The organism is Acinetobacter dispersus (genome assembly GCF_009884975.1).
Lineage (GTDB): Bacteria > Pseudomonadota > Gammaproteobacteria > Pseudomonadales > Moraxellaceae > Acinetobacter > Acinetobacter dispersus.
The window spans coordinates 1,556,247-1,613,554 of record NZ_CP041970.1 but is presented as its reverse complement, the minus strand read 5'-3'; the positions used below and the strand labels follow the sequence as shown (position 1 = coordinate 1,613,554).

General features: G+C 40.4%; 59 protein-coding genes, 1 other RNA gene and 1 pseudogene (2 of these 61 cut by a window edge). 38 read left to right on the top strand and 23 right to left on the bottom strand.

Annotated elements, in window-relative coordinates:
- Positions 1 to 461 carry the 5' portion of an HTH-type transcriptional regulator AceR gene (aceR, locus tag FPL17_RS07425; RefSeq protein WP_151715786.1) on the bottom strand. The gene continues 430 nt to the left of window position 1, outside the view, so the window shows 461 of its 891 coding nt (coding positions 1-461); it begins with the start codon at positions 459 to 461; its stop codon lies beyond the left edge, outside the window.
- Between the two features lie 88 nt (positions 462 to 549).
- Between aceR and aceI the strand changes: the two genes are divergently transcribed.
- The 5 genes from aceI (at position 550) to FPL17_RS07400 (ending at position 7,314) form a co-directional block, all read left to right on the top strand.
- A complete protein-coding gene (gene aceI / locus FPL17_RS07420; RefSeq protein WP_005189632.1) occupies positions 550 to 978 on the top strand; it encodes a chlorhexidine efflux PACE transporter AceI in 429 nt (142 codons plus the stop codon).
- A gap of 194 nt (positions 979 to 1,172) precedes the next feature.
- Complete coding sequence (locus FPL17_RS07415) at positions 1,173 to 1,568, top strand: tautomerase family protein (protein WP_159884256.1); 396 nt, start codon at positions 1,173 to 1,175, stop codon at positions 1,566 to 1,568.
- A 167-nt stretch (positions 1,569 to 1,735) separates the two neighbouring features.
- Positions 1,736 to 5,197, top strand: coding sequence for a transcription-repair coupling factor (gene mfd / locus FPL17_RS07410; RefSeq protein WP_159884254.1), 3,462 nt, complete (start codon positions 1,736 to 1,738; stop codon positions 5,195 to 5,197).
- Between the two features lie 194 nt (positions 5,198 to 5,391).
- Positions 5,392 to 5,826, top strand: a complete 435-nt coding sequence (locus tag FPL17_RS07405) for an HIT domain-containing protein (protein WP_159886816.1) — start codon at positions 5,392 to 5,394, stop codon at positions 5,824 to 5,826.
- A gap of 51 nt (positions 5,827 to 5,877) precedes the next feature.
- Entirely contained in the window at positions 5,878 to 7,314 is a 1,437-nt protein-coding gene (locus tag FPL17_RS07400) for an adenylate/guanylate cyclase domain-containing protein (protein ID WP_005152124.1), read from the top strand.
- Between the two features lie 32 nt (positions 7,315 to 7,346).
- On the opposite strand, the gene FPL17_RS07395 is transcribed toward FPL17_RS07400, so the two are convergent.
- On the bottom strand, positions 7,347 to 7,781 hold the full coding sequence (locus FPL17_RS07395; RefSeq protein WP_159884252.1) for an Rrf2 family transcriptional regulator: 435 nt from the start codon (positions 7,779 to 7,781) through the stop codon (positions 7,347 to 7,349).
- 107 nt (positions 7,782 to 7,888) lie between these two features.
- On the opposite strand from FPL17_RS07395, the gene FPL17_RS07390 reads away from it, so the two are divergent.
- Complete coding sequence (locus FPL17_RS07390) at positions 7,889 to 8,770, top strand: NAD(P)/FAD-dependent oxidoreductase (RefSeq protein WP_159884250.1); 882 nt, start codon at positions 7,889 to 7,891, stop codon at positions 8,768 to 8,770.
- A gap of 57 nt (positions 8,771 to 8,827) precedes the next feature.
- Here FPL17_RS07390 and fdx read toward each other — a convergent pair whose 3' ends face one another.
- From fdx to FPL17_RS07350, 8 genes are all read right to left on the bottom strand, one after another.
- Positions 8,828 to 9,166, bottom strand: coding sequence for an ISC system 2Fe-2S type ferredoxin (fdx, locus tag FPL17_RS07385; RefSeq protein WP_004652975.1), 339 nt, complete (start codon positions 9,164 to 9,166; stop codon positions 8,828 to 8,830).
- Between the two features lie 17 nt (positions 9,167 to 9,183).
- A complete protein-coding gene (hscA, locus tag FPL17_RS07380; RefSeq protein ID WP_159884248.1) occupies positions 9,184 to 11,043 on the bottom strand; it encodes a Fe-S protein assembly chaperone HscA in 1,860 nt (619 codons plus the stop codon).
- A gap of 38 nt (positions 11,044 to 11,081) precedes the next feature.
- Positions 11,082 to 11,600 (bottom strand): Fe-S protein assembly co-chaperone HscB, encoded by a 519-nt coding sequence (gene hscB / locus FPL17_RS07375; protein ID WP_159884246.1) that lies wholly within the window; start codon positions 11,598 to 11,600, stop codon positions 11,082 to 11,084.
- An 84-nt stretch (positions 11,601 to 11,684) separates the two neighbouring features.
- Positions 11,685 to 12,005, bottom strand: a complete 321-nt coding sequence (gene iscA / locus FPL17_RS07370; protein WP_004807977.1) for an iron-sulfur cluster assembly protein IscA — start codon at positions 12,003 to 12,005, stop codon at positions 11,685 to 11,687.
- A gap of 29 nt (positions 12,006 to 12,034) precedes the next feature.
- A complete protein-coding gene (iscU, locus tag FPL17_RS07365) occupies positions 12,035 to 12,421 on the bottom strand; it encodes a Fe-S cluster assembly scaffold IscU (protein WP_004652980.1) in 387 nt (128 codons plus the stop codon).
- 79 nt (positions 12,422 to 12,500) lie between these two features.
- Positions 12,501 to 13,718: an IscS subfamily cysteine desulfurase gene (locus tag FPL17_RS07360; RefSeq protein WP_004807975.1), complete on the bottom strand. Its 1,218-nt coding sequence runs from the start codon at positions 13,716 to 13,718 to the stop codon at positions 12,501 to 12,503.
- A gap of 1 nt (position 13,719) precedes the next feature.
- Entirely contained in the window at positions 13,720 to 14,193 is a 474-nt protein-coding gene (locus tag FPL17_RS07355; protein WP_004807972.1) for an Rrf2 family transcriptional regulator, read from the bottom strand.
- 107 nt (positions 14,194 to 14,300) lie between these two features.
- Positions 14,301 to 14,948, bottom strand: a complete 648-nt coding sequence (locus FPL17_RS07350) for a hypothetical protein (protein WP_159884244.1) — start codon at positions 14,946 to 14,948, stop codon at positions 14,301 to 14,303.
- A gap of 209 nt (positions 14,949 to 15,157) precedes the next feature.
- On the opposite strand from FPL17_RS07350, the gene FPL17_RS07345 reads away from it, so the two are divergent.
- From FPL17_RS07345 to FPL17_RS07335, 3 genes are all read left to right on the top strand, one after another.
- Positions 15,158 to 15,613, top strand: coding sequence for a phasin family protein (locus FPL17_RS07345; protein ID WP_005152136.1), 456 nt, complete (start codon positions 15,158 to 15,160; stop codon positions 15,611 to 15,613).
- 168 nt (positions 15,614 to 15,781) lie between these two features.
- Positions 15,782 to 16,054, top strand: coding sequence for an HU family DNA-binding protein (locus FPL17_RS07340; RefSeq protein WP_004639426.1), 273 nt, complete (start codon positions 15,782 to 15,784; stop codon positions 16,052 to 16,054).
- 139 nt (positions 16,055 to 16,193) lie between these two features.
- Entirely contained in the window at positions 16,194 to 18,065 is a 1,872-nt protein-coding gene (locus tag FPL17_RS07335) for a SurA N-terminal domain-containing protein (RefSeq protein WP_159884242.1), read from the top strand.
- A gap of 62 nt (positions 18,066 to 18,127) precedes the next feature.
- On the opposite strand, the gene FPL17_RS07330 is transcribed toward FPL17_RS07335, so the two are convergent.
- Positions 18,128 to 18,982: a YbgF trimerization domain-containing protein gene (locus FPL17_RS07330; RefSeq protein ID WP_159884240.1), complete on the bottom strand. Its 855-nt coding sequence runs from the start codon at positions 18,980 to 18,982 to the stop codon at positions 18,128 to 18,130.
- Between the two features lie 324 nt (positions 18,983 to 19,306).
- Here FPL17_RS07330 and ffs point away from each other — a divergent pair.
- Positions 19,307 to 19,403: signal recognition particle sRNA small type (ffs, locus tag FPL17_RS07325), an RNA gene on the top strand.
- Positions 19,404 to 19,413: 10 nt separating this feature from the next.
- Here ffs and FPL17_RS07320 read toward each other — a convergent pair.
- The 4 genes from FPL17_RS07320 to FPL17_RS07305 form a co-directional block, all read right to left on the bottom strand.
- The gene (locus tag FPL17_RS07320; protein ID WP_159884238.1) at positions 19,414 to 19,896 is read right to left on the bottom strand and encodes a regulatory protein RecX; all 483 of its coding nucleotides are present in this window, start codon (positions 19,894 to 19,896) and stop codon (positions 19,414 to 19,416) included.
- Between the two features lie 42 nt (positions 19,897 to 19,938).
- Positions 19,939 to 20,985, bottom strand: a complete 1,047-nt coding sequence (recA, locus tag FPL17_RS07315) for a recombinase RecA (protein ID WP_004807961.1) — start codon at positions 20,983 to 20,985, stop codon at positions 19,939 to 19,941.
- Between the two features lie 169 nt (positions 20,986 to 21,154).
- A complete protein-coding gene (locus FPL17_RS07310; RefSeq protein WP_151715792.1) occupies positions 21,155 to 21,583 on the bottom strand; it encodes an RNA-binding S4 domain-containing protein in 429 nt (142 codons plus the stop codon).
- A complete protein-coding gene (locus FPL17_RS07305) occupies positions 21,567 to 22,268 on the bottom strand; it encodes an HAD-IA family hydrolase (RefSeq protein ID WP_159884236.1) in 702 nt (233 codons plus the stop codon). The genes FPL17_RS07310 and FPL17_RS07305 overlap by 17 nt, the downstream gene beginning before the upstream one ends.
- 11 nt (positions 22,269 to 22,279) lie before the next feature.
- Between FPL17_RS07305 and FPL17_RS07300 the strand changes: the two genes are divergently transcribed.
- Positions 22,280 to 23,137, top strand: a complete 858-nt coding sequence (locus FPL17_RS07300; RefSeq protein WP_159884234.1) for a 3'(2'),5'-bisphosphate nucleotidase CysQ family protein — start codon at positions 22,280 to 22,282, stop codon at positions 23,135 to 23,137.
- 51 nt (positions 23,138 to 23,188) lie between these two features.
- The gene (locus tag FPL17_RS07295) at positions 23,189 to 23,920 is read left to right on the top strand and encodes a histidine phosphatase family protein (protein ID WP_005189594.1); all 732 of its coding nucleotides are present in this window, start codon (positions 23,189 to 23,191) and stop codon (positions 23,918 to 23,920) included.
- A 148-nt stretch (positions 23,921 to 24,068) separates the two neighbouring features.
- Here FPL17_RS07295 and FPL17_RS07290 read toward each other — a convergent pair whose 3' ends face one another.
- Positions 24,069 to 24,485 carry a hypothetical protein gene (locus FPL17_RS07290; protein ID WP_159884232.1) on the bottom strand — a complete coding sequence of 139 codons (417 nt, stop codon included), beginning with the start codon at positions 24,483 to 24,485 and terminating at the stop codon, positions 24,069 to 24,071.
- Positions 24,486 to 24,801: 316 nt separating this feature from the next.
- Here FPL17_RS07290 and FPL17_RS07285 point away from each other — a divergent pair, with 316 nt between their 5' ends.
- Positions 24,802 to 27,690 (top strand): M66 family metalloprotease, encoded by a 2,889-nt coding sequence (locus tag FPL17_RS07285; protein ID WP_159884230.1) that lies wholly within the window; start codon positions 24,802 to 24,804, stop codon positions 27,688 to 27,690.
- A 185-nt stretch (positions 27,691 to 27,875) separates the two neighbouring features.
- Positions 27,876 to 29,138 carry a hypothetical protein gene (locus FPL17_RS07280; protein ID WP_159884228.1) on the top strand — a complete coding sequence of 421 codons (1,263 nt, stop codon included), beginning with the start codon at positions 27,876 to 27,878 and terminating at the stop codon, positions 29,136 to 29,138.
- A gap of 48 nt (positions 29,139 to 29,186) precedes the next feature.
- Here the strand turns inward: FPL17_RS07280 and rpsT are convergent, their stop codons facing one another.
- A complete protein-coding gene (rpsT, locus tag FPL17_RS07275) occupies positions 29,187 to 29,453 on the bottom strand; it encodes a 30S ribosomal protein S20 (protein WP_004807943.1) in 267 nt (88 codons plus the stop codon).
- A 213-nt stretch (positions 29,454 to 29,666) separates the two neighbouring features.
- On the opposite strand from rpsT, the gene FPL17_RS07270 reads away from it, so the two are divergent.
- From FPL17_RS07270 to FPL17_RS07255, 4 genes are all read left to right on the top strand, one after another.
- A complete protein-coding gene (locus tag FPL17_RS07270; protein WP_159884226.1) occupies positions 29,667 to 30,332 on the top strand; it encodes an NAD(P)H-binding protein in 666 nt (221 codons plus the stop codon).
- Positions 30,333 to 30,344: 12 nt separating this feature from the next.
- Positions 30,345 to 30,857, top strand: a complete 513-nt coding sequence (gene rraA / locus FPL17_RS07265; protein ID WP_005189586.1) for a ribonuclease E activity regulator RraA — start codon at positions 30,345 to 30,347, stop codon at positions 30,855 to 30,857.
- Positions 30,858 to 30,869: 12 nt separating this feature from the next.
- On the top strand, positions 30,870 to 31,658 hold the full coding sequence (locus FPL17_RS07260) for a glutathione S-transferase N-terminal domain-containing protein (protein ID WP_159884224.1): 789 nt from the start codon (positions 30,870 to 30,872) through the stop codon (positions 31,656 to 31,658).
- Positions 31,659 to 31,780: 122 nt separating this feature from the next.
- On the top strand, positions 31,781 to 32,134 hold the full coding sequence (locus tag FPL17_RS07255) for a hypothetical protein (protein WP_159884222.1): 354 nt from the start codon (positions 31,781 to 31,783) through the stop codon (positions 32,132 to 32,134).
- Positions 32,135 to 32,716: 582 nt separating this feature from the next.
- Here the strand turns inward: FPL17_RS07255 and FPL17_RS07250 are convergent.
- Entirely contained in the window at positions 32,717 to 34,252 is a 1,536-nt protein-coding gene (locus FPL17_RS07250) for an acetyl-CoA C-acetyltransferase (RefSeq protein ID WP_151715801.1), read from the bottom strand.
- A gap of 223 nt (positions 34,253 to 34,475) precedes the next feature.
- Between FPL17_RS07250 and FPL17_RS07245 the strand changes: the two genes are divergently transcribed.
- From FPL17_RS07245 to FPL17_RS07235, 3 genes are all read left to right on the top strand, one after another.
- Complete coding sequence (locus FPL17_RS07245; protein ID WP_005211775.1) at positions 34,476 to 35,867, top strand: 3-oxoacyl-ACP reductase; 1,392 nt, start codon at positions 34,476 to 34,478, stop codon at positions 35,865 to 35,867.
- 65 nt (positions 35,868 to 35,932) lie between these two features.
- Positions 35,933 to 36,787: a MaoC family dehydratase gene (locus FPL17_RS07240; RefSeq protein WP_005189564.1), complete on the top strand. Its 855-nt coding sequence runs from the start codon at positions 35,933 to 35,935 to the stop codon at positions 36,785 to 36,787.
- An 82-nt stretch (positions 36,788 to 36,869) separates the two neighbouring features.
- On the top strand, positions 36,870 to 38,123 hold the full coding sequence (locus FPL17_RS07235) for a serine hydrolase domain-containing protein (RefSeq protein WP_159884220.1): 1,254 nt from the start codon (positions 36,870 to 36,872) through the stop codon (positions 38,121 to 38,123).
- 11 nt (positions 38,124 to 38,134) lie between these two features.
- Here the strand turns inward: FPL17_RS07235 and FPL17_RS07230 are convergent.
- Both FPL17_RS07230 and FPL17_RS07225 read right to left on the bottom strand, forming a co-directional pair.
- A pseudogene (locus FPL17_RS07230) lies at positions 38,135 to 38,638 on the bottom strand (GNAT family N-acetyltransferase).
- Between the two features lie 7 nt (positions 38,639 to 38,645).
- Positions 38,646 to 39,236: a TetR family transcriptional regulator gene (locus FPL17_RS07225; protein WP_159884218.1), complete on the bottom strand. Its 591-nt coding sequence runs from the start codon at positions 39,234 to 39,236 to the stop codon at positions 38,646 to 38,648.
- Between the two features lie 126 nt (positions 39,237 to 39,362).
- Between FPL17_RS07225 and FPL17_RS07220 the strand changes: the two genes are divergently transcribed.
- Both FPL17_RS07220 and FPL17_RS07215 read left to right on the top strand, forming a co-directional pair.
- Entirely contained in the window at positions 39,363 to 40,853 is a 1,491-nt protein-coding gene (locus tag FPL17_RS07220; protein WP_159884216.1) for an MFS transporter, read from the top strand.
- A 325-nt stretch (positions 40,854 to 41,178) separates the two neighbouring features.
- Positions 41,179 to 41,448, top strand: coding sequence for a hypothetical protein (locus tag FPL17_RS07215; protein ID WP_151715806.1), 270 nt, complete (start codon positions 41,179 to 41,181; stop codon positions 41,446 to 41,448).
- A gap of 74 nt (positions 41,449 to 41,522) precedes the next feature.
- On the opposite strand, the gene FPL17_RS07210 is transcribed toward FPL17_RS07215, so the two are convergent.
- Positions 41,523 to 42,116, bottom strand: coding sequence for a Maf family protein (locus FPL17_RS07210; protein WP_159884214.1), 594 nt, complete (start codon positions 42,114 to 42,116; stop codon positions 41,523 to 41,525).
- Positions 42,116 to 42,499, bottom strand: a complete 384-nt coding sequence (locus FPL17_RS07205; RefSeq protein ID WP_004653014.1) for a DUF2237 family protein — start codon at positions 42,497 to 42,499, stop codon at positions 42,116 to 42,118. Before FPL17_RS07205 ends, FPL17_RS07210 begins: the two co-directional genes overlap by 1 nt.
- A 139-nt stretch (positions 42,500 to 42,638) precedes the next feature.
- Here FPL17_RS07205 and FPL17_RS07200 point away from each other — a divergent pair, with 139 nt between their 5' ends.
- Together FPL17_RS07200 and FPL17_RS07195 are read left to right on the top strand one after the other, a co-directional pair.
- Positions 42,639 to 43,826, top strand: a complete 1,188-nt coding sequence (locus FPL17_RS07200; RefSeq protein WP_159884212.1) for a phosphoglycerate kinase — start codon at positions 42,639 to 42,641, stop codon at positions 43,824 to 43,826.
- A gap of 154 nt (positions 43,827 to 43,980) precedes the next feature.
- Complete coding sequence (locus FPL17_RS07195) at positions 43,981 to 44,226, top strand: hypothetical protein (RefSeq protein ID WP_159884210.1); 246 nt, start codon at positions 43,981 to 43,983, stop codon at positions 44,224 to 44,226.
- 48 nt (positions 44,227 to 44,274) lie between these two features.
- Here FPL17_RS07195 and FPL17_RS07190 read toward each other — a convergent pair whose 3' ends face one another.
- Positions 44,275 to 44,658: a hypothetical protein gene (locus tag FPL17_RS07190; RefSeq protein WP_005189541.1), complete on the bottom strand. Its 384-nt coding sequence runs from the start codon at positions 44,656 to 44,658 to the stop codon at positions 44,275 to 44,277.
- Between the two features lie 254 nt (positions 44,659 to 44,912).
- Between FPL17_RS07190 and FPL17_RS07185 the strand changes: the two genes are divergently transcribed.
- The 13 genes from FPL17_RS07185 to FPL17_RS07125 form a co-directional block, all read left to right on the top strand.
- The gene (locus tag FPL17_RS07185; protein WP_159884208.1) at positions 44,913 to 45,485 is read left to right on the top strand and encodes a nitroreductase family protein; all 573 of its coding nucleotides are present in this window, start codon (positions 44,913 to 44,915) and stop codon (positions 45,483 to 45,485) included.
- Between the two features lie 52 nt (positions 45,486 to 45,537).
- A complete protein-coding gene (locus FPL17_RS07180) occupies positions 45,538 to 46,611 on the top strand; it encodes an NAD(P)H-dependent glycerol-3-phosphate dehydrogenase (RefSeq protein WP_004807911.1) in 1,074 nt (357 codons plus the stop codon).
- 101 nt (positions 46,612 to 46,712) lie between these two features.
- Complete coding sequence (locus FPL17_RS07175; RefSeq protein ID WP_005189535.1) at positions 46,713 to 47,168, top strand: SixA phosphatase family protein; 456 nt, start codon at positions 46,713 to 46,715, stop codon at positions 47,166 to 47,168.
- 40 nt (positions 47,169 to 47,208) lie between these two features.
- On the top strand, positions 47,209 to 48,348 hold the full coding sequence (gene gspL, locus FPL17_RS07170; RefSeq protein ID WP_159884207.1) for a type II secretion system protein GspL: 1,140 nt from the start codon (positions 47,209 to 47,211) through the stop codon (positions 48,346 to 48,348).
- The gene (gspM, locus tag FPL17_RS07165; protein ID WP_005189530.1) at positions 48,348 to 48,827 is read left to right on the top strand and encodes a type II secretion system protein GspM; all 480 of its coding nucleotides are present in this window, start codon (positions 48,348 to 48,350) and stop codon (positions 48,825 to 48,827) included. Before gspL ends, gspM begins: the two co-directional genes overlap by 1 nt.
- 88 nt (positions 48,828 to 48,915) lie before the next feature.
- The gene (locus FPL17_RS07160; protein WP_005211791.1) at positions 48,916 to 49,923 is read left to right on the top strand and encodes a quinone-dependent dihydroorotate dehydrogenase; all 1,008 of its coding nucleotides are present in this window, start codon (positions 48,916 to 48,918) and stop codon (positions 49,921 to 49,923) included.
- 1 nt (position 49,924) lies between these two features.
- Complete coding sequence (locus FPL17_RS07155; RefSeq protein ID WP_005189525.1) at positions 49,925 to 50,518, top strand: CvpA family protein; 594 nt, start codon at positions 49,925 to 49,927, stop codon at positions 50,516 to 50,518.
- A 24-nt stretch (positions 50,519 to 50,542) separates the two neighbouring features.
- On the top strand, positions 50,543 to 52,081 hold the full coding sequence (gene purF / locus FPL17_RS07150) for an amidophosphoribosyltransferase (protein WP_005316269.1): 1,539 nt from the start codon (positions 50,543 to 50,545) through the stop codon (positions 52,079 to 52,081).
- Positions 52,082 to 52,181: 100 nt separating this feature from the next.
- A complete protein-coding gene (locus FPL17_RS07145; protein ID WP_171067531.1) occupies positions 52,182 to 54,071 on the top strand; it encodes a M48 family metalloprotease in 1,890 nt (629 codons plus the stop codon).
- Positions 54,072 to 54,198: 127 nt separating this feature from the next.
- Entirely contained in the window at positions 54,199 to 54,999 is an 801-nt protein-coding gene (locus FPL17_RS07140; RefSeq protein ID WP_004807892.1) for an undecaprenyl-diphosphate phosphatase, read from the top strand.
- 100 nt (positions 55,000 to 55,099) lie between these two features.
- Complete coding sequence (locus FPL17_RS07135; RefSeq protein WP_159884205.1) at positions 55,100 to 55,897, top strand: PaaX family transcriptional regulator; 798 nt, start codon at positions 55,100 to 55,102, stop codon at positions 55,895 to 55,897.
- A 120-nt stretch (positions 55,898 to 56,017) separates the two neighbouring features.
- The gene (locus FPL17_RS07130) at positions 56,018 to 57,001 is read left to right on the top strand and encodes a fatty acid desaturase family protein (protein WP_159884203.1); all 984 of its coding nucleotides are present in this window, start codon (positions 56,018 to 56,020) and stop codon (positions 56,999 to 57,001) included.
- Positions 57,002 to 57,064: 63 nt separating this feature from the next.
- A protein-coding gene (locus FPL17_RS07125; RefSeq protein WP_159884201.1) for a PaaI family thioesterase crosses the window boundary here: on the top strand, positions 57,065 to 57,308 show its 5' portion. The gene runs 191 nt beyond the window's last position; 244 of the gene's 435 nt are visible here — the first part of the coding sequence; its start codon is at positions 57,065 to 57,067; its stop codon lies beyond the right edge, outside the window.

Genomic DNA, 57,308 nt, shown 5'->3' with positions numbered 1-57,308 from the left:
AATTGCTCTCGTTCAAACATTAGAGCGAGTTGGGCTGATTGATCAAGCAACATCTGTAGGGCATCTTCTTGTGGTGCAGAGAAGATGTTGATGGCAAGATTTGGAAAGTGTTGCCCGAGCAGGGTGATGTAATCCGTCCAGTTGGTGTGTAATAGTTCAGAAACCACTACAATATTCAGCGTAGATTCAAGTCCAGTGCTTAAGGCATGGGCATGTTGTTTCCATTGATTCATTTCGATCAACAGTTGCTGAGTTTTCTCATACAGCACCATTGCTGCAGCTGTTGGAATGGGTTCACGTCCAATCCTTTCAAATAAATTGAGATTGAGATCAATTTCTAAATTGGCAATGGACATACTGACCGCAGAAGGGACCTTGCCTAACTTGCGTGCCGCAGCAGAAAAAGAGCCTGTTTCAATCACGGTTTGAAACATGAGTAATTGTTCTTGATTAATATTCATCTGTCAAAAAAACTGAAAGAACCTGATTGGATTGATCAATATTATAAAAATAAAATAGCGACTATCCAAACAACAGAGTGTTATAGAAATGTTGATTTCCAAAAGAAGACTCGTTCATGCAATTAGCTATGAAGTGATTTTATTGGTCATCATCGCAATTGCGTTAAGTTTTATTTTTAGTATGCCACTTGAAGTAACAGGTATCCTCGGTACGATCATGGCTGTTATTTCTGTATTCTGGAATATGATCTTTAACCATTACTTTGAAAAAATTGAGTATAAATATCAGTGGGAAAGAACGATTCCTGTACGTATTCTGCATGCGATTGGATTTGAAGGCGGCTTGATGCTCGCGACAATCCCAATTATCGCATATTTAATGAACATGAGCTTTATTGAGGCCTTGATTCTAGATTTTGGTTTGACAATGTGTATTTTGATTTATACATTCATCTTCCAATGGTGTTATGACATTGTGGAAGGCCGTTTCTTTCCAAATGCAAAATTAGCATCTTAAATATTAGCTAATAGAAAAGCATTCTTCGGAATTTTCTGAAGAATGCTTTTTTTATTTTTATCAAATTAGGGTGGTTTGATTACAGTATTGATAAAGTCAGAAGCATAAAGTTTATTTAATATCGAAAGAGAAGGTTTTAGAAAAATAGTAAAAAGATAAAGATTTCATCGCGCTAGAGTGTAGGAGAATAAAAAATGCCGAGTGTGCTTATCGAAGTCAGGCAACAATATACAATAGATGTAGAACTTGGGATTATGGAGGCGGTTCATGCGGCACTTAGAGGGGCGTTTAAAATTATGCCCAGTGATCGCAATGTACGACTGATTGTACATGAGCCACATCGATTCCAATGTCCACCTGAAAAAGAAAAACCCGAGTGTTATACATTAATTAGCATTGACGCTTTTCTTGGGCGTTCCTTAGATGCAAAACGACAGCTTTATAAATTGATTGTGGCTAACCTTGAGCCGATGGGCATCCCTAAAGATCATATTAAAATCATGTTAAGAGAACTGCCTTCAGAGAATTTTGGTATTCGTGGTGGGCAGGCAGCCTGTGATGTCAACGTCGGGTTTAAAATAGACGTATAAAATATGATTATTGAAAAGAAAGCTCTGTCAGGGCTTTCTTTTCTTTGAATAGAAAAATAGCCTAAGTAAAATTAAATGATATTAATCAAAAGGCGAATTTCTTCTTTATCTAAAAAACATCATGCTAAAATAGGGGACTTATCTTTTTAGATTGCACGATTTTCTCTATGTTTCAACAAGAAATCTCTCAATTAAACCTACAACAATTCAAAGCGGGTGACAAACGCTGGATCGGTTCCTTACTTGGATCATCAGCGGCACTATTATTCAAAGAAATTGCCACTCAAAGTTCCAATTTATACGTCATTGTTGCAAGAAATAATCAACATCTTGCTCAGTTGGAAAGTGAACTGGAATTCTACGGAATCAAACCTGTAATTTTCCCTGATTGGGAAATCTTGCCCTATGACCGTTTGTCTCCGCATCAAGATATCGTCTCTGAGCGTTTGGCAATCTTATCGAATATGCCTCAAAAGGGTATTTTGTTGGTTTCTGCCAGTACCTTGGCGCAGCGCGTTGCTCCATATTCATGGGTGGTGGGTGAACATTTTGATATTAAGGTCGGTCAAAGACTTGACTTAGAAGTACAGAAAAAGCAATTGGTACAAGCGGGTTATCGCTTGGTAGATACAGTTTATGATCATGGCGAGTTTGCTGTTCGCGGTAGCATCATGGATATTTATGCATCGGGGCAAGATCAACCGATTCGAATTGATTTATTTGATGATGAAATTGAAAGTTTAAAATTCTTCGATCCAGAGACGCAAAGAACCACAGAATCATTAAAAAACTTTACGGTGTTGCCTGCAAAGGAGTTTCCACTCAAAGAAGGGCGTTCTACCTTTAGAGATCGTTATGCAGAAAGCTTTCCAACTGCAAATCCCAAGAAAAATCCAATTTATCAAGATGTGTTAGAAGGAATTGCCACACCTGGTTTGGAGTTCTATTTACCTTTATTCTTTGAAAAGAAGGTGATGGAAACACAAAGTATGCTTACGACATACTTACCAAATAATTGCGTTGTCATTACAAATAATGAAATTGAGAACGATTTAATCAATTTCTGGAAAGAAGTTGTACGACGTTATGAAGATCGTCGTCATAACATTGATCAACCTATTCTGCCGCCAGAAGAATTATTTTTAATGCCAAATCATGTGTTACAGGCATTGAATCAATTTCCTCGAATTTTAGCTTCTGCAGAAGCCTATGATGATAAAGCGGGTGTCTTAAATATTAAGGCTGAACAGCCACCAAAACTGGCGGTTGACCCTAAAAAAGAACAGCCTTTTGCTGCAGTTAAACATTATATTGACCAAGTTAAGCATCCTGTATTGTTGGTCGCTGAAAGTGCGGGGCGTCGTGAAACACTGAAAGATGCGTTACGTTCGATTTTGGGTGATATCCAGAATGTGGATAGCTTTGCTCAATTTCAAAAAGATCAGCTACAAATTGCGATCACCAGTGCACCTTTAGATCGTGGTTTATTACTCACCAATCAACTTTCGGTCATTTCAGAAAATCAGCTCTATGAGCACCGTGTGGTGCAGCGTCGTCGGAAACGTCAGCAAGAAGTTTCTGAAGAGTTCTTGGTTCGTAGCTTAACTGAACTCAGTATTGGCGCACCTGTGGTGCATATCGATCATGGTGTTGGGCGTTATGCAGGTTTAATTACCCTAGAAATTGATCAACAAGATCATGAGTTCTTGCAGCTCGATTATGCTGACGGCGCTAAAGTTTATGTACCTGTGACCAATTTACATCTGATCAGTCGCTATAGTGGTGGGGATCCAGATCTGGCGCCATTACATAAATTGGGTACAGATACGTGGAGCAAAGCAAAACGTAAAGCTTTAGAACAAATCCATGACGTTGCTGCAGAGTTATTGCATATCCAAGCACGTCGCCAATCTAAACCTGGTTTTGCCTTTGAACTGAATCATACGGGCTATATGCAATTCGCCAGTGGTTTTGCTTATGAGGAAACACTGGATCAGGCCAATGCGATTGATGCAACACTGCACGATATGCAACTTGCTAAGCCAATGGATCGCTTGGTTTGTGGTGATGTTGGTTTTGGTAAAACTGAAGTGGCAATGCGTGCCGCATATGTGGCAGTGCAAAATAATAAACAAGTTGCAGTATTGGTTCCAACTACGCTTTTGGCACAACAACATTATGAATCGTTTAAAGATCGTTTTGCCGATACAGCAGTACGTATAGAGGTATTATCACGTTTTGGCAGTAATAAAACCCATTTAAAAATCATTGAAGATCTTGCAGATGGAAAAGTCGACATCGTGGTCGGCACGCATAAAATTCTGCAAGAAAATATCCAGTTTAAGAATCTTGGTTTGATGATTGTCGATGAAGAACACCGTTTCGGTGTTCGTGATAAAGAACGGATCAAGGCTTTACGTGCCGATGTCGATATGTTGACTCTAACTGCGACGCCAATTCCACGTACTTTAAATATGGCATTCTCTGGTATGCGTGATCTGTCGATCATTGCAACACCACCAGCACGTCGTTTAGCCGTTAAAACCTTTGTACAAGAACATACTGATGATTCAGTCAAAGAAGCGATTCTGCGTGAGTTGTTACGTGGTGGTCAGGTTTACCTATTGCATAATGAGGTGGATACCATTGAACGTGCCGCTGAAACAATTCGTAATTTAGTCCCTGAAGCACGGGTGGCTGTGGCACATGGGCAAATGCGTGAACGTGAACTTGAGCAAGTGATGCAGCAGTTCTATCACAAAGAATATAACGTGTTGGTGTGCTCAACCATCATCGAAACAGGTATTGATGTCCCAAATGCCAATACCATCATCATCGAACGTGCTGATAAATTGGGTCTAGCGCAACTGCACCAATTACGTGGTCGTGTCGGACGTTCGCATCATCAAGCCTATGCCTATTTATTGGTACCGTCGATTAAGCATCTCAAAGGTGATGCCGAAAAACGTCTCGATGCTATTCAACGTGCTTCGACTTTGGGGGCTGGTTTCATGCTAGCAACCGAAGATTTGGAGATTCGAGGCGCGGGTGAATTACTCGGTGAACAGCAAAGTGGCTCAATGCAGGCGATTGGTTATAGCCTTTATATGGAGATGTTAGAGAAAGCAACCAAGGCGATTCAAAAAGGTAAAACACCAAACTTTGATGCACCTTTGTCATTGACTGCCGAAATTAATTTGCACATGCCAGCCTTGATTCCTGATGACTATTTAGGTGATGTACATCAACGTCTGTTGTTCTATAAACGCATCAGTGGTACCGATACACAAGAAAAACTGGATAATATCCGTATGGAGTTGATCGACCGTTTTGGTATTCCGCCACAACCTGTGAAGCAATTATTTAGTGTGCATCAGTTACGTTTGCGTGCAGAGCAACTTGGAATCACCAAAATTGATATCAACAGTAATGGTGGCTATATCGAATTTGCCCCAGATACACCTGTACAAGCGTTGAGTATTATTCAATTGATGCAGAAGAATCCAACCTATTATCGAATGGAAGGTGGGCAACGTCTAAAAGTGATGGTGCAATTAGCTGAATATGACAAACGAATACAGTTCATTGTTGATCTGTTGAATAAGCTTTTGAGTGAGCTAGATCGATAGTCTGAACATTATAAAGTGATGGTTAATTGAGCAGGTTCTGTTTTTTGCATGACATCTTGATGTTTTTGATCAGATGTTCATGCAATAAATGAGGAAAATCATTGTTATTTGTAATCAAACGGGTTACTAATAATATTCACATCAAAACTGATGTGATAGTATTGATCATCATTATTTTGCATCATTATAAAGATATGTTTAGTTTGCATCCACAACTTGCTCAAGATACATTTTTTGTAGGCGATTTCCCGCTTTCAACATGTCGTTTAATGAATGATATGCAATTTCCATGGTTGATCCTTGTACCACGTGTACCGGGCGTAACAGAATTATATGAATTAAGCCAAGCAGACCAAGAACAGTTTTTACGTGAATCAAGCTGGTTATCAAGCCAACTTTCACGTGTGTTCCGTGCTGACAAGATGAATGTTGCGGCTTTAGGAAATGTTGTTCCTCAGCTTCATTTTCATCATGTAGTACGTTATCAAAATGATGTTGCATGGCCTAAGCCAGTGTGGGGAACACTAGCTGTACCATATAGCAATGAAGTACTTGCACACATGCGTCAAACGTTAATGCTAGCATTGCGTGGACAGGGTGATATGCCATTTGATTGGCGTATGGACTGATCCAGAAAATAGAATAAATACAGTATTCTATAATAAAAAAAGGAGGATAGAGTGCCACTAGATAGGTTGATTGATAAAGAACCTAGACAGTTTGCTTATTTTCATCGTTTGATGGGATATTCGATTCTGTCACTAATTCTGGTAATTTATACATTTACCTCAACCAGTGCTAGCTATCAACTCTACCTTCTTCCTTTATTACTTATTTATTTTCTGCTTTGTCCCCGTTTAGAAAAATGGCTGCAATATAAATTTGATAAAAAAATAGAAAAAAATGTTCTTTTCGGCAATGAGGCAGTGATCATTGCGCTGGTTCTCGCTGCATTGCATCTTAGTTTAGTTCCCACCTTTACGATTCTATTTGGATTGCTCTATGTGGGATTGAACAATAAAATTTCTCTGCCAGTCTCTTGTTTAATCGGTTTGATTGGCGTCATTGTTTTCTATTTCAGTACTTTTGTGATTTTTGGTGCGGAAGAATATTTCGAACCAACCAATCCTGAATTAACAGTCGTTAGTTTGCTTGGTTTGATGATGTTTATCGTGATTGGTAACTATTATCAGCACCGTCGTTTAAATATTCTGGGTCAGCAACGTCAGCATTATCATAATCAAATGACGCGTTATATCGCTTTTGCAAATCAGCTTAGCCGTTATGCACCACTGCAGTTATGGCAGTCAATCATGCGTGGTGAGGCAGAGGCAAAAATTGAATATAAGCGTAAAAAACTAACCATTTTCTTCTCGGATATTCAAGGTTTTACCGAGCTTTCTGAAACCTTAATCCCAGACGATTTAGCTTTCCTGTTGAATGATTATTTGAGTCATATGACTGAAATTGCAAAACAGTATGAAGCGACAGTCGACAAGTTTATGGGTGATGCGATTCTTATTTTCTTTGGTGATCCAAATTCGCAAGGCGTTGAGCAAGATGCAAAATCTTGCGTAGAAATGGCGATTGCGATGCGTCAACAAATGAAATTATTACGTGAACGCTGGAAGAAAATGGGTTATCCCGCTTTGCATATCCGTATGGGCATTAGTACAGGTTATTGCCACGTCGGGAACTATGGTGCTTCTCATCGTATGGCCTATACCATTGTTGGTCGTGATGTAAATTTGGCGGCACGTTTGCAGTCTGCAGCTGAAGTTGATGAAATCCTGATTGCCGATGACACGCATCAACTGATCAAGAATGAGTTTTTATGTGTACCTAAAGTGCCAATCTATTTAAAAGGCATTCAAGGTCCTGTTAAAACTTGGCAAGTGATGGAGAAATTCACAGGTAAGAAATCAGATACGCAAAAATGGTTTGATTTCGATTATAAAGGCTTCCATTTGGTCTTAAATTTGGAAGAAGTGCAGAACTATGAATATCCTGAACTGGTAGAAATCTTGGAAAATATGGTTCAGCGGATCAAGACCCAGCAAAAAATTACCAATGCACAGGGCATCCCAAAACTGACTTTGGATGATGAAGTCAGATAATCAAAGCGTGCACATATTCTGTAAGTTCATCCTTAATGTGCATGAATCTCATATAAATGATCAAATTCAAGCGCTAAAGAGGCGAGTGTTGTTGCCTTGAGCTGTTGTGTCAGTATATTTTGCGCATCTTGTATTGCATGATCTAATGCGGCATTTACGACACGCTCCACCAAACATTCGGGATTTTCTCTTTCATTGCCAATCGCGAAAATAGTGGGTTCACCCACAGCTTGATAAATATCCCAAAGTGTAATTTTTTCTAAATCACCTGTTAATTGCCAACCGCCACCAGCGCCTTTCTCTGAGTGAACAAAACCTGCCTTTTTGAGACCTGACATCGTTCGTCTGACCACGACTGGGTTGGTGGAAAGCATCTGCGCGATTTCATCAGAGGTAAATATCTTATTTTGTCTTGCCATGTGTAGTAACACATGAAGCATTCGCGAGAGTTTGCTGTCTGTACGCATTGGGTCCATAAGTAAAAAAGGAGTTAAGTTAAATGTAACATCAAAAGTTGCAAATTAAAATGAAAAGTATTAATGTAACTTTTAAAGTTACATATAGGGTTGGAGTTATGCAGTACGATGTTGCAATTATTGGTGGAAGTTATGCAGGCTTGGCGGCAGCGATGCCATTGGCGAGAGCTCGCAGAAAAGTAGTGTTGATTGATGCTGGGCAAAGACGAAATCGCTTTGCGGAGCATTCACATGGCTTTTTAACGCAGGATGGTAGCAAGGCCAGTGAAATTGTAGAGATAGCGAAGCAGCAGCTTTTAGCTTACCAAACTGTAGATTGGGAAGATGGTAGGGTGAAGCGTGTTGAAAAAGTTGATGATGGCTTTGCTGTATGTATTGATGCAACTCGGTTTATCACAGCAAAACGATTGATCATTGCCGCTGGGATCACGGATCAGCTTCCTGAAATTCCAGGTTTAGCTGGGCGTTGGGGGAAAAGCATTTTTCATTGTCCTTATTGTCATGGTTATGAGCTGAATCAAGGCAAGATTGGGATTATTGCTAGCTCTGAGCATGCTGCACATATGGCGATGATGTTGCCCGATTGGGGTGATACTACGCTGTTATTGAATGAGTATCCGATTGATCAGGAGGTGCTTGACCAATTGGCTACTCGAGGTGTCAAGATAGAAAAAAGATTGATTCAAGAAATTGTTGGACACAGCGATGTTTTACTCACGGATGGCTCTGTTATTCAGCTGGATGGTATTTTTGCAACTACAAAATGTACTATTGCTCAGGATTGGATTTTCAAGTTGGGTTGTGAGATTGAACAGAATGCGATGGGTGAGGCAGTAAAAACCAATGCTATGAAGGAAACTACAGTTGCAGGTATTTTCGCTTGTGGTGATGTTGCTCGTTTGGGAAGCTCAGTGCCGCTCGCAGTTGGTGATGGCACTATGGCAGGTGCTGCTGCACATCGATCTCTAATTTTTGCTTAACAAATAAAAAAGCTAGAGATTAACTCTAGCTTTTTTTACCTGACAAAACCAGCTGACTTAATGATTTTCCGAAGCATGGTTGATAGTGTATTTAGGAATCTCGATTTCTAAATCTTCATCAACAATCTCTACTTGGCAAGACAGGCGAGAATCAGGTTCTAAGCCCCATGCGCGGTCAAGCAAGTCTGCTTCTACATCATTCATTTCTTCAAGGCTGTCAAAACCTTTACGCACAACTACGTGACAAGTGGTGCAGGCTGCGGACATGTCACAAGCATGTTCAATTTTAATGCCATTTTTTAATAAACTTTGGCATAAATTGGCGTTATGTTCGACTTCAAATTCTGCACCTTCAGGGCAAATTTGTGCATGAGGAAGAACTTTAATACGTGGCATATTGATCACCTATACCTTTAGTTTGAGTTTGACCAATCTTCAAGTTTCGTACCTTTTAAGGCATGGTCAATATGTCGGTTCATACGAAGCGCAGCAAAGGCATCGCTATGAATTTTAAGCTGTTGAACGGCGTGTTCAATCGCTGCCAGCTCATCTGTTTTAAGACGGGCTTTTAACGCTTCGGCAGCAAGAATTAAGTCACGAGCCTGTTGCTGAGAGAGCAAATCAGTATCTGCTTTTAACGCTTGCTCTAAAGCCTCCAACTCACGTTGTGCTTCAACTTTGGTTTCTTGCAAGTGACGAAGATGTTTATCTTCTTCTGCGTATTGGAAACCTTCAACCAGTAAGCGCTCAGTATCTGTTGAAGATAGGCCGTAAGATGGTTTGATATCGATTTGCGCCTGAACACCAGAAGTGGTTTCTTTAGCTGAAACCGTTAATAAACCATCAGCATCGACTTGGAACGTTACTTCAATACGCGCTTGACCAGCAGTCATTGGTGGGATGCCATGTAATACAAAGCGACCCAATGAACGACAATGCTCAACCAGATCACGTTCACCTTGAACCACATGAATCAACATCGCGGTTTGGCCATCTTGATAAGTGGTAAATTCTTGACGGCGTGCAACAGGAATCGCTGTATTACGTGAAATCAGACGCTCAACCAAACCGCCCATGGTTTCAAGGCCAAGAGAGAGTGGAGTCACATCAAGTAATAATGAGCCATCTTGGCTATTACCAATGAGCTGGTTTGCAGTGATTGATGCGCCAATCGCAACCACTTCATCTGGGTTGATGGTGCAAAGTGGTTCACGTTCAAATAATTCACGTACCGCTTTTTGTACTGCATAAGAGCGCGTAGAACCACCAACAAGAACCACATGTTCAATGTCGTCAAGTTCAAGTTTGGCATCACGTAATACACGTTTGCACACGCTCATGGTTTTATCGAGTGCAACTTGAATAATCGATTCAAAAGTTGAACGATCTAAAGTCAGGCGATCATCCAATAGTTTTAATTCAGCAGAATCATGGTCTGTTAAATGTTCTTTGGCTTGACGTGCAGCCATGATGAAAACAGCGTATTCTTCATCACTTAAAGTATCGATATTGAGCTGTTTTTTCGCCCATTTTACGATTAAGCGATCAAGATCATCACCACCAAGGGCAGTGTGTCCACCTGTTGCAAGAACTTCAAATACGCCTTGCGAAAAACGTAAAATCGATACGTCAAAAGTACCACCACCTAGATCGTAAATAACGTAGTTACGGTCAGTACTTAGATTGGTGTCTTGATCTAATCCATACGCTACAGCGGCAGCGGTGGGTTCATTTAATAAACGTAAAACGTTCAAACCTGCAAGCTGAGCAGCATCACGGGTGGCTTGACGTTGTGCTTCGTCAAAATAAGCAGGAACGGTAATCACCGCACCATTTACCGGATTACTCAGGCTTGCTTCAGCACGATCTTTTAACTGTTTTAAAATTTCAGCAGAAATTTCGACTGGTGTTTTACGACCAACAGCGGTTTCAAATGCAGGCATTTCATTTTCCGCACCTACGAGTGTGTAGGGATGCTGGAATTTGATATCTGCTTGCGAGCGACCCATAAAGCGTTTTACTGAAACAACTGTATTTTTAGGATCAGTCAGCATAAAAGGTTTAGCTTCATAGCCAAACGTGGTTGCATCCTTTGCATAGTGAACAATAGACGGCAGTAATACTCGGTCTTTGTCATCTTGTAGAACTTTCGGTTTTCCCGATAGCACTGTCGCCACTAAAGAGTGGGTTGTCCCTAAGTCAATGCCGATCGCAATACGATGTTGATGCGGGGCAGTAGCTTGACCTGGTTCAGCAATTTGCAAAAGCGCCATGCGTGCGGTATCCCTTGAAAATAATCGGTAACAGCGGATTAAAAATCATCATCGAGGTCGAAGCTTTCTTCTTCGTCCAACATGCGATCTTCAGCTTTATCAATATCATTCATAACACGTTGGAAAAAACGTAATTTACGAACAGTATCACGTGCTTCTGCCCAGTCTTCGTCAGCAAAATCAATTTTAAATTCGCGAACTAAACCATCGATCCACTGTTGAATTTCAACTTTTAGTGTATTTAATTGCTCTGTAGATGTTGCTTCATCTAATTGTTCACGCATTTCGAGTGCAGATTGCAAAAATTCAAAATCACTAATGGATTGGTCCAGATGATGATCTTGTTTTTTTAAGGCAAGCAGATACGCAGCACGACTGTCAACTTGTGAAAGTACTTTAAATGCTTGATTGATTTCGCTCGACTTGATCAATGCGTGATCTTTGTCAGTGGCTTTATCTGGGTGATATTGCTGTTGCAAACTTAAAAACTGTTTTTTTAAAGCTGCTAAATCTATATCGAGTGCTTCGGGTAATTGGAACAACTCAAAATGATTCATGGGAGATGAATTCCGCTATTGATAAATACGTTAAAACAGTGCGGAACACACTGTTTTGACGAAAAGAAAGAGGGGTGTTGCCAGTTAAACAGTAAATGATTCACCGCAACCACATTCACCTTTTTGATTTGGGTTGTTAAATTCAAAGCCTTCATTCAGACCATTTTTGACATAGTCCATCTCTAAACCATTGAGATAAACTAAGCTTTTCGGGTCAACAAAAACTTTAACGCCAAGTTGTTCAAATACTTGATCATGCGTATCGACATCATCGACAAACTCAAGTACATAAGCCAACCCAGAACAACCCGAAGTTTTCACGCCAATACGAATGCCTTCGCCCTTACCGCGGTTTTGCAGGTAATTGCTGATGTGACTCGCAGCATTTTCAGTTAAATGGATCATGAAAACTCCAATGTTATTTCGTTCATCAATTAAGCTTTCGCTTTCTTGCCACGATAGTCTTCAATCGCAGCTTTAATTGCATCTTCAGCCAATACAGAGCAGTGTACTTTTACTGGTGGAAGTGCAAGCTCAGTCGCGATATCAATGTTTTTGATTGATTGAGCTTCATCAAGCGTTTTACCTTTTAACCACTCGGTTACAAGAGAGCTTGATGCAATTGCAGAACCACAGCCATAAGTTTTGAAGCGAGCTTCTTCAATTACGCCATTGTCATCGACTTGAATTTGTAAACGCATTACGTCGCCACACGCTGGTGCACCGACCATACCTGTACCTACGTTTTCTGCATTCTTGTCTAAAACGCCAACATTACGAGGGTTTTCGTAATGATCAATTACTTTTTCGCTATAAGCCATGTTGCTTCTCCAAACCTCGGGGTCAGCCTAATATTAATATGAGGGTGAAAACACGTTTTTCAATTGAGGGTTCAATGAATTAGTGTTCAGCCCATTCAACTGTTGAAAGGTCGATACCTTCTTTGTACATATCCCAAAGCGGAGAAAGTTCACGCAATTTCTCAACTGCAGCTTTGGTAATTGTTAACACGTGATCAATATCTGCTTCGGTTGTGTATTTACCAAAACTGAAACGGATTGAACTGTGCGCTAACTCATCAGATAAACCTAAAGCACGTAAAACGTATGAAGGCTCTAAAGTTGCAGATGTACATGCTGAACCGCTTGAAACAGCAACATCTTTCAGTGCCATCATCAGTGATTCACCTTCAACAAAGTTGAAGCTGACATTTAGATAGTTTGCAACGTTTTGAGTTGGGTGGCCATTCAAGAACACTTGTTCAAGGTCTTGTAAACCATTCCAAAGCTTGTCGCGTAATTTACGGATACGCTCTTGCTCTGCTTGCATCGTTTTGCCAGCAATTTCAAAAGCTTCACCCATACCAACAATTTGGTGTGTCGCTAAAGTACCAGAACGCATACCACGCTCATGACCGCCACCGTGCATTTGTGCTTTTAAGCGAACACGTGGGCTACGGCGAACGAAAAGTGCGCCAATACCTTTAGGACCATAAATTTTGTGGCCAGAAAAACTCATCAAGTCGACTTTCATCGTTGAAAGATCAATTTCAACTTTACCTGCTGCTTGAGCGGCATCGACATGGAAGAACGTTTTATTGGCGCGTGTTAGTTCACCGATTGCAGCAACGTCTGTTACGGTACCGATTTCATTGTTCACCATCATTAGGGATACAAGAATGGTATCAGGGCGTAAAGCTGCTTTAACCATTTCAGGTGTAATTAAACCCGTACGTGGTTCTGGCTCTAAATATGTAATTTCGAAACCTTGTTCTTCAAGCTCACGGCAAGGATCTAACACTGCTTTGTGTTCGATTTTACTTGTAATGATATGTTTGCCTTTTGAGCCATAGAACTGAGCAATCCCTTTTAATGCAAGGTTGTCAGATTCAGTTGCACCTGAAGTCCAAACGATTTCACGTGGATCTGCTTTGATTAAATTTGCAACTTGCTCACGCGCATACTCAGCTTTTTCTTCGGCTTGCCAACCATAAGCATGTGAACGTGACGCAGGGTTACCAAAAGTCCCTTCGAACGTTAAACATTCCACCATACGTTCTGCAACTTCAGGCAGTACAGGAGTGGTTGCTGCGTAATCAAGATAAATTGGACGTTTCATGTCAAATACCTGTAACCGATAGAAGGGCTGAATCTAAGCTTGGTGAATTTTGGCGTAGAGCAACAGTTTGAACGTTGTCACGCGCAATTAAATCAGCAAGCGTGATTTTTGCGAGATAATCGGCAATATGGTGGGAGAGTTCTTGCCATAAGTCGTGCGTTAAACACATTGCACCATTTTGGCAGTTGCCTTTGTGGTCACAACGGGTTGCATCAACAGTTTCATTTACAGCTTCGATAATTTCTAGCACGGTGATTTCACTTGCAGTGCGCGCAAGGTGATAGCCACCATTTGCACCACGAACGCTTGAAACTAACCCATGACGTTTAAGTTTTGCGAATAACTGTTCTAAATAAGCGACTGAAATGGATTGGCGTGCTGCTATTTCCGCAAGCGTGATCGTTTGTTCAGTTGGCTGCAAAGCTAAATCAAGTAGAGCAGTCACTGCGTAACGACCGCGAGTTGTAAGACGCATGATTCGGTACACATGGTTAGACTAGATGTCTAAATTTTATGAATTCCGACTAAAATAGTCAAGTTTTAAATTGCCAATATCAGCGTGAAAAGTGAAATATATTGGAATTATTGTATCCACGTATTATAAACAAAAATGGCGATGAAAATAAAGCTGAATACTGCGAAGCCAATATTGATCAAGCGTTGACGCTTTTGTAGACGATGAATACGGTTCTGATATTGCTTCACTTCCACCAACAAAGTATTAATTTCAGTGCGTTGTTGATCGATTTTATCTAACAAAGGGGCGATACGCTGCTGAGATGCAGCTGCTTCAGCTTCATCGTTAAACAGGCTAAACCATTGTTTCCAGTTTGTGAAAATACTGGTGAGTGTGAGGTGTGGGAGTAAGTCTAGAAATTCTTCACCAAGTGCAGCGTCACCCAAAATGCGCATATTGGCAATGCTACGCTGATTGTTAAACACAAAAATCTTAATCAGATCGATGAGTGTGCTATTAATCTCTAAATCAATCGTCCGATCGAGTGCCTTCATATCAAACAACAAACCCTTTTCGGTAAATTGAATGTAAAAGTCGAAAAAAGGGATGTAACTATTGATTCGAATCGTAATGTTTCGATTAATTAGTTTTTGAGCTTGCAGGCGTAAAGCCGCATCATGTGTGAGGATGAAGGAGAAAAAAGTTTCTAAAACAATGATGACAATGTTTAGCAACAAATGGGGATGTTTATGTCTTTGTTGCGTATCACTCATAGATCTCTTTTTCCTTACCAATAACGTTGTGAAACAATAGCGTCTGTAAACTTGAGCATCCTTACTCAATTGTTAAAAATAATTTACATGACTTTATTGCTTTGTAGAACAGTTTTTTAAAACGATCAAGTCTTAACTTTGATATTATAAAAACATTTTTATGGTTAAATACGACATACTGTTTGTAAAGTGCTTAGGAGCAATGGTCAATGGATAACTCAAATATAGAAAATCCTAACGAAGAAGCTGAGGTAAAAACTAAGCAAAAATCAAAGAGTTCTAAGAAATCTGCGCTGGATTTCAAAAAATATACACAACAAATTTGGCTTGCAGGGTTAGGTGCTTTTTCACGCGCAGAAGAAGAAGGGAATAAATTGTTTGACTCCCTGGTCAAGGTTGGAGAAGAACTAGAATCTAAAACTGTCGATTTTGCTGACAATACGGTTGGTAAGGTGACAGAGAAAGCCAAAGAGTCTGTTACAGATACCAAAGATAAAGTTGAGAAGATTTTAGATACGGGTGTGAATCATTCACTGAATCGTATCGGCTTAGTCACGCCAAAGGATCTTCAGCATATCGAACAGCTTCTTGTACAACTGCATATTAAGGTGGATGCTTTAATCGAAGAAAATAATCAATTGAAGGCCAAATTGAATAAAAAGTAAAAAAAATGCAGGTAACTCGTCTGTTTATGTCGTATTTCAGTATTTATTTTAATTAAAAGGTCTTTCTAGTATTGCGTTCTCCCCCAAAGCATTGCTATAAAGGCGTCATGGCCTTTTAAACTATAGCCTTGGATCTTAACAAACGATATTAAGAGGATATTTTTTATCATGAATAAATCAGAATTAATTGATGCGATTGCTGAAAAAGGGGGAGTGTCTAAATCGGATGCTGGTAAGGCACTCGATGCGACAATCGCGTCAATCACTGAAGCACTTAAAAAAGGTGACACGGTTACTTTAGTTGGTTTCGGTACTTTCAGCGTTAAAGAACGAGCTGCTCGTACAGGTCGTAACCCTAAAACTGGTGAAGAACTGCAAATCAAAGCAAGCAAAGTACCTAGCTTCAAAGCTGGTAAGGGTTTAAAAGATTCGGTTGCGTAATCTTTTTAAATCAATAAACGCACCATTTAGGGTGCGTTTTTTATTTATTGAATGAAAAAGTTAATTTGATCTTTATTCTCCATTCATTCGTCTTTGTTTTTCAGTTAAAATTGCCCCGAAATAAAATATTGGAATTCTTATGGAATCGTTTCGTACTCTCATTAAGGGTTGGCTTGGCAAAGTCCTGTTAGTTTTGTTTTTGACTCCTTTAGCACTTGTCGGTATAGAAGGGTATTTTAGTGGTAGCAATAAAGCAGACGTTGCGAAATCAGTAAACGGTCAAGATATTTCTAATAAAGAATTAGAAAGTGCAACCAAGAATTATAAAGATCAATATTTATCATTGGTGAAAGGTGATGAATCTCTTTTAAACTTGCCTGTTATTCAGGAAAAAGCACTAGATGCACTTGTTGCGCGTAGTTTGTTGCAACAGCAAGCTGAGAAATTGGGTTTGACTTTAAGCGATGTGCAACTTGAGCAAATGTTAGCTCAACAACCAAGCTTTCAAGAAAATGGTCAATTCTCTCAAAAATTATATGAAAACTATTTGCGTTCTGTTGGGATGACCAATCAGGCATTGATTGCCAGCTTACGCCAAGACCATGCACTTAAAATGATTTCAACATCATTGATGGATTATGCATTGGTGAGTAAGTCAGATGTGCAGCAGTTAGCTAATTTACAAACTGAACAGCGTACTTTGCACTTGGCAAGTATCAAGTTAGATGACTACAAAAAAGGTGTAACTGCATCAAATCAAGAAATTACTGATTACTACAACAAGCATAAGAATGAATTTAAGCAAGTTGCCAGTGTCGATGTTGATTATGTGGTTTTAACGCCAGCATTGTTGCCTAAAGCGAATCTAGCAGTGACTGAAGCGGATTTACAGCAGGCTTATACCGCTTTTGTTGATGAACAGAAAAAAGCAATTAAGCGTCAAGTTAAGCATATTTTAATTACCACGGATGCACGTGATGATGCTGCTGCTCAGAAACTTGCCAATGAAGTTTATGCAAAAATTCAGGCAGGTATGACATTTGCAGATGCTGCTGCTCAGTTCTCGGACGATCCAACTTCGAAGACTCAAGGCGGTTTGGTTGACGCTTATGCGCCAGGTGCATTCTCTGCCGATTTTGATAATGCAGTGAATGCATTAAAAAATGGTGAGATTTCAAAACCTGTTAAAACGCAATACGGTTATCACATTATCGAAGCCGAATCACCAATGGTGAAACTGCCATCATTTGAATCGGAAAAAGCGCGTTTAACAGCTGAAGTAGAAAAATCTAAAGCGGCGAATTTATTCAGTGACACGGTCAATAACCTGAATGAGATGGTTGTTGGTAGTGATTCGTTAGATGTAGTTGCACAAGAAGTGAAGGGCGCACGTATTGAATCTGCAAATGATGTGACTTTAACAACGGATAATCCATATTTAAGTGATTTGAGTGTTAAGGCAAAATTATTTAATGATGACGTGAAGAACGGTGATCGTAATGCTTCTTCAAACATCCAGTTGGCCAATGGTGATACAGTTTGGATTAAGGTTCGTAACTATCATGCTGCGGGTGTAAAACCTTTGGAGCAAGCAACAGCTGAAGTTAAAGCAAAAGTGATTGAAGCGAAGGCTTATAAAGCAGCACAAGCGAAAATTGCAACAATCCTTGCTGATTTTAAAACACTACCAGCTGCACAGGTCGTTGCAAAATCACAAGTTACTTTTGAAAATGCAGGCACTTTCGCTCGTTCACAAGGTTTAAAACGTCCAATTGAACGTGCCGCATTCAGTATCCCTGCACCAAGCAAAGATGGTTTATGGTCTGCGACGACTGCTAAATTACCAAACGAATTAGTGATCGTAGCTGTTTCAAATGTGAATAGCAGTGTAGCAAGTACTTTACCAGCAGAACAGTTACAAGAGTTGAATAAGCTTTATCAACAGTTCCGTGGTCAGCAGGTATTGGAAGACTATACTGAATACTTAAAATCACAAGCAAAGATCAAATAAGTTTGTTCTAAGCATAAAAAAGCCAGTTTGTTTAAACTGGCTTTTTTATTGGAGGCTATAAACTATTTTTTCTGAATAAATTTAGCTTCTTCAGATTGTGGGTATTGGCTGAGCAGCTTAGTTTTATATTGATTTGCTAAAGCAGTATTTTTATCGACTTCATTGGCAATGCTATATAACTGATAAACTGCACGAGACGCTTTGGCTGAGTTTGGATAGCGAGTCGCCACAATATTATAGTTCTGCTTTGCTGCTTTATAGTCTACAGGTTCAACTGCTAGGTAAAATTCAGCAAGCCAGAAGTATGCATTCCCGACATAAATACCATTCGGATGGTTTTTAATGAAGTTTTGCATTGGTTGAATGGCTTTTTTTGCACCGCCTTGTTTGTAGGCATCAAGTGCAACGGTGTAGGCTGCTTTTTCTAACTCGATTTGATTGGTGGTGTTGCTGGTTGTTGCTGTATTGGCTGGTGGTCGATCCGCAGCGGGCTGTGCTTTGGCTGGTGTTGTTTGTTGTTGTGCTGGCGCTGTAGGAGCGATTACAGATGCTGCTGTGTCAGTACTGGCTGTTCCAGTTGCAGCTGTTTCATCTTGAGCTTCGGCGTTTTCTTCTGGTGGATCAATCTTTTGTGAAAGCAATTCTAAGCGCTGATCGAGATCGGTATAGCGATTGGTGAGCTCTTTCTTTAATTGCTCGATTGCATTGTCATGTTCTTCAAGTTGACCACGTAACTTACGAATTTCTTCTTCAAGTTTTTGGTTCTTTTGCATGATTTCCCAGTTCAAGCTTGGGGAACCTGCAACAACATTATTGGCTTGTTGTTGGCTTAAAGAGCGCGATTCAATAGGAACATTGGCATATAAATGTGCACTGCTGAGCAGGGCAATAAAAAGTACGGAATGCTTTTTTAGCATAAAAATTCATCCATAAGTTGAAATATAAAGCTGTGGTCGAACAAGTCTTCACCTTTTACTTGCAACACACCAGATATAGATTTTTGATTAAGCCATTAAAACAGCAACTCATTTAAATGCAATAAGCATTTACAATCTTCAAGCACTTTTGAAGGAAATTGGTTGGTTGTTGTTTAATGTTTAAACACAATTAAAATAAATAGATAACAAATATATAGAGATTGATGAGGAATTAGGCAGTTGAGTTGAAAACTCGCTGAAAAACAGAGACAAGGCTTGCAACTCAGATAAAAATCTCTATACTTTGTCAGGCAATGGTAGCCCTGCTGGTAGCTTCGCAATTGTACTCTACGAACCCCGCCAGGACCGGAAGGTAGCAACGGTAGTAGAACTATGATGTGCCGAAGTCATGCTGGTAGGGCTGCCACCATTTATTCCTCTTCGCTCGTTCGAGCAATCGCTTTCATAATTACCCCCATATCAAAACCACGATATTGTAAAAATCGAACTTGTTTTGCTTTGATTTTAGGGTCAGTTGCGACTTCTTCTCCAAATTTCTTGACCTTAAGCTGATAAGCTTGATCAAGCCAGTCTACTTCTTGAAGTTCCTCAGTAATTAGCTCTGCATCCAGTTGTTTTGCTTTTAATGCCTGTTTGATTCGTTGTAAACCTTTACCTTTTCTAATTTGGCTGGCGAGCGTCAGCTCAGCAACACGTTGATCACTTTGATAGTTCTGTTGTGCTAATTCTTCGACAAGGTTGGCCACTTCATCTGGATTGATTGCATAGAGATTTAGTTTGCTGATTAATTCAGCTTTTGAATAATCACGACGCGTGAGTAGGGCAAAAGCATAGGAGCGTAATCGTTGCCCAGTGAGCGTTTTAGGTTTCTCGGTTTGATCTGAATTAAACATGCCTTCCTCATTAAAAAAAAACGCCCCGAAGGGCGTTTCAGTTTAGATTTCTAGTAAATCTGGTTCTTCTTCAATCTCATTTTGAGCTGCTTCATTTTTATTCTTGGTGAGAAGCTGTTCACGAATGATTTTTTCAATTTCTTGAGCCATCAATGGATTCTCTTCAAAATGACGAATCACATTATTTTTACCTTGCCCAATTTTATTACCTTGGTATGAATACCAAGCACCTGCTTTTTGAACGATATCTTGTTGAACGGCTAGATCAACGAGTTCACCCAACTGGTTGGTACCTCGACCATACATGATTTGGAATACCGCTTCTTTGAACGGAGGTGCCATTTTGTTTTTAACAACTTTAACGCGTGTTTCGTTACCTGTGATTTCATCGCCTTCTTTTACTGCACCGATACGACGAATATCTAAACGAACAGAAGCATAGAATTTAAGTGCATTACCACCCGTTGTTGTTTCTGGGCTACCAAACATGACACCAATCTTCATACGGATTTGGTTAATGAAGATCACCATACAGTTTGAGCGTTTTGCATTACCTGTGATCTTACGCAGTGCCTGGCTCATCAAACGAGCCTGTAAGCCCATGTGTGAATCACCCATTTCGCCTTCAATTTCAGCTTTCGGGGTTAATGCAGCTACGGAGTCGACAACGATGAGGTCAATTGCACCTGAGCGAACCAACATGTCAGCAATTTCTAGTGCTTGTTCACCATGGTCGGGTTGTGAAACCAATAGGTTATCAATATCTACACCGAGTTTACGTGCATATTCAGGATCTAAAGCATGTTCTGCATCGATAAATGCACATGTACCGCCATTCTTCTGACATTGTGCGATCGCTTGCAATGTCATGGTGGTTTTACCTGAAGATTCTGGACCATAAATTTCAACAATACGACCCTTAGGTAATCCACCAATCCCTAATGCGATATCTAATGTTAGAGAACCTGTAGAAACAGCTTCAACTGCTAAAACAGTGTTATCACCTAAGCGCATCACGGTATTTTTACCAAATTGCTTTTCAATCTGACCTAAGGCAGCTTGTAGCGCTTTACTTTTATTATCATCCATCTCAAAACCTCAAAACTTTATTTCTTAACGACTAACCCAAGTGGATGTATTGAATCTCAACTTGTTGGGACTTGAGTATAGTGGCAGATTCTAGTTGTTTATTCTACATCTGATCTGTGTCTATGCGACACGAGATGACGCATCCAAAAACAGAAAATATTCATCCAATCTATTCATCATGATAAGACCAGGATTGTACATTTTCTTGCTTAAAACGATTGATATCACGACGATCTTTTTTGCTTGGTCGATGATCTGGTCGGGCTAGATTATGCAATTTTCGTTGTGAGGCATGCAACTCCCTACGCTCTATACTTTCTGCAGTTTCTTCATAAAGTAGTTGTGCCATAGGCGCGCCACCACGGATAGAAGAAAGTGCTTTGACAACTACGGTTTTCTTCTCAAAACCTTGTTGAATGGTCAGTTCCATTCCAATACGTACATCTCTAGAGACTTTGACGCGATCATTATTGTGATGGACTTTACCACCTTCAATTGCAGCTTTGGCAATCGAACGGGTTTTAAAAAAACGTGCGACCCAAAGCCATTTGTCAATGCGCATGGTATCCATGCTTTCTGCTTCATGCTGTTTTGGCATCTGTTACCTGTGTGTTGGTTTCAAGATAATCAAAGAGTTCAGTGAGCTGATCGAGTGCTGGGTAAGGCAATTCAGTAGAAAGTCTTGCTGCTTTGCTGCTAGAAGGTTGAAGAATACTGAACAGTTGGGGGATGCCAAAATCTTCTGCACCTTTTAGTACAGCAACTGTGTCATCAATAAAGACTGCCTGTGCTGGATTAAATGGATGCTGTTGCTGTAGTTTTTGCCAAAAGCCAACGTCCTCTTTGGCATGCCCGAGTTCTTCACTGCTGATCATAAGTTCAAAGTATGGGCTCAGTTCGACATTTTCAAGTTTGAGTTGTAAGCCTGCACGATCTGCATTGGTTAGTAACCAGCAACGATAACCTTGGGCATTGAGTTGTTGCAAGAGTTGATGACAGCCGACACGGGCACGAATTTTTTCGCGATGCTCGTACTGTAGTTGTAATACATCAACTCCAACTTTAGCCGTCCAGTACGCCGAAGAATACCAAGATAGTGTATGCTTATGCTGTTGGTAAAATTGAAATAGTGTTTGTTGACTTTGCTCAAGTGTACATTGGTGAACTTGAGCATGACGTTCAGGCAAACAATGATTCCAAATGAAATCATCAAAGGCTAAATCGAGTAATGTGCCGTCCATGTCGAACATGACGATAGGCTGCTGTAAATCTGAATATGACATAAGGTTGGTCTATGTTTATTAAAACGCTTGCCCCACAAGATCAGTTAATTTCACAACTTGTTCCGATCATGGCGCAGGCAAGTCAAATATTGTTGGAAGAATACCAAAGTTATTGTGCTGGTTGCGAGTTTAATATTCAGGAAAAAAGCGATGATTCGCCTGTAACGCAAGCGGATTTAAAGGTAAATCACTTCTTATTAAAGCACTTAGCGACAGTGACGCCTGAATTACCGGTATTGTCTGAAGAAAGTGATTATTCAGCCCGTGCAGCATGGCAACAGTGTTGGATGCTAGATCCGTTGGATGGTACTAAAGAGTTTATTCATGAGCGGGATGAATTTACGACTAATCTGAGTTTGATTGACGGTCATCAGACCATATTTGCGATTATTGCTGTGCCATGCGAGCAGGTAATGTACATTGGACATACCTCGCAATTACCGTATAAATATAGTTTCAGTCGACAAGAGTGGTTCCAATATCAGCTTGAAGAGCATGATCTGGTGGCTCCGTTGCAAATTGGTTTGAGCCATAACAGTAAAAATCCAAAGTATAAAAATTTTATTGAACCGATTTTGCAGAATCGTGAAGTTGAGCGTCGTGAAGCGGGCAGTGCTTATAAGTTTTGTATGATGTTGGAAGGGGAAATCGATATTTATCCGCGTTTCCATCCAACCTCAGAATGGGATACCAGCTCAGGACAAGCCTTGTTAGAAAGTATTGGTGGTGGCTTGATGACCTTGGATCAAAAACCATTTCTATATAATCAGCGCGAGACTGTGTTGAATGGTGGCTTTATCGCTTATCGTGATCAGCATTGCAAAAATATTGCATACGATGCGCTCAGTCGTTCTGGCATTTTAGATTGAGTGTTATCTGGCTCATGCTATAGTGAGTTAAATTAAAGCCTGTATGTGAATATGACTCTGCATTTATTGCCTAAAAGTATGTTTGAAGCAATTGATTTACTGCCAGATGCTTCAACGCCTGTAACTTTGTTTACGCGCCACTCTTTACGTGAGTTGGTGAATGGGCAAGGTTTGGCAGGTTATGATCTGCAGTTGACTGAGCAAGGTCGGGATTTGGCTTATGCTTGGGGGCAATATTTAATTCAAAATACGGATCGGGCGATTCAACATTGTATTTCCAGCCCGATTCAGCGCTGTGTGGATACTGCTGCTTTGATGATTGAAGGTGCTGATGAAACACGTAAAGCCGTTAATACCCATCAGATTGAAATTGTTGAGCAGCGTCTATTGGTTGAACCGGGCAGCTTTGTTTTGGACATACAGCAGGCAGCGCCTTATTTTCGCAAGCAGGGTGCATTAGGGTTTATTAATAGCTTTGTGAATAATGCTTTACCTGGGATGAAACATCCCATTACAGGGGTATTTGATGTATTGGAATTGCTTTATCATACCCATCCTACACAACAGAATGGTTTAAGCTTGGCTGTAAGTCATGACACAATTCTTGCTGCAATTGTCGCGGTGATCTCAGGTAAAAATCAAATTGAACAAACGGATTGGCCAGACATGATGGAAGGTTTGTTTGTATGGTTTGAGGGTGATGATTTTGCGGAAAGTCAATTAAAATGGATTTGGCGTGGTGAGCGGCAAGCGTTAGAAATAAAGCAGTTTTTGAATCGCTAGCTCTGGTCGACAATAGAAAGATTGCTTTGAAATACTAAAATCAAATCGGATAATAACTCACTAATCAATAGAATTAGATTGTTGTTGATGTGAATCCAAAAAATGATCATTTGGATTCACATATTTACAGGATTGGATTAAAGCCTGATTAACTACATTTTCCAATTTTTTGTCCTTCGATATTACTGAGGTTTGCTTGCAACTTGGTTGAAGCCGAACAGTGAATATTCCCTGAAATTATCGACTTATCTAAACTTAATGTTGTTGCAGCTTGTGCAATATGTATATCACCACTGACACTTGAGTTGATTAATTTGATTGCTTTTGCTTGGTTAGCTTGAATGCTGCCTTGGATAGACGAGCTATTTAAAATCAAACTACCACCTTTCCCGATATTTACATCGCCTTCAATTGAGGAATTGTTGAGTGTGCAATGTGCACCTGCGGGAACGGTGAGGGTACTGAATGTATTGTTCTCGATGGTACTTGTGCAGCTTGCAGCAAAACTTAGACTGCTGCATGAAAAAAGTGCGACTGCGATGATGAGCTTTCCATTCTTATGCATTTGGCTCTCCAGTTTTGTAGATTGATTATTGTTCAGAACCTAAATTTAAATGAATTCTAACGGTATAAAGTAGGTAGTTTGAGTGAGGGAAGTGTAGTGCTGGTGGGGGAGTTCTGTTTAATTTAGAAATCTAAATCATATTGAGTTACGGTAAAAGTGTAATAAATCCAGTCTTTCTTGTTTTTACGATAAATTAATTTCCCTTCCTGCTATTTAAGTTGATAGTATATATAAATACATGATTTATATTAATTTTAACTAATTAACTTAATTTGTCATTAACGATAATTTATCAAGTTTTTCTTGGGGAAGTGTGATGCAATTACAACTTAAACATTTAACGGTTTGTTTGTTATCGGCCATGATCGTCGCTTGCGGTGGTGGTGGTGCAGATCATTCAAATGCAACAAATAATACGGAGCCGCCAAAAAATGATCATGGTGCAGGAGGAAATACCAGCCCTACGCCAGGTGATGGAACCAATGAGTTACCTGGGGATGGAACGCCAGAGACTCCAAATAACGGTTCAGGAAATACAAAACCTGAAACACCGAATAATGGCAGTAATGGTTCGGGTAACACGACACCAGAAACACCGAGCCAAGGTGGAGGAGGCAATACAGAAACACCATCCATTCCACCTGTGGTAGAAAAGTATCCAGAACCTCGTAAAAATATAATAGATGAATCGGTACTTGGTTTTTATGATTACGATAAGCTTGGACTGCCACGTCTACTGCGTAATGATCTAAATGGCAGTTTTGCTGCGATGCTGCAATTTGCACAAAGTCATGTGGTCAATCCTAAGAATAATGAAAAAGACTCAATGCCACGTCTAACCACAGAAAAAGATGCCTTATTGTTGGTGACACCATTGGCAGAAATGGGTGATTTACAGAAGCTACAAGTCGAAATTTATCAAGGTAATCAACTACTCAGAACGGTTAAATTAAAAGAGCCGTCAAGAATTGCAGCCTCTGATCAATCCAATACTGATGGGCGTCCGCCTGTGAGTTACTCTAAAAGAGCATGGACGGTTGCTTTAAAATGGAGCGAAATTCGTGCCGGTTTACATCTCCGCGTGGTTGATCCGCTGAATAATCGTAGTGGCGATTTAACTGCAGACAATATTGATTTGGCTGCACCAGGTGAACTGGTTGTACAAAATATCCGTTTGGGCTTATTAACGGACCCTCCGAAGTCAACAGGCCACTATATGTTGCTTGAACCTGCCAAAGCAGGGACAGATTATTTTCAGACTATTCCTGCTGCACGTATGATCGTGACCAAATATGAGGATTTAAAGCTGAATAAAGTCATGGTCGCAAGTGGGGTGATCTACGACTCGGCAAGTGCAACCACGGGTGATGTTTATAGTGGGGATATGCGTGAAAATACAGCTAAATCAACTTTTGGTGTGGGAATTAACTTGGCCAACTGGGGCATCACCAGTGCTTCAATGGCGAGCCAAGAACAGCCACAAATTACGCAAAGTGTGGTGGCCCATTATGCACGCGGCAAATATAGTAACGGTGAGGCAACTCACGGTCTCAGTGGCGGGAATGGTATGCTGACCTTGATTGACTCTGTCGGCAATGAGTTTAGTCATGAGATTGGTCATCATTATGGGCTTGGGCATTATCCTGGTTCTGTTGGGGATAATATGTTTTGGGCAGCACACCATGCAGACAGTGGCTGGGGCTATATTGCGTTTAGAAATAAAATGCGCGGTAATCTCAATTGGACGACGACCAATTTAGGTGATGGTGCAAATGGTGTACCGAACTTCCTGAATAAATATGCCTATGGTTGGGATGCAATGTCTGGTGGTGCGACGGCAAGTAGCATTTCTAAATATACGCATTACACTGGCTATAGTACCTATTTAAAAATTCAGCCTGCATTTGATCGTTATGTTTGGGATGCAACTTCTCCAACGGGTTATAAAAAATGGAACGCCACAACCCGAGTCATGGAAGTTGCTCAGCCTAAAACACCAAACTCAAGCAATGTTTGGTATAACCGTGCTGATGGTAATTACTTGAAACCAAGAATGTTTGGTGTGCCAGTCTATACCATCTTGGGTGGATATGATCCAGAGGCACAAGTGGGTTTGGTTTATCCAGCAGCCAAAGGAAATTGGGGCAATGTGTTTGATCTACCGCAAGCCAATCCGAATACAGTAACAGCAAGTTGTTGGCTGAATGTGCAGTTTGCCAGTGCAAGTCAAAATATTGCTTTAGCACCGCAACGAATGAATTCGAATAGCAACGCCAATAAGTTCCATGTCAACCTTGCACAAAGTGATGCACCGCAGCAAGTGAATTTGTATTGTAAAAAGGCCAATCAAGCAGCAGTGCTACTTTCAAGTACATCTATTCCTGTGAGTACAGTGGCTCTAGCACCTGCAGTTGAAATTGGTAAAGAGGCTGGATATTCAGCGCTTAGAGCGATTGAGCTGCCTCAATTAGAGCAGGCTTTAGTTGAGAATAAAAACAAGCCAGTTGTAAATCTTTCGACGGATGCAAAGTTACTATTTGATTCATATAGAACCTTTAAAGATCAACTATCGCCAGATGCTCAGAATGAGATGGTGCGTTATACCCAGCAACAAATTAAGCTTTATCGACTCAATCGCTGGATCAATGTATATCGTTCGGACTTGACCAATTTAAATGCCGACGCATTAACTGCGTTCCGTGCTTTTGTTGAAAAGTTAGAACTCAAAGGTGATTTGAATTTTGCATCAAGCACCAGTTTATTAAATAGAACCAATTGTTTAAAAGCTGAGAAGTTGGCGAATGGTGATTTAAATGCATTTATTAGTGGATCAACTGGTTGTGTCGGTGATGACTTAGAGAAATGGATTTATGATGCATTGGGTAAAATCCATAATAAGCAATATATAGATCAGTGCTTAACGACTACAGCTGGCAATGTTATCAACCTGATACCTTGTAGCAGTGCAAGTAGTCAAGTGTGGGAGCTTGATACTACGGCACAAGCGATTAAGCAATCGAATCAGTGCTTCGATTTGGAAGGTGGCTATTTAACTAATAATCGTGCGCGTCTAATTCGCTATCGTTGTACCAGTGGTGCTAATCAAAAATGGAGCATTCCAGTGATGAATAATAGCTTGGTGCTTGCGGGTTTGTCTGCGAAGAATCTGGTATTGGCGGCTAAGGTTTTACAATCTAATCCTTAATGATTTGAGTGTTTTATCTGAAAGTCATAAATTGATGATATGAAGTCCTTCGGGGCTTCATATTTTTTATCTAGAATAGATTTCTTATAACGATAAAAAATATAAAAGTGTACTTTTAAAATGTATGAATTTTCGTCATGATATGAAAATAAAAAGCGAAACTTGACGCAAAATTGGATAAAAAGATGTTATTAAACACAATTTATTTATGGGAACCTGAAATCTTTACAGGCAAAGTCCCAGCAGAAGATGATTCACAACAAGTTGCTTTTGAACTTCATCAGCAATATCGGAATATAGCGAGTCACGGCAAAACATTACAAGCATGGTTGGATCTGTTTTCAGACAAAATTTGTGATCCGCAATATCAACTCTATTTTTCTGAACAGACGCAACAGTGGGTACAAGGAATCAAGGATCGATTTGCTCAGGGTTTATGCGCCAGTGTGCAACTGGATGTGTTAGCACATGAAGCACAAAATGATGCGGTTTATCGGGTCTTTTATGAGGCGGTTCATGAAACGGGAATTGGTTTCTATGAACCGAATTATAATGTATGGGCCATTGGTGAGTTGCAATCGCCTGAAAATGCGGTCTCAAATATGTTGCAGCCGTATTTGTTAGAGCCTTTAAAAATCAAAGAGCCTGAATCAATTTCTGAGCCAAAAAATCAATTAAATCATTTTCAAATACCACAAAGCATGCCTGAAGCGGAACAATTGATTAGTCAATGGTTTGAGCAGCAAAGTTATGCCCAGCATTTAAAGTTGGATGTATTTAATGTTGCACATGATTTTATTTCAAATTGGGGCAATATCGGACGGCCTGAACTGGCGTTGGATACAGGCTATCGTTGTTTTTTACTGACTCAAAAGCAGCTTGGTATTTTCTATCAGTTGAAAATGGTGCTTAGGAAATTAACAGTCAGTCCAATGCTGTCTTTTGCGATGGATTTTACAGATCGTTTTATTCCTGATCAATTGCAAGAGCAGTTGCCTGAACGCCTGATTTTTCGTCTACGTTCAATGGATGTGCATAAAAATACGGGGCAAAAAAATAATGTAGAACCGAGTTTTGCGTTGATGGGGCGCTGGGATACACAAACAGATATTCAGGATTTCTTTACTAACTTGGATGCTTATATTAATTTTATTTTTTCAAATCTAGGGCAAGGTCGGTTAGAAGCATTACAGGCATGGGCTTACGGAGATATGCCAGCAGATATTAAAATTGATTTAGATTTTCGTTTTGAGTTGATGATAATTGCATTAAGCCAAGATCAGTTGTATTTGCAAGAACGTTATCAACAGCATAAGGCTTTGTTGATGCAGAGCAATGCCCGAGCGAGCGATTTGGGCTTGTTGGAGGAGAGTTATATATTATGCCAAAAGCTGCTCAAGATCGTGGCAGAGGCGGGAACGGGCTTACAGCCTTATGTGAAAAATTAAAGGCAATAAAAAAGCCCGAAAAATTCGGGCTTTTTTATGTGCATCAAATTAGTTAGCTAATGCTTTAACTTGAGCGTTCAAGCGGCTCTTATGACGAGCAGCTTTATTTTTGTGGATGATGCCTTTATCAGCCATACGGTCGATTACAGGTACAGCTGTTTTATAAGCTTCTGTAGCAACAGCATAATCACCAGCAGCGATCGCATTTACAGTACGTTTGATATAAGTACGAACCATAGAACGTAAGCTTGCGTTGTGTTTACGTGCTTTAACGTTTTGACGAGCACGTTTTTTAGCTTGAGCAGAGTTTGCCACTCGTGCACTCCTTGAAAATAAGTTGGTCTGGGCGGGCTGAAGTTAAAACCAATAAAACATTAGCAACATTCACCAGCCCGTAAACAAGTGCCATATTTTGAGGAAACTAAGCCGCGAAGTCAAGTCTTGTGATACTTTTAAGTACATTTAACAGGTGAAAACTGTGCAAGAAAACGTTACATTAGCCTTAGATATTGATTGGAATAAATAAAAATGAAAATAGGTGATAAAAAGGCAATCGTCATTGGTGCTACAGGTTTGGTTGGTCAAGCGCTCATTGATGAGTTACAACATTCGGATGACTTCAATGCGATTACCGTTGTTGTTAGAAAAAAATCAGATACATTAAAGACTTACAGTAAGGTTAATCAGCTTGTTTTAGAGGATTTCTTATTACTCAATGATGAGGATGTCAGTACTTATACACATGCATTCAGCTGCTTGGGAAGCACCATAAAACAAGCAGGATCGAAAGAGGCATTTTACGCGATTGATTATGAAATCAATGCCCATTTTGCTGATTTAGTTCAGGATAAAAATATTCATTTATTAATGGTCAGTGCGTTGGGAGCGAATGCTAATTCACCAGTTTTTTATAATAAAGTCAAAGGTGAGCTGGAAAACTACCTCAAAAGCTTGTCAATTTATAAGCTATCGATCTTCCAGCCGTCACTATTAATTGGTAAACGAAGTGAAGTGCGGGTCTTGGAAGATATGGCTCAAACGATTTTTAAGCTCGTTGAAAAGACATGGACTAGACCGTTTAAACTTAAACCTGTAACGGCTGAGCAATTGGCGCATACTATGTTGCTTGCAGCACAAACGCAGACAGCTGCATTCAAACTCTATGACAATTTAAGCATACAACAAAGCAAATAATGGAGAATTTCAGTGACAACGATCCCTTTCGTAACGTGTGATTTGTTAGATGATAATCCTGAAAAAGACCTACAAGTGGTAATACCTTCACTCGATGGTAAATTCTTTAAAAGTTATGGTGCGCGTAAGACCTTTGGTGGGCAAGTGGTCACTGTAAAGTGTTTTGAAGATAACTCTCGTGTGAAAGAGCTCTTGGCAACTGATGGTACTGGCAAAGTCTTGGTTGTTGATGGTGGTGCTTCAATGCGTTGTGCGTTGATGGGAGACTTGATTGCGGAGTCTGCGGTAAAACATCACTGGAATGGCGTGGTGATCTATGGTTGCGTACGTGATGTCGATGCGATTGCAGAATTGGATTTAGGCGTACATGCATTGGCTGCAATCCCGCAAAAAAGTAATCGTAAAGGCATAGGTGAAGTTGATATCACATTGTATTTTGGCAGTGTGACGATCAATTCTGGTGATTATCTCTATGCAGATAATAACGGTATTGTGATTGCAAAAGAAAAATTAGTCGATTGCTAAAAGGATAGCGTTATGTTGAAAATGGTGAACCATCAATTCAAGGTTTTACAATCTGTGCTTGCAAGTGTGATTGAAGGTGGGCGAGGTGTTTCTGGCACACCATTTCCAAATCAACCTGCAAAAGCACTTAAGCTCTATGAATTTGAAGGTTCTCCATTTTGTCGTCGTGTCCGCGAAGTCATCACCTTGTTGAATTTGGACGTAGAAATTTATCCATGTCCTAAAGGTGGTCAAAAGTACCGCCAAATCGTCAAAGCAAAAGGTGGTAAACGCCAATTTCCATTTTTGATTGATGAAAATACAGGTGACCAGTTATATGAGTCACAGCAAATCATTCATCACTTGTTTAAACATTATGGGAACAGTGGGCAGACACCGAAGAAATTTAGTCATTACCCAAAACTCCCTTATGTCTCTACTTTAGCAACAGTTGCCAATGCAGCGCGTGGTGTATGGATTAACCAGCAGATTGTTGATCGTCCTGCGCCAGATGAATTATTGGAGCTGTGGAGCTTCGAGGCCAGTCCTTATACGCGTTTAGTGCGCGAAGTTTTGACGGAATTAGAACTACCTTATATTTTGCATAATGTCTCAAAAGAACGTTGGCAGGACATGGGACCCGCAGCTTTACGTTTAAAACCTGGAAAATATATTCCATTGCCTAATGGCAAACGCGAAAAGGTTGTAGAGGTGATGGGGAGAGATATTCAGGTTCCGTATTTGGTTGATCCGAACACAGGCGTAAAAATGTTTGAATCTGCCAACATTGTGGAATATTTAAAAACGCAGTACGGAAAATAAGTGCTAAGAAAGCATCTCGTAGAAGATGCTTTTTTTATAGGTAGTTGTGTGATGTGAGTGTTGCTTGATTGGTCGTTTTAACGGTTTAATACCAGTGAAAAGTAGAGTGATGTGATTGATCGATGTTAAGCCAGTTGAGCAAACTATTCAAAAGTTCCAAAGAGACACCTGAGCAGTTATTTTTAAAAGAACATGCTTTGGTATTTGATGCAGAGCAGGGCGCGATTCTGAATGGCGTGGTGTTGAATGGGTTGAGCGTTCGTTTGGAATATTTTTCTAATCGAAAATTAGACCGATTTGATGATTTAGAAAAGCTATTTCGGATTGCACCACAAATCAATGAAAAGATTGACTTGGAAATTCATTCACAACGCTTTGTTGAGCGATTAGGAAATACAGAAGAAAATCTAAAAGAGTTGAAGCAAGCGATTAAAGTGTTAAATGACTATTATGTGAAATTTAAGCGGGCTAAATAGCCTAAGTGGGAAGATGGTCTTTAAAGTATAACATCCAAACTATAAAGCTCATAAACCACAGACAAGAAGCGAAAAATATAATAATAGATAAATGCCTTTCTTCACCTGCTAAAAAGTGAAGTAGTACAAAGCATAGCCCTAAAAACAGGAAGATATTTATTATGAATAACCACATCTCTAATACCCATTGGTAATTTGATAGTTTATTTTTCGAGTTGTCATATAGGGTAGAGCAATGCATGAAGAAATGAAAAAGATAAAATTAAAATTAAAGACATAGCTCATCGCAAAAAATAGAGTACTAAAAAATATGCTGTTCATTGTCCTTTTATAGCCTTGTAGGCTTTCCACTGGATATTTAGCTAAAGCTTTTTTAAAAGATAATTCCGCAAGATAAAACCCAAATAAAAATAATAGAACCAGCAAAATTGGATGCCAAGTACCGATATAAAAAAGTTGATCGAATAAGAATGACTGCATAGGATAAATGTTATTTTGAGTTGTTGTTTATATAACCAAAATAATAATAAAAAAAGGGACTAAATCCAAAGATTTAATCCCTTTTTTTGATCAGGTCAGAGATTATTTTTCAATAATCGCCGTTACACCTTGACCACCAGCAGCACAGATCGAAACGAGGATACGACCTGAACCTTTTTCATTTAAGATTTTCGCAGCAGTCGCGATGATACGACCACCTGTTGCAGCGAATGGGTGACCCGCAGCTAAAGACGAACCTTTGATGTTCAGCTTGCTACGATCAATTGAACCTAAAGGCGCATCTAAGCCTAAACGCTCTTTACAGAATTTTTCATCTTCCCAAGCTTTCAAGGTGGAAAGAACTTGTGACGCAAATGCTTCGTGGATTTCGTAGTAGTCGAAATCTTGAAGTTTAAGACCAGCACGCTCAAGCATACGTGGAACTGCATAAGCAGGTGCCATCAATAAGCCTTCTTTCTTACCAACGAAATCAACCGCAGCAGTTTCAGAGAAAGTCAGGTAAGCAAGTACTTCGTGACCATTTGCTTTAGCCCATTCTTCAGACGCTAACAGTACACATGAAGCACCATCAGTTAACGGTGTAGAGTTACCCGCTGTCATGGTTGCAGCTTCGCCTTTACCAAATGCAGGTTTTAATTTTGCTAATTTCTCAGCAGTAGAGTCAGCACGTAAGTTGTTGTCACGGCTTAAACCCAAGAATGGCGTGATTAAGTCATCGAAGAAACCTTCTTCGTATGCTTTTGCCATTTTTTGGTGAGAAGAAGCAGCTAAAGCATCTTGCTCTTCACGTGGAATACCCCACTCAAGCGCAGTAATAGCTTGATGGTCACCCATAGATAAGCCCGTACGTGGCTCACCATTTTTAGGTGCATCCATAAGATCTTTAACATTGATTTTTGCTAAAGCTTTTAAACGGTCTTTACCAGTTTTAGCAATGTTAAGCTCTAATAATGCTTTACGTAAGCCATCACCGAAAGCGATCGGTGCATCAGAAGTGGTATCAACACCACCAGCAACACCGACTTCGATTTGACCTAATGCAATCTTATTTGCAACGAGGAATGCTGCTTGTAAACCAGTACCACATGCTTGTTGAATGTCATATGCAGGAGTTTCTGGAGCAAGTTGAGTATTTAAAACACACTCACGAGTCATGTTGAAATCACGGCTGTGCTTTAATACGGCACCAGCAACCACTTCACCTAGGCGTTGACCTTGTAGGTTGAAGCGCTCAACCAAACCGTTTAACGCAGCTGTAAACATATCGATGTTAGAAGCTGTGAAATAAGCGCCGTTAGAGCGAGCGAAAGGAATACGGTTACCGCCGATAATGGCAACACGGCGCACAGTGTTTTGGCTCATGGTTTTATCCTGTTGAACAGAAGGTTTGGTTGTTTTAGCTGTAGCTGCTTTCGTCGTTGTAGACGCAGCAGTACTTTTTGTCGTACCCGCACTACGTGTTGTAGAGCGAGCACGCGTTGTTTTTGGTGTCGTACTTGCTGCTTTAGAAGATGTGCTTGCAGTTTTACGCGAAGTAGAAGCTGCTTTTGATGTATTTGACACAGTCTCTGTAGCAGAAGTCTCGACTGCTGGATTTTCTTGAGTTGTTTTGCTCATAAGGCTTTTCCAAGCATAATTGCGATATTCTTGCTACAAACATACCATATTTCCAATACTGCTGTATTGACTAGAATGACGCTTGAGACCACATTCAGGTCAAGACATCTAGACATGAACTCAAGTATGATTTGTGATGAGTCAATCAGACATTGATTTCATGCCATATCCCAACATGATTCATGTGTTTGTAACAAATTCATTTGTATGAGAGATAATAACCATGACTGATCAATACCAAGCATTTACACAATCACCTTTAGGTAAATTTGTTGTAAAAAACTTAGGTTTACCTTCGCCAGTTGCACTAGACCGTTTTGAAAGCGCTCAACCAGTTGTAAACGGTGCAGTATTGCTTGGCGCAGCACCATCAAGCACGGTTTCTGCTGCGATTGCTCAAGTTCTTAGCAATATTCATGCAGATAGCTATGTGGGCAATAATGTTGAATTACAACAAACGGCTGCCAAAGTAGGTTTAAATCTTCGTCCTCTTAATGCCGATGACAAAGAGTCTAAATTTAAAGCGGTTGTGTTTGATGCGTCTGGCATTCAAGATTCAGCACAATTAAAAGCGCTATACGACTTCTTTAATCCAATTGCACGCCAAATCTCAAGTTCAGGTCGTGTGATTGTGATTGGTACTACACCTGAAACTGCAAAAACCGTCAAACAAGCGATTGCACAACGTGCGCTTGAAGGTTTTATCAAGTCTGTTGGTAAAGAATTCAAAAAGGGTATTACTGCACAAGTGGTCTATGTGGACCAAGGTGCAGAAGCAAACCTTGAATCAACTTTACGTTTCTTGATTTCACCGCGTTCTGCTTATGTATCTGGTCAAGTGATCCGTGTGTCTAAAGCCGATGTGGTTGATTTGGATTGGGCGAAACCACTTGCGGGTAAGACAGCATTAGTCACTGGTGCGAGCCGTGGTATTGGTGAAGCGATTGCGCATGTATTGGCGCGTGATGGTGCACATGTCATTTGTTTAGACGTTCCACAGCAACAAGCTGATCTTGAGCGTGTTGCTGGTTCAATTGGTGGTTCAGTATTGGCAATCGACATCACTGCTGCTGATGCGGGCGAGAAAATTAAAACTGCTGCTGCAAAACAAGGCGGCGTAGATGTGATCGTACATAACGCTGGAATTACCCGTGACAAAACTTTGGCAAACATGAAGCCTGAGCTTTGGGATCTTGTAATCAACATTAACTTGTCTGCAATCGAGCGTGTTAACGATTACTTACTATCTCATGATGGTTTAAATGCAAATGGTCGTATCGTTTGTGTATCATCGATCAGTGGTATCGCGGGTAACCTCGGTCAAACTAACTATGCTGTGTCAAAAGCAGGTGTAATTGGTTTGGTTAAATTTACTGCGCCGACATTAAAGAATGGTATTACCATCAATGCGGTTGCACCAGGTTTTATCGAAACACAAATGACTGCCGCGATTCCGTTCGCAATTCGTGAAGCAGGTCGCCGTATGAACTCAATGAACCAAGGTGGTTTACCTGTAGATGTGGCTGAAGCAATTGCTTGGTATGCTTCTACTGGTTCAACAGGTGTAACAGGTAACGTTGTTCGCGTCTGCGGTCAAAGCTTGTTAGGTGCTTAAGCATTAGGGTTTTGAAGAGGGGTGCTTGAGCATCCCTTTTTTATAAAAATATTGAAAGGTTTATTATGAATACACGTCATTTTAGTCAGTTGCCAAAACCTTATTTAGCTTATCCAAAAGTCATTCAAGGTCTCATTTTCAAAAAGCCAAAAGGTGAAAAGGTTCTGCCACAAGTTGAGTATGTGGTGGATACACTTAAGATTGATAGCAAACATTTAGAAAGCTATAACGAGATTTGTGGTTTTAAAAATGATGGTTTCGTGCCAGCAATCTATTTGGCAGTTTTGTCGCAAAGTCTGCAAATGCACATGATGACCAGTGAAGCATTCCCATTCCCGATCTTGGGTTTGGTGCATATTCGTAACCAAATCAAGCAAACGCGCAAAATTGCTGTGAATGAGCAAATCACTTTATCGTGCAAGTTTGGCGAGCTAAAACCGCATGACAAAGGTTTACAGTTTGATTTCATCACGACTGCGAAAGTCGGTGGTGAAGTAGTGATGGAAAGTTTAACCACTTATTTATCACGCCAAAAAACTGAGAAAAAAGCGACCGAAAAAGCCAAAGAAGTGAAAGAACCTGCTTACCAGCCACAAGCAGAGTGGAATATTTCTGAAAATACAGGTCGTCGTTATGCCGTGATTTCGGGTGACTTTAACTTGATTCATATCCATGCTGTGACTGCAAAAGCGTTTGGTTTTAAACAGGCGATTGCACATGGGATGTGGAGTAAAGCTAAAGCTTTGGCAAGTATCGAATTACCTGCAGCTTATGAAGCGGATGTATGGTTTAAACTACCGATGTTTTTACCTTCTACGGTAGAGTTTTTAACTGCAGCCGAGCCAAAACAAACAGATTTCTTGATTCGTAATGTGAAATCTAAAAAGCCACATGTTGCGGGTACAGTGAAAGCACTTTAATTACGGTCATGTCGTGTAAATGCTCCCTGTTGTTTGCAACAGGGACATTATAAGAAACATAAATATCATAAGGAATTGAGCTTTGATTAAAGAAATTCTATTTGCTGATACGCATCATTATCATGGCAGTGTTGATGAGCGATTTATTGACTTGGCAAGCCAATTTAGCCGTCTACAAGATGCACGAACCCAGCAAGGTGGCGCTGCATTGGTGGTTTATTTCCAAGGTCAAAAAGTTGTTGATATTTATACGGGTAAGAAATCTCAAGAAGAAGATTGGCAATCCAATACTTTAGCCATGTGTTATTCAACGGGGAAAGGCATTCTCGCAACACTTACACATATTTTAGTGAGTGAAGGTGTGCTGGATTATGAGCAACCGATTGCACATTATTGGCCTGAGTTCGCTCAAAATGGTAAAGCCAATATTACTTTACGTCATGTTTTATCACATCAAAGCGGTTTATTTGACATTCGCAATACCATTGAAACAGCAACGGAAATGCTGGATTGGTCGCATATGCTGGATGTGATTGCCGCGGCGATACCACGTTTTGCTGCTGGACAAAGTTTTGCCTATCAGCCTTTGACCTATGGCTGGATTTTGGGTGGTGTGCTTGAGAAAGCAGCCAAGCAACCCTTAAGTTGGCTGATGCAACGTTATCTGGTACAACCGCTTGAACTGGATGGTGCGTATTTTGGGACGCCAACAGCAGAATTAAATCGTGTTGCACGTTTATTGGAAAAACCGAAAACGGCATCTCAAGCTAAACCGCAACAAAATAAAAACAGTCAACCACGTAAAGCATCCTTATCAGAACGCTTATTGGAGCTCTCTGGGCAAAATCCACAAGATTTCCAAGATGCCATGATTCCAAAAGGCATGCGTCATTTTAGTTTCTACAGTGATGAAGGTTTGCAAGCTGTTATTCCTGCGGCCAATGGGGTATTTACTGCCGATAGTTTGGCAAAAGTTTATGCAATGCTAGCCAATCAAGGGCAATGGCAGGGGCAACAACTGATTCGCCCAGAAGTGTTTAAGCAACTCAGTACGGTACAAAGCAAAGCACGTGATCGCGTGATGCCGATTCCAATGCATTGGCGTTTGGGTTATCACCGTATTTTAACGATGGGTAAACGAGCACCGCATGGCTTTGGACATGTTGGCTTTAATGGCTCAGGAGCATGGTGTGATTTTGATCGTGAACTCAGTTTTGCTTATACCCATAATTTTAATATTACCTCGGCAACAGGGGACTATCGTCTATGGGGCTTGAGCCAAGAAGCGCTCCGCTGTGCAGATGAAATATTAACAGGTCGAAAAGGCTGGTTTTAATTTACCTTAATTTAATAGGGTGGAATGTGGTAAATCACTGCATCATATTTGCTTTCAGTCTTGTATGCAGCAATAGTTCCACCTAACATTTCAGCCAGTTTACGACTTGGTTGATTATCCACTGCAACAGGGTATAGGAAATATTGGGCGGATATGTGAGTAGAGGCCCAACGGAATACTTCTAAAATTGCTTCTTTGGCAAAGCCTTGATTGTGGCAATCTTCCCGAATCCATAATCCCAGTTCAGGTGTTGCTGTATGCATTCGATGCACACCGATGAGACCAATAAACAGCTGATCTTATTTACGACGTAATACAAAATGGCGATCGGTATGGTTTGTTTCGGCGATCAGCCATTGTTGCCCAATTTTTTCTTGGGCTACGAGGTTTTGAGCAGGCTCCCAAGCCATATAACGGGTTAATGTTTTTGTCACGCAAGGGTAGATATCAACAAGGTCATCCATTTTAAATACAAATAAATCGAGTCTTGCCGTTTGTAAGAGTGCTCGTTTCATTGTTTACTCATTTTGATTTCTTAAATAATTCTGCTTGAATAATGGCTTCGGTGTGGCGTTTAAAATCGTTTTCATTTAAGCCAATCAACCCCAGTTTGTAAATCCCTTCTAGGCCACAGACAAATGCAATTAGTCGCCATGCGATGTCATCGCTATTGGTCTCAAAATGAAATTCACCTAATGCTTGACCTTCATTGATCATCCGTACAATTGAACGATGCCAGTCTTGCATAGCAATATTATAGGCCCGTTTTATTTCTTCATCTTGATCAATAAGGATTTCAGCTTCATTCCATAATCTTAAATAAGGTTGGATTTGCTCAATATTTTCGCAACCGAGTAACAGAGAGAGGCGCTGTAAAGCGTTGGCTGTGTTGACCTGATTTTCAATTTCGTCTAGTTGTTGCATCAATTTGATAAAGGCTTCTGCTTTTAAATGCGAGTTGGAAGCAAAGTGGTGATGTACTTGTCCTGTCGAGGTTTGGGCTTCAGTGGCGATACGACGAACTGTCATTGCAGAAAAACCTTCGTTTAATGCGACCTGCATCGCAGCTTGTAAAATCATTTCACGACGTTGTTCGCGGTTTAAATAAGCCATTCTTTTTTAGCACCTATGAGTACATACAAATTAGAGACAAATTAACTCAACTTTAAAAGTTGGACAAGTGTTCAATTTTGGTTATAATAACGCCAACTTGAACAATTGTCCAATTTAGAGGCATTTATGTCACGCAAGTGGTTAATTCTTGCAATCGTTGTACTGATTTATCTTCCTGTATCAATTGATGCAACCGTTTTACATGTGGCGACACCGACGTTGAGTGAGTCACTTTCATTATCCGCAAATGAATTGCTGTGGATTATTGATATTTATTCCTTAGTCATGGCAGGCCTGATTCTGCCAATGGGTGCCTTGGGAGACCGTATTGGCTTTAAAAAGCTGATGATCATTGGTGGTATCTTATTTGGTCTAGCATCATTGGCCGCTGCCTTTTCTTCTACCGCTTATGCATTAATTGGTTCTCGTGCTTTATTGGCTGTTGGTGCAGCCATGATTTTACCTGCGACTTTGTCTGCGGTTCGTAATACTTTTCTTGATGAAAAACAGCGTAACTTTGCTTTAGGTGTTTGGGCAACTGTCGGTGGTGGTGGTGCAGCCTTTGGTCCATTGCTTGGTGGTTTTTTGCTTGAGCATTTTCATTGGGGTTCAGTGTTCCTGATCAATGTTCCGATTATGATTGCTGTACTTGCTTTAACTGTGTTTGTGATTCCAAAGCAGGCAGGGCAACCAAAGCAAAATCTTAACTTATTACAGGCCATTGTATTGGTGGTTGCAATCCTGAGTATGATCTATGCGATTAAGACTGTCATGCATGGTTTTAGTATCTGGTCAGTTCTGATATTTGCAGTTGGTTTTAGTTTATTGATTGGCTTTATTCGTACACAGCTCACATCAACGTCTCCAATGATTGATATTCAATTATTCAAACATCCTGTGATTGCGACAGGTGTGGTGATGGCAATTGTATCAATGATGGCTTTGGTTGGATTCGAGTTGCTGATTTCTCAGGAATTGCAATTTGTTTACCAACTCTCACCGTTGGCTGCTGGGGCATTTATTTTACCGTTTATGATTGCGATCAGTTTAGGCGGTCCAATTGCCAGTATGCTGGTCAATCGTTTCGGTCTGCGCTCAGTGGCATCGCTGGGTATGTTGATGAGCGCTGTAAGTTTGTGGGGCTTGGCAAATACTGACTTTATGCAGGCGAAGATGCAGGTCTGGAGCTGGATGGTTGTTTTAGGTTTAAGTGTGGAAATTGCTTTACTGGCGTCAACTTCTGCAATTATGTCTTCAGTACCGCCAAGTAAGGCGACCGCAGCAGGGGCAATTGAAGGGATGGCATATGAGCTGGGAGCTGGTCTAGGCATTGCCTTTTTCGGTCTGATGTTGTCATGGTTTTATGCCAACTCGATTGTGGTTCCAGCCGATGTACCACATAACATCATTGAACAGGTGAGTAGTTCGATTGGTGAGGCCGTTCAAGCCGCTAAGCAATTACAGCCAATGATTGCTGAACATGTCATTGCAGCTGCAAAACAGGCTTTTAGTCAATCGCATCGTTCTGTGTTGAATGTAGCAGCGCTCTTATTCTTGATCTTGTCGATTTTTATTTGGTTTGCTTTGCCAAAGCGAGTCACTGTAGTCGAAGAGTAATCACTGACCCTGATCTAAACTGAGTTTAGGTCAGGGTGTTTTTAAGGAAGATTAACATCTTTGAATAAATAATAGTTTTGTTCTGTAATTTCTAGATATAAGCACAGAGGGAATGATTGAGAAGTAAGAAACTTTACTTATGTTAAGTTATCCAAATAATTTTAAGTTAATAGAGTATTGACCTGACAAAAAAAATTTAAAATATTTACTTGGCGATATTTGAAAATTAGGGGGCCAAATTAATAGAATTAGAATATTGTGTTACATTGTCTAGAGAAATTTCGAAAAAATTCTTTTTAACCCCTAAATATCAAAGTAATTGCATATGTCAAATTTTAATATTAAGAGTCAACTTAAGTTAATATTGCAGGGTGAAAAACCAAGTGTCGTATTGAACCGTATATTGATAGCGAATGTTGAATTGGATAAGCATGATTTAGCTTCTATTTTTCTTGAGGAATATTTTCTTTTAGATAGCAAAGTTTTACCACTCATTTGGCATTGGAAAAGTATTAAGTCAATTAGGGGAATCTCAAATGAGGAATTTGATGACTCTATTATGATGCAGATGAGAGAAGCAGGTTATTCCATCTAAATATTGATAGAAGACTATTATTTTTTAAGTCATCATAACTATACAACAGCAAAGAAGAATCCTCGAAAAAGATATTAAGGAATAGTTATCCCAAATTCACGTAAGATCTTACACAATTGAATCATGGGTAAGCCCATCAAGGTGGTTTGATCATCACCCACCATTTTTTCAAATAAGCTAATCCCCAAACTTTCACATTTAAAACTACCCGCACAATGCAAGGGTTGGTCAATTTCAATATAACGCTCAATTTCTGGCAATGTCAGCTGGCGAAATTTGACTTGGTAATGTTCGACCAGTGTGGTTTTAAAGCCAGATTGCAAATGTTGGACGCTGAGCGCGGTACTGAAAAACACGGTTTGACCCGAGTTTGCCTGCAATTGTTGAATGGCATTTTCAACACTCAGTGGTTTGCCAATAAAGTCATACGGAGCATGTTCGCGCCAAGCCACTTGATCTGAACCAATCACAATTGCATCAGGATGTTGCTGAGCAATCACACCTGCTTTCTCAAAAGCAAGACGTTTGGCCAAATCATCGGCATGTATTTCACCTGATGCAGATTCATCAATATCAGGGGAAATACAACGATAATCCAGCCTTAAACGATCCATCAGATATTTACGGGTTTGACTGCTGGATGCCAAAATCAATTCATGTTGGTTCATTACACCGCGTATTCCACAAGGATATTCAAGGGAACATAATGCAGTACGGCATTATGGCAAGCATTCAACTTAATCGGTGGTGCTTGTCCTGCTTGATAAGCTTCGACCCAACGCGTCACACAGATACACCAGAAGTCACCTGGTTTAAGACCAGGGAAGCCTACTTCAGGTAACGGAGTAATGAGGTCATTGCCGACTTTTTGTGAGAAATTTAGAAATTCAGAAGTCATTTGTGCACACATCGTATGCTGACCTAAATCGGTGACCGCCGTGTGGCAAAAGCCATTACGAAAATACCCAGTGATTGGGTCATAACAACAACTGGCTAAAGGTTCGCCAAGCACGTTTAAACGATTAATTTTTGGATCTGGATGAATTGACATAATAATAGAAAGATTTAGTGACGGTGATTATCATAATCAAAACTGAAGCTTTCGGCAGCTTTTCTGCAAAAAAACTCACCTTTATTTCAGAGAATCATTTAAAATTATGCCGTTTTTAAAATCAACTAGAGAGCCATCCATGAATTTTCAGCGCATGACTGATCTTGATTTAACAGGTAAACGTGTCCTTATTCGTGAAGACTTAAACGTTCCTGTAAAAAATGGGGAAATTACCAGTGATGCACGTTTACGTGCTGCATTGCCAACAATTAAAGCTGCTTTAGAAAAAGGCGCAGCAGTGATGGTATTTTCTCATCTTGGTCGTCCTGTAGAAGGTGAGCCAAAACCAGAACAATCACTTGCACCTGTAGCTGCTTATTTAAGCAAAGCGTTGGGTCAAGAGGTCAAATTATTCACAGATTATTTAGATGGCGTTGAAGTGGCTGCGGGTCAAGTTGTGTTACTTGAAAACGTTCGTTTCAACCATGGCGAAAAGAAAAATAACGAAGAGCTTGCGAAGAAATATGCTGCGTTATGCGATGTATTTGTTATGGATGCATTCGGTACAGCGCACCGTGCAGAAGCATCAACAGAAGGTGCAGCACGTTTTGCGCCAATCGCAGCTGCGGGTCCTTTATTGGCAGCTGAGTTAGATGCGCTTGGCCGTGCAATGCAAACCCCAGAAAAACCAATGGTTGCAATTGTTGCTGGCTCTAAAGTATCAACTAAACTTGATGTGTTGACTTCATTGTCTACAATCTGTGATCAATTGATCGTGGGTGGTGGTATTGCCAATACATTCTTGGCTGCAGCTGGTTTTAATGTCGGTAAGTCACTTTACGAAGAAGATTTGGTTGAAACTGCAAAGCAAATTGCTGCAAAAGTCAGTGTTCCATTACCTACAGATGTTGTGGTTGCAGATGCAAGCCAAATCAACTTTGAAGATTTCCTTGGTTCATTGGCAAGTGCACAAGCTGTTGTGAAAAACGTTGCTGATGTCACTGACACCGATATGATTTTGGATGTTGGCCCTGAAACGGCTAAAGCATTTGCGGACATCTTAAAATCTTCTAAAACAATTCTTTGGAATGGCCCAGTGGGTGTGTTTGAAGTAGATCAATTCGGTGAAGGAACCAAAACACTTTCATTGGCGATTGCTGAATCCGCTGGTTTCTCGATTGCGGGTGGTGGTGATACATTGGCTGCAATTGATAAATATCAAGTTGCTGATCAAATTGGTTATATCTCAACAGGTGGTGGTGCATTCTTAGAGTTCGTAGAAGGCAAAACTTTACCTGCTGTTGCAGTTTTACTTGAGCGTGCTTAATCAGGTTTTAATTCATTGATTAATCAAAAGATAGTTTTAAAAGAGTCGATTAAAATCGGCTCTTTTTACTTTTGCACAACGTTGTCGTCATCAAAATGTCACATATCTGAAATATGCTTGTCACAACTTAACCAAGTAACTGTGGAAAGCCGTGATGAAATTTAAATTAACCCTTGCCGCTCTAATTATTGCTCCAATCATGCTGACTGCATGTGCAAAGAAAGAAGAAGCGAAAAATGCTGAACAGCAAGATCAAGCAGCTTCTGCTGTATCAACACAGACATCCCCAGAGCAACAAGCTGCAATTGATGCGATTGATAAACCGAATTTAGATGAAAATAATACAGATGTTGCTGAACACAGTGTAGCATCTGAAGTCGCTGCGAGCGAAGCGCACTAAGTGATTGAGAAAATAAAAGCCGATGTTAAAACATCGGCTTTTTTGTATTTATGAATTAGCTTTGCAGTAGAAGGTAAGCGTGGTTTGATAATCATCATCACGCGCCAGAGAAGCATTTTTACCTGTAATTGTTCCGATTACGCCTGCAGCAGCTTCGACCATTTTACCGGTTTGCTCATCGACCACACCTTTTAGTACCCCTTGGTACGCAGTTTTTTCGTCAACAACGACTGGGGCTGTGTTACGGGTACAGGTCTTTTGAGCAGCAGTTACAGCATTGTTTTTTGCAATTAGATTGGTTTTACCAATACCTGTGACTTCGTACTGATTATTTTCTTTTTGAATTGCCAACGTGTTGGTTGGTGTAGATGCACACGCTGTCAATCCGAGTGCCAAGCCACCAACTAAACTCATGATTAAGGTTTTTTTCATTACTTGTTCTCAAGTCGTTACATAATTGTATTATTGGAACATAGAATTTCTGAGCGCTTTTGCAGGTTATGTACAGTTTGTGCAGACACTCTGTAAATTTTCTCAAATGAATGATGAGTTTAGCGATGATGATATTTGTTATTTACTCACGAAATTCAATATAGACGTCTGTGACAAGCATGAATTAAGCATAGTGGAAATCATTCAGATTATGCTAATCTAGCGCCATCCTTGTGTTAGTTAGATTCATTTCAATGACGGACTCAAATATAGAGACAATTCATCAAAATATTCATCAACGTCAATCTATTGGGCAACTGATTGAGCCTGCACCAAATACAGAACAACTCGAAAAAGCAGTGCAAGCTGCATTGACTGCGCCTGATCATCATCGTTTAAAACCAACTCGTTTTGTGGTTGTCACCCCAGAGTTACGCGCGGCTTTTGGTGAGCAATTGGCGAGTGCTTTAGCAGATTTGGGTGAGACAGATTCTGCACAACTTGATCGAGTGAAACAGCATCCGTTTCGTGCACCTTTGTTGGTTTTAGCATTAACCGCGATTCAAGATCATCCTAAAGTTCCACACTTTGAACAGATTTTAAGTACAGGGGCTGCAATTCAAAACTTCTTGTTGTCATTACAAGCGCAAGGCTTTGCAACCATGTGGCGTTCTGGGGCTGTGGTTGAATCGAATTGGTTGAAACAGCAATTGGGATTAAAACAACAGGATCTTATTTCTGGAATTATTTATATTGGAACAGCAGCGAAAGCGATTGCGCCAAGAGCAGAAATAGATAGTCAAGATTTTGTAAAAGTATGGCAATAACCTAAGCTTTGTTTTGCATGATTAAAGAAAGAAATTCGTTTCAGGATAAAAAATGACAGAGTTAAATTTTAGTGATTTAGTTGAGCCAGTTGCCGTAGATCAGAAAACAGCATTAAGAATTACGGTCTTGGGCGGTGGTAGTTTTGGTACAGCGATGGCAAATTTAGCGACCAGAAATGGTTGCGATACCATGATTTGGATTCGTGATGCTGCTGTTGCGGAAGAAATTAATCAAACGCATATCAATAAACGCTATTTACCTGATTATCCATTGGAACCTGCTTTGCGTGCAGTGGCTGACCTAGAGCTTGCTGTACGTGATCGTGATATTATTTTGGTTGCCATTCCAAGCCATTCATTCCGTGATGTACTCAAACAGATTGCGCCGTTTATTACTTCCCAGGCTGTGGTTTCATTGACCAAAGGCATTGAAGCAAAAACCTTTAGTTTTATGAGCGATATTATTCGCACAGAACTGCCAGAAGTGCCGTACGGTGTTTTATCTGGTCCAAATCTTGCCAAAGAAATCATGGCGGGTATGCCTTCAGGAACGGTTATCGCCAGTGAGTCAGAACTAGTTCGTTATGCGGTGCAACATGCTTTACATAGTGCTTTATTCCGCGTGTTTGGTAGCGACGATGTGCATGGTGTTGAATTGGGTGGTGCGTTAAAAAATATTTATGCAGTTGCCATGGGTATGGGTGGGGCTTATAAAATTGGTGAAAATACCAAAAGTATGATCCTCACTCGTGCGTTGGCAGAGATGAGCCGTTTTGCAGTGAAACAGGGTGCAAATCCATTAACCTTTTTGGGATTGTCTGGTGTTGGAGATTTATTTGCCACCTGTAACAGTCCATTAAGTCGTAACTATCAAATTGGTTTCGCATTAGGTTCTGGGAAAACACTGGATCAAGCGACTAAGGAGCTCGGTCAAACTGCGGAAGGGATTAATACAATCGTCCAAGTGCGAACTAAAGCGGAAGAGCTAGATGTATATATGCCAATTACCAATGCGCTGTATGATGTGATTTTTGAAGGTGCGCCACCAATGACCATTGCGTTGTCTTTGATGAAAAATGGTCATCGCAGTGATGTGGAATTTGTTTTACCTCATCATGAAGTCTAGGGGGCTGTTGATATTTCATGCATGCTTGAAATATCAACAGACCTAATTAAAACTGTCATCTATTCGCGTTATGATGCAGCTATAAAAAATAAGGTCGTTTTATGCAGTTAACTTTAGTTCGTCACGGTGAAGCATCTCCAGCCATCAATGGAAATGATATACAGCGTCCACTTACACCACGTGGACATCAACAAGCTGAGCAAACAGGACATTTCTTAAAAGATGTGATTCAACCTGAGATTTTTGTGGTGAGTCCACTGTTACGTGCTCAAGAAACTTTGGCGCATATCAAGGCACATTTTCACGGCATTCCTGTGTTAATTTGCGATAAGATTAAGCCAGATGATGATGCCAAGGATGCGATTGAATGGTTATCCAAATTACCGTATGAGTCGATTGCAGTGGTGTGTCATATGAATGTTGTGGCACATATTGAAGAACAATTGACACACGAAGGCTTTAATCCATTTGCATTGGCCGAAGCACGTATTTATGATCAAGCTGTGATCGCGAATGGTTTGTCGACACAAAAGAATCGTTTTACACCAACATTATAATTTTTATATATCCGCAATAGGATAAGGGTACTGAACACCGATGCTGTATATATGGATGCCCGAAACCAATGGAACATGGTATTGGTCGGCAGGGGAAAATTGGTTGCAGGCACAAAGTCTTGAACAGTTGATTCAGGACTTGCAAGAGCATCATGGAAAAGAGGCTGTGGTTTATTTTCCAAGCCGAAATGCGCAATTATTACAACAATCAATGACCAAGGCGCATTACAAACAATTGGGGCAAGAGGGCATCAAATATCTCTTGGAAGAGTTTGTCACCTTACCGATTGACCATATGAAGGTTGTACATCATTTTCATAATGATCAACTCAATATCTTGGGTGTTGCACAATCTACGATTGAAACGTGGCAACATGCACTGAGTCTTTTGCCGATCCAGATAGCAGCATTTTTACCAGACTTTTTGATTTTACCAGAACCAGAACCGAATCAAGTGGTGTTGCTCAACCTGTACGATCACTTATTGGTGAGAGAAAATGCATGGACAGGTAACTCTGTTGATGATTTAGGTTTGTTCCTAGAGTTTCAGGCTGCAGAAACACAGTATAAATTTGCCAACCTGAATACCAGTCAACTTGATAGCCTCGCGACTGCATCGAGTAAAGATCAGCGGATCGAATTCAGTTATCAATTTGAACAATTGTTAAGGCCTAAACAGCATCCATTTAATGTTCTACCTAAATCAAAAAATGCAGAAGTGCAGTGGTCTGGTTATTGGAAAGCTGCAGCCGCAGTCCTCTTGGCTGTGATTGTGGTGCAATTGGGTTATGATGCTTTACGTTGGTCAAAACTGAAAAAAGTTGCGGATCAAACCGCAAGCCAAGCGATTGAGCAGTATAAATCTTGGTTTGGTGAAAATAGTCGTGTCACCGAACAAAATATTAAAAGCCAGTTTGAAAGCCAATTACGTATGAGCCAACTTGGCGATACGCAAGCACTTTCGCTGTTAAGCCGCGTTGGGCCAATTTTGATGCAAAAACAAATCGTTGCTCAGCAGGTGAGTTATGATGCTTCAACTTTGGCTATGTCACTCAAAGCAAAATCTGCGGATGATTTACAAGGATTAACTCAACAATTAAATCAACAAGGTTTCCAAGCTGAATTAGGCAATGTTCAGGCGGATACGGTTGGCGCAATTGGGGTGGTAAAAGTAAAATAATGAAAGCATTAACACGATTACAAAATAGCTTTGATCAGAAAATTGAAGCGTTAAATGAATATCTACAAGGCTTATCTGTTCGTGAACGAGTGATGGTGATTTTTACCACCATTTTTGTCATTGTGACGGTGATTGGTTTCGCTTTGTGGAAAACGCATGCATTGGCAGATCAACAACAAAAACGGTTAAATGAATTAAAAGATCTAACCGTGTGGATGCAGAGTAATGCGGCGACAATGAAGCCAGCAAATGATGTGGGATTGACTGCAGCAGATAAAATACAGCGAACGGCCCAACAGCAGGGTTTGGCTGTTTCTTCACAGCAAAATGGTGAGCAGATTCAGCTTGTTGCGGAACATCAGAATTATGCTGTACTGGCTAATTTTTTGATGCAGCTGTCTCAAATGGGCATCAGTATTCAAAAAATGGATATGGTCTCTAACAATAATCAGATTAAATTAACTGCAACAGTACAGTAAGCAATTAAAAACCCTATGTCAGGCATGGTGTTTTGATACGCCTATGCCTATAATATGCCTACTTGAAAATCAGTAGACTGTGATTGGTATGTTATATTCATTGGCTCGCCCTTTGTTGTTTACTTTAGCGCCAGAGCGTGCACATGAACTGACACTCTCTATGCTAGATAAGGCCCATAAACTCGGCTTTATGCATCAAAAAGTTGCAGCGAAACCTGTGACCTGTATGGGGATTGAATTTCCAAATCCTGTTGGTCTTGCCGCTGGGTTAGATAAAAATGGTGCACATATTGATGCTTTAGCTGCACTCGGTTTTGGTTTTATCGAGATTGGAACCATTACGCCGCGCCCGCAAGCAGGCAACCCTCAACCACGTTTATTCCGTATCCCTCAAGCAAAAGCGATTATTAACCGTATGGGTTTTAATAATGACGGTGTCGATAAACTGATTGAAAATGTAAAAGCTGCAAAGTTTAAAGGTGTTTTGGGAATTAATATCGGCAAAAATGCGGATACACCTGTTGAAGATGCGGTTTCAGATTATCTCATCTGCCTTGAAAAAGTTTATAATTACGCTTCTTATATTACTGTTAATATTTCATCACCAAATACTAAAAATTTGCGTAGTCTCCAAAGTGGCGATGCGCTGACAGAGTTGCTGCAAACTTTAAAAGAGCGTCAACTCGAACTGGCAAACCAATATAATCACTATGTTCCTCTCGTACTTAAAGTCGCACCTGATTTAACAGCAGAAGATATTCAATTCATTGCTGCACAATTATTGCAATTCAAAATCGATGGCCTGATCGTAACCAATACGACATTAGGACGTGATGGTGTAGAAAACTTGCCGAATGGAAATGAGGCAGGTGGTTTGTCAGGCGCGCCTGTATTTGAAAAGAGTACTGAATGTTTAGCTCAGTTTGCTGAAGTACTGGCGGGCCAGATTCCATTAATTGGTGTCGGTGGTATTTTAGCGGGCGAACAGGCGATTGCAAAACAACAAGCGGGTGCAAGCTTGGTACAAGTGTATAGTGGTCTCATTTATACTGGCCCAACACTGGTTAAAGACTGTGTTGATGCGATGACTGTGTGAAATGAACACGCTTGATATCATCATTCTGGTCATCTTGCTCATTGGAGGGCTGAACGGTTTGCGTCAAGGATTTATCAAAGCCTTTGCGAACTTGATCGGATGGATATTCGCATTGATCGTTGGGGCAAAATACGCTGTGGTTTTGGCACCTGCGATGAGCAGTTTAAGCCAAGACCCTGTTGTGCAAAAAATTGCAGCATTTGCCTTTATTGTGTTGATCATTGTGGTGTGTACATGGATTGTGTCTGCATTACTCAATGGGCTCTTGAAAAGTCTGAAATTGGGCCCATTAAATCGTTTAGCAGGTGGTGCATTTGGTTCTCTCAAAGGACTACTGATTGTACTGATCGCAATGCAGGGTTTAGGGCCTTGGGTTGAGAGTTCACCGCACTGGAAACAGTCTAAATTTGTACAAATTCTATTACCTTATGCACCTTTGGCAACTGAATTGTCCAAAGATGCAGCAAATCAAGCTTTAAATCAAATGACATCGGAAGGCGCGTTGTTACATCGCCCTTCGACTGAAATGGACCAGTCAGAACGTGCTTCAGTGGATCAGCGTTCTGATCATTCGACGAAAAATCCTTTTTATTAATCGCTAGCTTGTCGCGAGGTTGCTATGTGTGGAGTTGTTGGGATAGCCGGTAAATCACCAGTGAACCAAATGTTATTTGATGCCTTAACGATGCTGCAACATCGAGGACAAGATGCTGCAGGGATCGTAACCTGCCATCAAGGGCGTTTATTCCTCCGCAAAGATAACGGTATGGTACGTGATGTATTCCATACGCGTCATATGCGTGCATTGCTTGGTAACTACGGGATCGGACACGTTCGTTACCCAACTGCTGGTTCATCAAGCAGTGCTGAAGCGCAACCATTTTATGTGAACTCACCTTATGGCATTACGCTTGCTCATAATGGGAACTTGACCAACGCTGCCGAAATTCATGACGATCTGTTTAAAACAGATTTACGTCATATGAATACTGATTCAGATTCAGAAGTTTTACTGAATGTTTTCGCACATGAGCTGCAGAAGATCAGAACTTTAAACCCAAGCCCGGATGATATTTTCCACACCGTATCTCGCGTACACGAGCGTTGTAAAGGGGCTTATGGTGTTGTAGCGATGATTACAGGTCATGGTTTAGTTGGTTTTCGTGATCCGAACGGGATTCGTCCTTTGGTGTATGGTTCTCGTGAAACTGAACAAGGTGTTGAATATATCATTGCCTCCGAATCTGTTGCGATTACAGCACTCGGTTTCAAAGTTGAACGTGATATCGCACCAGGCGAAGCGATTTTTATTGATTCAGAAGGGCAGTTGTTTACCAAACAATGCGCTGTGAATCCTGAATACCGTCCATGTATTTTTGAATATGTGTATTTTGCTCGTCCAGATGCCATTATTGATGGAATTTCAGTTTATAAAGCCCGTTTAAAAATGGGTGAAAAGCTGGCTTATAAAATCTTGAAAGAATGGGGCGAACAGCATGATATTGATGTTGTGATTCCAATTCCAGATACCAGTCGTACCTCTGCATTAGAGCTGGCAAATATTTTAGGTGTGAAATTCCGTGAAGGTTTTATGAAAAACCGTTATATCGGACGTACCTTCATTATGCCGGGTCAGCAGCAACGTAAAAAATCGGTTCGTCAAAAATTGAACCCTGTAGAACTTGAGTTTAAAGACAAGAATGTACTGTTGGTCGATGACTCAATTGTTCGTGGTACCACATGTAATGAAATTATCCAGATGGCACGTGATTCTGGTGCGAAGAAAGTATTCTTCGCTTCGGCTGCGCCAATGGTGAAATATCCAAATGTGTACGGTATTGATATGCCTGCGAAGGCTGAGTTGATTGCGTCAGGTCGTACAGTCGAAGAAATCCGTGAAAACATCGGTGCAGACCGTTTAATTTTCCAAGATTTGGAAGATTTGAAAAATGCGGTTCGTACCAGCAAGGTACCTGATTTAACTGAGTTTGATTGCTCAGTGTTTGATGGTGTCTATGTCGCTGGTGGTATTGATAAGGCATATCTTGACGCACTAGAGCAAAAACGTAGTGACGCTGCAAAAAGTAAATCTGATGGCTATATCGATGTCAATATTGATGCAGCATCAGTTGATTTAACAGGGATTAAAGAAGAGTAATCATCTTAATCTATAGAAAAGCGGGAATTTCCCGCTTTTTTATTTTATGATAGTGGGTACGGGAAACTTAACTGAAACAATGTAATCGGGAAAACTTACATTGAGAGAAATGAGCCATTATTTAATTGAAAATAAGAATATTGCATGGTCAGTCAGTTTCTGCCTTATCGCAATGTTATTAACCGTCTTTATTCTCAATTTAATTTTGGGTTTAGTCGTTCATTTCTTTGATTATACACAGCCGATTTGGTGGCATGTTCTTAGTCCTTATTTCATTGTCGTCCTTATTTTCGTCTTGTTTTGGTCTGTAGGTGCAGAGTTATATGTATTACGTGAGGGCGGTCACTCACTGGCAAAACAGTTGAAAGCAAGACGTTTAGTTTTTGATGAAAGTACACCTGAAGAAAGTACTGCATTAAAAGTTGTAGATCAGGTTGCTAAAAGTTTTAATATTGATACCCCAGCAGTCTATGTGTTACCTGATGAGGTTGGGGTCAATGCTTTAACTGCAGGTTTTAGATCACAAGACATCGTGATCATTCTCACTTGGGGCGCACTACAGAATCTGGATGAACTTGAGCTTTATGGTTTACTCAGTTATGAGTTTAATCAGATTTTATCTGGCGAAGCTGTTGAAAATACCAAGCTTAAAATTTTATATAGTGGCTTAACAACCTTTAGTCAGTGGGGTAGTAAGCTTGCTCAAGCAGGCTATAATCCTTATGCAACATCTTACCGAAATAAGTTTGAGACCATCTTTGTTGCAATTGGTGGGGTGATTTGGCTGATTGGTAGCTTAGGTATTTTAATTACACGTTGTATTAAATATCTCACCTTAAGTGGTCGAACTTTCCGTAATGATCTCAAGACTATGCACTTGATGAATAACAATGCCAATGTGCAAACCTTATTACGGATTTATGTGCATCATTCTGGTTCCCAGATTCATAGTGCCTACTCTGAATCGATCTCACATATGTGTTTTGCCAACTCACTGAGTCCGCAGAGCTGGATGAATATTCATCCCAGTATTAAAGAGCGAATTTACGAATTAAATCCAACTTTGTTGCAAGATCTACAATTAGAAAATCTACGTAAGCTTCGTAATCGACCACTGTTCAGCTTATTCCGCTCATTAGAGGAAGAAAGCGCGGATATGACCATACCATGGAGTTCGCCTCAACCGTTGCCGTTATTGCGTTTATCCCCGATCAGTTTTGCTTTGAATGATGCAATTAAACCGCTTAATCCTGAAATCCGTAAGAATAAAAAGCGACCGGAGTTGATTCAACGCGCGATGCAGACAGCCACGGGTTCTCGTGAGGTGATGGTCGCGATTTTGATGATTCGTCAGTACCGTGAATTTATTCCGCAAGAAGCACCTGTCAGCCATGCGATTGTCGATGCATTGTTAAATCTGGATGGTCGTATCCATGTTCAGATTTTCCATGATGCCTGTAAAAATATTGGGCATATGCCAACCAGTATTGCGCGTCAGTTCCTAACCAAGCTGGCTTGTATTATTCAAGAAGACGGCGAAGTTGGTTTACTTGATGCATTGTTATTGGAACGCGTAAAGCAGGAACTGAATTTAATGCCTGCGCATTTGCCTGCGGCTTTTGAAGATGTCAAATCTCAGATCGTACATTTGATCGATGCATTACTGCATGTACAGCAAATTAATAGTCCAAACCAGCTCGAAGTTCGTGAACGTATCTTGCAGATGCTTTTAACTGAAGATGAAATGCAAACCTATGCAGATATTTCAGATGAGCCATTGGACTTGGCAGAAATCTTAAATGATGTCTCTGGTTTGCTGTTACGTGACCGCCTCAATATCTTGTCAATTGCTGAAAGATGTCTCTGGAACGATCGGATTATTACCCAAGATGAATTAGATGTTTTGGAGCTTTTGTATTGGCGCTTAGGTTTCGATACCCATGAAGTGGTCGAACAAATGCAAAAGAAAAACAGTTTGATGATTATTTAAGAGCAGTTGCTGTATTGGTCTGAATCTTTTTGCGAAAACGTTACCTGACAATCACATAAAATGCTCAGCTTTCAGGGTAAGCTTGCCATTTATTTTTATTCTTGTATTACGTACTTTTGAGTAAGTTATGGAACATATTGAAATTTTAAAAGCCTTATTTTTAGGTTTTATTGAGGGTCTTACCGAATTCTTACCCATTTCAAGCACAGGTCATTTGATTTTATTTGGTCATATGATCGACTTTCATTCAGATGATGGTCGTGTTTTTGAAGTTGTTATTCAGCTTGGTGCGATTTTGGCTGTATGCTGGTTGTATCGTCAAAAGATTTTTGACTTGGTCAAAGGTTTCTTTAGTGGGGATGCGGAAGCACGGCACTTTGCTTTTAGTGTCTTACTCGCTTTTATTCCAGCAGTCGTGATTGGTATTTTCGCGGTTGACTTTATTAAAAGCGTTTTGTTTAGCCCGCTTGTGGTTGCCGTTGCTTTAATTGTCGGTGGTTTGATTATCTTCTGGGTCGAGTCTAAGAATTTTGATCATAAAACGACAGATGCGACCAAGATTACTTATAAACAAGCATTCTTGGTGGGTTGTGCACAATGTGTTGCGATGATTCCGGGGACTTCACGTTCAGGTGCGACCATCGTGGGTGGGATGTTCTCTGGTTTATCTCGTAAGGCAGCGACAGAGTTTTCGTTCTTCTTGGCGATGCCGACAATGTTGGGTGCGGCCGTATTTGATTTGGCACGAAATGCAGACGTATTGACACAAGACAATATGCTAAATATTGCAGTTGGTTTTGTAGCAGCCTTTATTTCTGCATTATTGGTTGTGAGTGCATTGGTAAAGTTTGTTGAGCGTCATACTTTACGAGTATTTGCTTGGTACCGTATTGTGCTGGGTATTATTCTGTTATTTGTCTTTTTATAAAAATAAAAACATCTCCCTTTTGGCAACTGCGAAAAGGGAGATTCTCAGTTAAAATTCCCTTTCTTTATTTTAAATCCTTCAGATCTGGTTCGATAGCACGATGACAATAGCGAAAATGAATGCTCGAGACTTAATTATTGATTTGCTGTTAGGACTTCAAGGTCGAGCGATTTCAATTAAACAAATCATTATTGCGGCGCGGCTTTTTGCAATCAGTGAAAATAGCATTCGTGTTGCTGTGACTCGATTATCCAGTGATGGCGTGATTGAAGCGATTGAACGTGGGGTGTACCAATTTAGTATCCAATCACACGAATGGGCAAATGTCATGCTCAATCGTAAGCATGGTATTAAACAAACCAAAGTATGGGCACATCAATATTTAGCTGTTTTTACAGGTGAACTTGGGCGGGTTGATCGTACTGCATTAAATCGTCGTGAAAGAGCATTAAAGCATTTTGGCTTTAAAGAATTAGAGCAGGGCATTTATATACGTCCTGATAATTTGGTCATTACATTTGACCAGCTTATTTCAGAGTTAAAAGCTTCAGGCTTGGAAAATAGTGCCAAGATCTGTCAAATTGGTCATTTTGATGCACATACTTTGGCGCTCATCCCCGCACTTTGGCCCACTCAAACCTTAAATCTTAACTACGAAAAATATAGCCAAATGATTCAAAAATGGCTGTCGACTGTCGACCAGCTTAGTTTGGAAGACGCAGCGCGAGAGTCTTTATTATTGGGTCGACAAACCATTTCCTTATTGATGAATGATCCATTATTGCCAGAAGGTTTTGTTGACGTGCAGCTTCGCGAGCAATTTGCGCAGAGCGTACAACAGTTGGATCAGACAGGATTGAACGTATGGCAGAAGTTTTATGAAAGTAGTCTTGAGTAAATATTCATTACAAATATTACAATAATTTAAATTTTAATTTATTGACAGAAATATTACTAAGTTTAGAATAAAAATATAAATTATGTATTTTTAAAAATAAAACAAATGCAGGATAGGGATATGAATACACGTGTAGTGATTAGTGATTTATTCTCGCGAGAGGAAATTACTGAGTTAACAGCCAAGTCTGATGCGCATGGTAGTTGGGCTGTGTTTTCGACATGGGCAGTTATTGGCGGGACTTTTGCCGCAGTAGCCAGTTCTTGGGAATATTTACCTGCTTGGGGTAAATTACTGATGTGTGTCGCAGCCTTAGTGATTTTGGCTGGTCGTCAGTTGGCACTCGCGATCATCATGCATGATGCTTCCCATCAAAGTTTATTTAAAACCAAATGGTTGAATGATAGCTTGACCGATTGGTTATGCGCGCGTCCGATTTGGAATGATTTACATAAATACCGTGCCCATCATATGCGCCATCATAGTAAAACCTCAACGGTCGATGATCCTGATTTATCCTTAGTTACCGGTTTTCCAACCACAAAAAAATCCTTAATGCGTAAATTTGTGCGTGATCTTTCAGGTGTAACTGGATTCAAGTTTGCAGTTGGTCGAGTGTTGATGGATATTGGAAAAATGGAGTGGACGGTATCAAATGATCGTCGCTGGATTTCTCAGGAAGGCAAACACTGGATTGATTATCCTAAAGCATTCTTAAAAAATAGTGGCGGTGCGATTGCAACCAATGCTGCTCTATTTTCAGCGTTGTGGGCAGCGGGGCATCCTAAACTTTATGCATTGTGGGTTGTGGCATATTTGACCCCATTTCCATTATTCCTCAGAGTTCGTTCAATGGCAGAGCATGCAGGAATGGAGACCAGTCATAGTGCTTTAACCAATACCCGTACTACCAAGGCGGGTTACCTTGCTCGAGCTTTGGTTGCACCGATCAATGTTAACTATCATAAAGAGCATCATTTGATGGCTGCGGTACCTTATTTTAAATTGCCGAGAATGCATCAGATGCTACGTGAACGTGGACATGTATCTGCGCCACCGACGTATTGGCAAGTCTTAAATGAGCTATCGGACAAAGCGGATTAAGCAATGGATTTTGGCTTTCTGTTTTGAATCAAAGCCACTACAACACCAATAACTGGAGAGAACATGGCTGCAAGTAAAGAAGATATCATGGAGTTTTTGGCGCAAGAGTTTCCACAGGCGCTCAAGAAGAGTGTGATTGAAGAGATTACTCCCAAAGGGGCGCAACTGCTGTACCAAGTGGATGCGAGAGATTTAAGGCCAGGTCAAACCGTTTCTGGCCCAACCTTAATGCTGATTGCAGACTATGTGCTTTACATCGCCATTATGGGACATTTGGGGTTGGTTGCGATGGCAGTCACCACCAATA

Bases quoted from the DNA above. Each gene is read 5' to 3' on its own strand.
- FPL17_RS07240 (WP_005189564.1), top strand. From the start codon at position 35,933: ATGAATACACGTCATTTTAGTCAGTTGCCAAAACCTTATTTAGCTTAT.
- FPL17_RS07140 (WP_004807892.1), top strand. From the start codon at position 54,199: ATGGAACATATTGAAATTTTAAAAGCCTTATTTTTAGGTTTTATTGAG.
- gspL (WP_159884207.1), top strand. From the start codon at position 47,209: ATGCTGTATATATGGATGCCCGAAACCAATGGAACATGGTATTGGTCG.
- FPL17_RS07190 (WP_005189541.1), bottom strand. From the start codon at position 44,658: ATGAAAAAAACCTTAATCATGAGTTTAGTTGGTGGCTTGGCACTCGGA.
- FPL17_RS07335 (WP_159884242.1), top strand. From the start codon at position 16,194: ATGGAATCGTTTCGTACTCTCATTAAGGGTTGGCTTGGCAAAGTCCTG.
- FPL17_RS07270 (WP_159884226.1), top strand. From the start codon at position 29,667: ATGAAAATAGGTGATAAAAAGGCAATCGTCATTGGTGCTACAGGTTTG.
- FPL17_RS07210 (WP_159884214.1), bottom strand. From the start codon at position 42,116: ATGAACCAACATGAATTGATTTTGGCATCCAGCAGTCAAACCCGTAAA.
- gspM (WP_005189530.1), top strand. From the start codon at position 48,348: ATGAAAGCATTAACACGATTACAAAATAGCTTTGATCAGAAAATTGAA.
- mfd (WP_159884254.1), top strand. From the start codon at position 1,736: ATGTTTCAACAAGAAATCTCTCAATTAAACCTACAACAATTCAAAGCG.
- purF (WP_005316269.1), top strand. From the start codon at position 50,543: ATGTGTGGAGTTGTTGGGATAGCCGGTAAATCACCAGTGAACCAAATG.
- iscA (WP_004807977.1), bottom strand. From the start codon at position 12,005: ATGATCCATTTAACTGAAAATGCTGCGAGTCACATCAGCAATTACCTG.
- FPL17_RS07225 (WP_159884218.1), bottom strand. From the start codon at position 39,236: ATGGCTTATTTAAACCGCGAACAACGTCGTGAAATGATTTTACAAGCT.
- FPL17_RS07355 (WP_004807972.1), bottom strand. From the start codon at position 14,193: ATGCGTCTTACAACTCGCGGTCGTTACGCAGTGACTGCTCTACTTGAT.
- FPL17_RS07160 (WP_005211791.1), top strand. From the start codon at position 48,916: ATGTTATATTCATTGGCTCGCCCTTTGTTGTTTACTTTAGCGCCAGAG.
- aceI (WP_005189632.1), top strand. From the start codon at position 550: ATGTTGATTTCCAAAAGAAGACTCGTTCATGCAATTAGCTATGAAGTG.
- FPL17_RS07185 (WP_159884208.1), top strand. From the start codon at position 44,913: ATGACGGACTCAAATATAGAGACAATTCATCAAAATATTCATCAACGT.
- iscU (WP_004652980.1), bottom strand. From the start codon at position 12,421: ATGGCTTATAGCGAAAAAGTAATTGATCATTACGAAAACCCTCGTAAT.
- FPL17_RS07360 (WP_004807975.1), bottom strand. From the start codon at position 13,718: ATGAAACGTCCAATTTATCTTGATTACGCAGCAACCACTCCTGTACTG.
- FPL17_RS07320 (WP_159884238.1), bottom strand. From the start codon at position 19,896: ATGTTTAATTCAGATCAAACCGAGAAACCTAAAACGCTCACTGGGCAA.
- FPL17_RS07310 (WP_151715792.1), bottom strand. From the start codon at position 21,583: ATGCCAAAACAGCATGAAGCAGAAAGCATGGATACCATGCGCATTGAC.
- FPL17_RS07350 (WP_159884244.1), bottom strand. From the start codon at position 14,948: ATGAGTGATACGCAACAAAGACATAAACATCCCCATTTGTTGCTAAAC.
- FPL17_RS07330 (WP_159884240.1), bottom strand. From the start codon at position 18,982: ATGCTAAAAAAGCATTCCGTACTTTTTATTGCCCTGCTCAGCAGTGCA.
- FPL17_RS07155 (WP_005189525.1), top strand. From the start codon at position 49,925: ATGAACACGCTTGATATCATCATTCTGGTCATCTTGCTCATTGGAGGG.
- FPL17_RS07260 (WP_159884224.1), top strand. From the start codon at position 30,870: ATGTTGAAAATGGTGAACCATCAATTCAAGGTTTTACAATCTGTGCTT.
- FPL17_RS07200 (WP_159884212.1), top strand. From the start codon at position 42,639: ATGAATTTTCAGCGCATGACTGATCTTGATTTAACAGGTAAACGTGTC.
- FPL17_RS07305 (WP_159884236.1), bottom strand. From the start codon at position 22,268: ATGTCATATTCAGATTTACAGCAGCCTATCGTCATGTTCGACATGGAC.
- FPL17_RS07175 (WP_005189535.1), top strand. From the start codon at position 46,713: ATGCAGTTAACTTTAGTTCGTCACGGTGAAGCATCTCCAGCCATCAAT.
- FPL17_RS07345 (WP_005152136.1), top strand. From the start codon at position 15,158: ATGGATAACTCAAATATAGAAAATCCTAACGAAGAAGCTGAGGTAAAA.
- FPL17_RS07390 (WP_159884250.1), top strand. From the start codon at position 7,889: ATGCAGTACGATGTTGCAATTATTGGTGGAAGTTATGCAGGCTTGGCG.
- FPL17_RS07295 (WP_005189594.1), top strand. From the start codon at position 23,189: ATGACTCTGCATTTATTGCCTAAAAGTATGTTTGAAGCAATTGATTTA.
- FPL17_RS07205 (WP_004653014.1), bottom strand. From the start codon at position 42,499: ATGTCAATTCATCCAGATCCAAAAATTAATCGTTTAAACGTGCTTGGC.
- FPL17_RS07180 (WP_004807911.1), top strand. From the start codon at position 45,538: ATGACAGAGTTAAATTTTAGTGATTTAGTTGAGCCAGTTGCCGTAGAT.
- FPL17_RS07405 (WP_159886816.1), top strand. From the start codon at position 5,392: ATGTTTAGTTTGCATCCACAACTTGCTCAAGATACATTTTTTGTAGGC.
- FPL17_RS07215 (WP_151715806.1), top strand. From the start codon at position 41,179: ATGTCAAATTTTAATATTAAGAGTCAACTTAAGTTAATATTGCAGGGT.
- hscB (WP_159884246.1), bottom strand. From the start codon at position 11,600: ATGAATCATTTTGAGTTGTTCCAATTACCCGAAGCACTCGATATAGAT.
- FPL17_RS07250 (WP_151715801.1), bottom strand. From the start codon at position 34,252: ATGAGCAAAACAACTCAAGAAAATCCAGCAGTCGAGACTTCTGCTACA.
- fdx (WP_004652975.1), bottom strand. From the start codon at position 9,166: ATGCCACGTATTAAAGTTCTTCCTCATGCACAAATTTGCCCTGAAGGT.
- FPL17_RS07280 (WP_159884228.1), top strand. From the start codon at position 27,876: ATGTTATTAAACACAATTTATTTATGGGAACCTGAAATCTTTACAGGC.
- FPL17_RS07290 (WP_159884232.1), bottom strand. From the start codon at position 24,485: ATGCATAAGAATGGAAAGCTCATCATCGCAGTCGCACTTTTTTCATGC.
- FPL17_RS07220 (WP_159884216.1), top strand. From the start codon at position 39,363: ATGTCACGCAAGTGGTTAATTCTTGCAATCGTTGTACTGATTTATCTT.
- FPL17_RS07395 (WP_159884252.1), bottom strand. From the start codon at position 7,781: ATGCGTACAGACAGCAAACTCTCGCGAATGCTTCATGTGTTACTACAC.
- hscA (WP_159884248.1), bottom strand. From the start codon at position 11,043: ATGGCGCTTTTGCAAATTGCTGAACCAGGTCAAGCTACTGCCCCGCAT.
- FPL17_RS07245 (WP_005211775.1), top strand. From the start codon at position 34,476: ATGACTGATCAATACCAAGCATTTACACAATCACCTTTAGGTAAATTT.
- recA (WP_004807961.1), bottom strand. From the start codon at position 20,985: ATGGATGATAATAAAAGTAAAGCGCTACAAGCTGCCTTAGGTCAGATT.
- FPL17_RS07195 (WP_159884210.1), top strand. From the start codon at position 43,981: ATGAAATTTAAATTAACCCTTGCCGCTCTAATTATTGCTCCAATCATG.
- FPL17_RS07415 (WP_159884256.1), top strand. From the start codon at position 1,173: ATGCCGAGTGTGCTTATCGAAGTCAGGCAACAATATACAATAGATGTA.
- FPL17_RS07135 (WP_159884205.1), top strand. From the start codon at position 55,100: ATGACAATAGCGAAAATGAATGCTCGAGACTTAATTATTGATTTGCTG.
- FPL17_RS07130 (WP_159884203.1), top strand. From the start codon at position 56,018: ATGAATACACGTGTAGTGATTAGTGATTTATTCTCGCGAGAGGAAATT.
- FPL17_RS07255 (WP_159884222.1), top strand. From the start codon at position 31,781: ATGTTAAGCCAGTTGAGCAAACTATTCAAAAGTTCCAAAGAGACACCT.
- FPL17_RS07340 (WP_004639426.1), top strand. From the start codon at position 15,782: ATGAATAAATCAGAATTAATTGATGCGATTGCTGAAAAAGGGGGAGTG.
- FPL17_RS07285 (WP_159884230.1), top strand. From the start codon at position 24,802: ATGCAATTACAACTTAAACATTTAACGGTTTGTTTGTTATCGGCCATG.
- FPL17_RS07300 (WP_159884234.1), top strand. From the start codon at position 22,280: ATGTTTATTAAAACGCTTGCCCCACAAGATCAGTTAATTTCACAACTT.